The organism is Massilia brevitalea (assembly GCF_030711405.1).
GTDB lineage: Bacteria > Pseudomonadota > Gammaproteobacteria > Burkholderiales > Burkholderiaceae_D > Telluria > Telluria brevitalea.
In genome coordinates this window covers 1-57,428 of record NZ_JAULSI010000018.1, presented here as the reverse complement: position 1 = coordinate 57,428, position 57,428 = coordinate 1, and the positions used below count along the sequence as shown (strand labels likewise).

At 67.5% G+C, this 57,428-nt stretch carries 46 protein-coding genes (1 of these 46 running past the window's edge); 14 read left to right on the top strand and 32 right to left on the bottom strand.

Translation table 11 applies throughout. From position 1 onward, the window contains the following. Window positions 1-323 carry the final stretch of a glutathione-independent formaldehyde dehydrogenase gene (locus QWL29_RS13185; protein ID WP_305823347.1) on the top strand. It extends 817 nt beyond the left edge of the window, so the window shows 323 of its 1,140 coding nt (coding positions 818-1,140); its start codon lies beyond the left edge, outside the window; it ends in the stop codon at window positions 321-323. 91 nt (window positions 324-414) lie between these two features. Then, window positions 415-1,335 carry a LysR family transcriptional regulator gene (locus QWL29_RS13180; RefSeq protein ID WP_305823346.1) on the top strand — a complete coding sequence of 307 codons (921 nt, stop codon included), beginning with the start codon at window positions 415-417 and terminating at the stop codon, window positions 1,333-1,335. Window positions 1,336-1,588: 253 nt separating this feature from the next. Here the strand turns inward: QWL29_RS13180 and QWL29_RS13175 are convergent, their stop codons facing one another. The 12 genes from QWL29_RS13175 to QWL29_RS13120 all read right to left on the bottom strand — a co-directional run bounded on the left by QWL29_RS13175 (window position 1,589) and on the right by QWL29_RS13120 (window position 17,117). Beyond that, window positions 1,589-3,040, bottom strand: a complete 1,452-nt coding sequence (locus tag QWL29_RS13175) for an aldehyde dehydrogenase family protein (protein ID WP_305823345.1) — start codon at window positions 3,038-3,040, stop codon at window positions 1,589-1,591. A 19-nt stretch (window positions 3,041-3,059) separates the two neighbouring features. Further along, window positions 3,060-3,866: an enoyl-CoA hydratase/isomerase family protein gene (locus QWL29_RS13170; RefSeq protein WP_305823344.1), complete on the bottom strand. Its 807-nt coding sequence runs from the start codon at window positions 3,864-3,866 to the stop codon at window positions 3,060-3,062. Between the two features lie 15 nt (window positions 3,867-3,881). Continuing rightward, window positions 3,882-4,484 carry a UbiX family flavin prenyltransferase gene (locus QWL29_RS13165; RefSeq protein ID WP_305823343.1) on the bottom strand — a complete coding sequence of 201 codons (603 nt, stop codon included), beginning with the start codon at window positions 4,482-4,484 and terminating at the stop codon, window positions 3,882-3,884. After that, window positions 4,481-5,935, bottom strand: a complete 1,455-nt coding sequence (locus QWL29_RS13160; RefSeq protein WP_305823342.1) for a UbiD family decarboxylase — start codon at window positions 5,933-5,935, stop codon at window positions 4,481-4,483. The genes QWL29_RS13165 and QWL29_RS13160 overlap by 4 nt, the downstream gene beginning before the upstream one ends. Further along, a complete protein-coding gene (locus tag QWL29_RS13155; protein ID WP_305823341.1) occupies window positions 5,932-7,485 on the bottom strand; it encodes an AMP-binding protein in 1,554 nt (517 codons plus the stop codon). Before QWL29_RS13155 ends, QWL29_RS13160 begins: the two co-directional genes overlap by 4 nt. A 36-nt stretch (window positions 7,486-7,521) precedes the next feature. Further along, a complete protein-coding gene (locus tag QWL29_RS13150; protein WP_305823394.1) occupies window positions 7,522-8,100 on the bottom strand; it encodes a (2Fe-2S)-binding protein in 579 nt (192 codons plus the stop codon). Next, window positions 8,100-8,915, bottom strand: coding sequence for an FAD binding domain-containing protein (locus tag QWL29_RS13145; protein ID WP_305823340.1), 816 nt, complete (start codon window positions 8,913-8,915; stop codon window positions 8,100-8,102). The genes QWL29_RS13150 and QWL29_RS13145 overlap by 1 nt, the downstream gene beginning before the upstream one ends. Beyond that, entirely contained in the window at window positions 8,912-11,998 is a 3,087-nt protein-coding gene (locus QWL29_RS13140; protein ID WP_305823339.1) for a xanthine dehydrogenase family protein molybdopterin-binding subunit, read from the bottom strand. The genes QWL29_RS13145 and QWL29_RS13140 overlap by 4 nt, the downstream gene beginning before the upstream one ends. 141 nt (window positions 11,999-12,139) lie before the next feature. Next, complete coding sequence (locus QWL29_RS13135) at window positions 12,140-12,910, bottom strand: sterol desaturase family protein (RefSeq protein WP_305823338.1); 771 nt, start codon at window positions 12,908-12,910, stop codon at window positions 12,140-12,142. A 34-nt stretch (window positions 12,911-12,944) separates the two neighbouring features. Beyond that, entirely contained in the window at window positions 12,945-14,297 is a 1,353-nt protein-coding gene (locus QWL29_RS13130) for an MFS transporter (protein ID WP_305823337.1), read from the bottom strand. Between the two features lie 97 nt (window positions 14,298-14,394). Next, window positions 14,395-16,143, bottom strand: coding sequence for a GMC family oxidoreductase (locus QWL29_RS13125; RefSeq protein WP_305823336.1), 1,749 nt, complete (start codon window positions 16,141-16,143; stop codon window positions 14,395-14,397). Window positions 16,144-16,316: 173 nt separating this feature from the next. Then, window positions 16,317-17,117 carry an alpha/beta fold hydrolase gene (locus tag QWL29_RS13120; protein ID WP_305823335.1) on the bottom strand — a complete coding sequence of 267 codons (801 nt, stop codon included), beginning with the start codon at window positions 17,115-17,117 and terminating at the stop codon, window positions 16,317-16,319. 184 nt (window positions 17,118-17,301) lie between these two features. Here QWL29_RS13120 and QWL29_RS13115 point away from each other — a divergent pair, with 184 nt between their 5' ends. The 9 genes from QWL29_RS13115 (at window position 17,302) to QWL29_RS13075 (ending at window position 26,153) form a co-directional block, all read left to right on the top strand. Further along, window positions 17,302-18,753, top strand: coding sequence for an efflux transporter outer membrane subunit (locus QWL29_RS13115; protein ID WP_305823334.1), 1,452 nt, complete (start codon window positions 17,302-17,304; stop codon window positions 18,751-18,753). Then, window positions 18,750-18,995, top strand: a complete 246-nt coding sequence (locus QWL29_RS13110) for a hypothetical protein (protein ID WP_305823333.1) — start codon at window positions 18,750-18,752, stop codon at window positions 18,993-18,995. The genes QWL29_RS13115 and QWL29_RS13110 overlap by 4 nt, the downstream gene beginning before the upstream one ends. Further along, window positions 18,992-20,551, top strand: coding sequence for an MFS transporter (locus QWL29_RS13105; RefSeq protein ID WP_305823332.1), 1,560 nt, complete (start codon window positions 18,992-18,994; stop codon window positions 20,549-20,551). The genes QWL29_RS13110 and QWL29_RS13105 overlap by 4 nt, the downstream gene beginning before the upstream one ends. A gap of 32 nt (window positions 20,552-20,583) precedes the next feature. Beyond that, the gene (locus tag QWL29_RS13100; RefSeq protein ID WP_305823331.1) at window positions 20,584-21,618 is read left to right on the top strand and encodes an HlyD family secretion protein; all 1,035 of its coding nucleotides are present in this window, start codon (window positions 20,584-20,586) and stop codon (window positions 21,616-21,618) included. A gap of 31 nt (window positions 21,619-21,649) precedes the next feature. Beyond that, window positions 21,650-22,288: a TetR/AcrR family transcriptional regulator gene (locus QWL29_RS13095; protein WP_305823330.1), complete on the top strand. Its 639-nt coding sequence runs from the start codon at window positions 21,650-21,652 to the stop codon at window positions 22,286-22,288. 17 nt (window positions 22,289-22,305) lie between these two features. Then, window positions 22,306-22,635, top strand: a complete 330-nt coding sequence (locus tag QWL29_RS13090) for a YnfA family protein (protein WP_305823329.1) — start codon at window positions 22,306-22,308, stop codon at window positions 22,633-22,635. A gap of 114 nt (window positions 22,636-22,749) precedes the next feature. Further along, window positions 22,750-23,367 (top strand): PEP-CTERM sorting domain-containing protein, encoded by a 618-nt coding sequence (locus QWL29_RS13085; protein WP_305823328.1) that lies wholly within the window; start codon window positions 22,750-22,752, stop codon window positions 23,365-23,367. A 187-nt stretch (window positions 23,368-23,554) separates the two neighbouring features. After that, window positions 23,555-25,663, top strand: a complete 2,109-nt coding sequence (locus tag QWL29_RS13080) for a TonB-dependent receptor domain-containing protein (protein ID WP_305823327.1) — start codon at window positions 23,555-23,557, stop codon at window positions 25,661-25,663. 79 nt (window positions 25,664-25,742) lie between these two features. Continuing rightward, window positions 25,743-26,153, top strand: a complete 411-nt coding sequence (locus QWL29_RS13075) for a MerC domain-containing protein (protein ID WP_305823326.1) — start codon at window positions 25,743-25,745, stop codon at window positions 26,151-26,153. 48 nt (window positions 26,154-26,201) lie between these two features. On the opposite strand, the gene QWL29_RS13070 is transcribed toward QWL29_RS13075, so the two are convergent. The 9 genes from QWL29_RS13070 to QWL29_RS13030 form a co-directional block, all read right to left on the bottom strand. Further along, the gene (locus QWL29_RS13070; RefSeq protein WP_305823325.1) at window positions 26,202-26,570 is read right to left on the bottom strand and encodes a Fur family transcriptional regulator; all 369 of its coding nucleotides are present in this window, start codon (window positions 26,568-26,570) and stop codon (window positions 26,202-26,204) included. Between the two features lie 84 nt (window positions 26,571-26,654). After that, a complete protein-coding gene (locus tag QWL29_RS13065; RefSeq protein WP_305823324.1) occupies window positions 26,655-28,085 on the bottom strand; it encodes an SGNH/GDSL hydrolase family protein in 1,431 nt (476 codons plus the stop codon). 47 nt (window positions 28,086-28,132) lie between these two features. Then, window positions 28,133-28,930 carry a transglycosylase SLT domain-containing protein gene (locus tag QWL29_RS13060; RefSeq protein ID WP_305823323.1) on the bottom strand — a complete coding sequence of 266 codons (798 nt, stop codon included), beginning with the start codon at window positions 28,928-28,930 and terminating at the stop codon, window positions 28,133-28,135. A gap of 57 nt (window positions 28,931-28,987) precedes the next feature. After that, window positions 28,988-31,102: an acyltransferase family protein gene (locus tag QWL29_RS13055; RefSeq protein ID WP_305823322.1), complete on the bottom strand. Its 2,115-nt coding sequence runs from the start codon at window positions 31,100-31,102 to the stop codon at window positions 28,988-28,990. 27 nt (window positions 31,103-31,129) lie between these two features. After that, on the bottom strand, window positions 31,130-32,365 hold the full coding sequence (locus QWL29_RS13050; RefSeq protein ID WP_305823321.1) for a GDSL-type esterase/lipase family protein: 1,236 nt from the start codon (window positions 32,363-32,365) through the stop codon (window positions 31,130-31,132). A 167-nt stretch (window positions 32,366-32,532) separates the two neighbouring features. Then, window positions 32,533-33,198 carry a hypothetical protein gene (locus QWL29_RS13045; protein WP_305823320.1) on the bottom strand — a complete coding sequence of 222 codons (666 nt, stop codon included), beginning with the start codon at window positions 33,196-33,198 and terminating at the stop codon, window positions 32,533-32,535. Between the two features lie 16 nt (window positions 33,199-33,214). Continuing rightward, window positions 33,215-35,218, bottom strand: a complete 2,004-nt coding sequence (locus tag QWL29_RS13040; protein WP_305823319.1) for a hypothetical protein — start codon at window positions 35,216-35,218, stop codon at window positions 33,215-33,217. Then, entirely contained in the window at window positions 35,215-36,879 is a 1,665-nt protein-coding gene (locus QWL29_RS13035) for a hypothetical protein (RefSeq protein ID WP_305823318.1), read from the bottom strand. The genes QWL29_RS13040 and QWL29_RS13035 overlap by 4 nt, the downstream gene beginning before the upstream one ends. 201 nt (window positions 36,880-37,080) lie before the next feature. After that, entirely contained in the window at window positions 37,081-37,632 is a 552-nt protein-coding gene (locus tag QWL29_RS13030) for a hypothetical protein (protein WP_305823317.1), read from the bottom strand. A 95-nt stretch (window positions 37,633-37,727) separates the two neighbouring features. Here QWL29_RS13030 and QWL29_RS13025 point away from each other — a divergent pair, with 95 nt between their 5' ends. The 3 genes from QWL29_RS13025 to QWL29_RS13015 all read left to right on the top strand — a co-directional run bounded on the left by QWL29_RS13025 (window position 37,728) and on the right by QWL29_RS13015 (window position 41,079). After that, window positions 37,728-38,078: a winged helix-turn-helix domain-containing protein gene (locus tag QWL29_RS13025; protein ID WP_305823316.1), complete on the top strand. Its 351-nt coding sequence runs from the start codon at window positions 37,728-37,730 to the stop codon at window positions 38,076-38,078. 515 nt (window positions 38,079-38,593) lie between these two features. Next, window positions 38,594-39,331, top strand: a complete 738-nt coding sequence (locus QWL29_RS13020; RefSeq protein WP_305823315.1) for a LemA family protein — start codon at window positions 38,594-38,596, stop codon at window positions 39,329-39,331. Then, window positions 39,328-41,079, top strand: a complete 1,752-nt coding sequence (locus QWL29_RS13015; protein WP_305823314.1) for an MAG1210 family protein — start codon at window positions 39,328-39,330, stop codon at window positions 41,077-41,079. Before QWL29_RS13020 ends, QWL29_RS13015 begins: the two co-directional genes overlap by 4 nt. 15 nt (window positions 41,080-41,094) lie before the next feature. Here the strand turns inward: QWL29_RS13015 and QWL29_RS13010 are convergent, their stop codons facing one another. The 11 genes from QWL29_RS13010 to QWL29_RS12960 all read right to left on the bottom strand — a co-directional run bounded on the left by QWL29_RS13010 (window position 41,095) and on the right by QWL29_RS12960 (window position 56,831). After that, on the bottom strand, window positions 41,095-42,000 hold the full coding sequence (locus QWL29_RS13010) for a diguanylate cyclase (protein WP_305823313.1): 906 nt from the start codon (window positions 41,998-42,000) through the stop codon (window positions 41,095-41,097). Next, window positions 41,997-45,500, bottom strand: coding sequence for a hybrid sensor histidine kinase/response regulator (locus QWL29_RS13005; RefSeq protein ID WP_305823312.1), 3,504 nt, complete (start codon window positions 45,498-45,500; stop codon window positions 41,997-41,999). Before QWL29_RS13005 ends, QWL29_RS13010 begins: the two co-directional genes overlap by 4 nt. Continuing rightward, complete coding sequence (locus QWL29_RS13000) at window positions 45,497-46,903, bottom strand: oxygenase MpaB family protein (RefSeq protein WP_305823311.1); 1,407 nt, start codon at window positions 46,901-46,903, stop codon at window positions 45,497-45,499. Before QWL29_RS13000 ends, QWL29_RS13005 begins: the two co-directional genes overlap by 4 nt. Beyond that, window positions 46,900-47,766 carry a carotenoid biosynthesis protein gene (locus tag QWL29_RS12995; RefSeq protein ID WP_305823310.1) on the bottom strand — a complete coding sequence of 289 codons (867 nt, stop codon included), beginning with the start codon at window positions 47,764-47,766 and terminating at the stop codon, window positions 46,900-46,902. Before QWL29_RS12995 ends, QWL29_RS13000 begins: the two co-directional genes overlap by 4 nt. Window positions 47,767-47,802: 36 nt before the next feature. Then, complete coding sequence (locus QWL29_RS12990) at window positions 47,803-50,043, bottom strand: TonB-dependent receptor (RefSeq protein ID WP_305823309.1); 2,241 nt, start codon at window positions 50,041-50,043, stop codon at window positions 47,803-47,805. Between the two features lie 229 nt (window positions 50,044-50,272). After that, window positions 50,273-50,980, bottom strand: coding sequence for a hypothetical protein (locus tag QWL29_RS12985; protein ID WP_305823308.1), 708 nt, complete (start codon window positions 50,978-50,980; stop codon window positions 50,273-50,275). Window positions 50,981-51,271: 291 nt separating this feature from the next. Next, window positions 51,272-52,885: an acetate kinase gene (locus tag QWL29_RS12980; protein WP_305823307.1), complete on the bottom strand. Its 1,614-nt coding sequence runs from the start codon at window positions 52,883-52,885 to the stop codon at window positions 51,272-51,274. A 25-nt stretch (window positions 52,886-52,910) separates the two neighbouring features. Next, entirely contained in the window at window positions 52,911-53,408 is a 498-nt protein-coding gene (locus QWL29_RS12975) for a hypothetical protein (RefSeq protein ID WP_229436815.1), read from the bottom strand. 11 nt (window positions 53,409-53,419) lie between these two features. Continuing rightward, window positions 53,420-54,106 carry a C39 family peptidase gene (locus QWL29_RS12970; protein ID WP_305823306.1) on the bottom strand — a complete coding sequence of 229 codons (687 nt, stop codon included), beginning with the start codon at window positions 54,104-54,106 and terminating at the stop codon, window positions 53,420-53,422. Beyond that, a complete protein-coding gene (locus QWL29_RS12965) occupies window positions 54,103-54,549 on the bottom strand; it encodes a hypothetical protein (protein WP_305823305.1) in 447 nt (148 codons plus the stop codon). The genes QWL29_RS12970 and QWL29_RS12965 overlap by 4 nt, the downstream gene beginning before the upstream one ends. A 98-nt stretch (window positions 54,550-54,647) precedes the next feature. Beyond that, window positions 54,648-56,831 (bottom strand): hypothetical protein, encoded by a 2,184-nt coding sequence (locus QWL29_RS12960; protein WP_305823304.1) that lies wholly within the window; start codon window positions 56,829-56,831, stop codon window positions 54,648-54,650. Window positions 56,832-57,428 lie beyond the last annotated feature (597 nt).

The window sequence follows — 57,428 nt, the reverse complement described above, 5'->3', positions numbered from 1 at the left end:
AGACCGTCAAGGCCACCGGCGGAATCGGCGTGGTGGGCGTGTTCCTGCCGCAAGACCCGGGCGCGCACGACGAGCTGGCGAAAGAGGGCAAGCTCGCTTTCGACTTCGGCAATTTCTGGTTCAAGGGCCAGCGCATCGGCACCGGCCAGGCCAACGTCAAGCACTACAACCGCCATCTGGCCAAGCTGATCCATGCGGGCAAGGCGAAACCGTCGACCATCATTTCGCATGAACTGGCGCTGGCCGAAGCGCCGAAAGCCTACGAACAGTTCGACAAGCGCGCCGACGGCTGGACCAAGGTCGTGCTGAAGCCGGGTAAATAAGCCAGGCAAATCAGTACGGGACGGGCCGGACGGTCGCTGCCGGCCTCTCCATGGGGTAAGATGAAGCGTTGCTCATCTTGCCCGTCCCTGCATGGAATTCCGCCAGATCCACTACTTTATCTCCCTGTACGAAGAGGGCACCGTCACGCGCGCCGCGCACCGGCTGAACATCGTGCAGCCGGCCCTGAGCATGCAGATCAGTAAGCTCGAAGACCACTTCGGCCAGAAGCTGTTCGAGCGTACCAAGCAGGGCATGGTGCCGACCGCCGCCGCGCGCCAGATGTACCGCCTGTTCCTGCCCATCATGCGCGACTTTTCCAACGCCCAGGCGCAGATGCTGAGCAGCGAGGGCGAGATCCGCGGCCACGTGAACATCGGCATGATCGCCTCGATCACCGAGGGCGTGCTGGTCGATACCCTGAGCGACTTTTCCAATAAATACCCGGAAGTAGGCGTGACGGTCAGCGACGGCTACACCAGCACCCTGACCGACTGGGTGGCCGGCGGGCGCCTGGACGCGGCCATCGTCAACAAACCGCGCCGCCCGCTGGCGCTGGATGTCGAGCACATCATCGACGAAGAGATGGTGTTGATTACCGGGCCGGGGTTCGCGGCCAGCCTGCCGGCGAATTTAACCTTGCGCCAGCTGCCGTCGCTGGGGCTGGATTTGGTGCTGCCCAGCCGCGGGCATGGCCTGCGCAGCAATATCGACAGCTTTGCCGAAGCCGAGAACATCGAGCTGACGCCGAAGTTCGAGATCGATTCGCTGGTGGCCACGGTCAACCTGGTCGAGCGCAACCAGGTGGCGACCATCGTGCCGCGCGTGGCGGTGCACCGGCAGCTGGTCAGCGGGGCGCTGCGGGCGTATTCGATCGTCTCGCCACGGCTGGTGCGGCGGGTGGTGAGCGTGTCTCATCCACGCCGGCCATTGAATCCGGCGACCAAGCTGTTTATCTCGATGCTGGCGGCGAACATGCGATTGCGGGCGCCGGAGGCGCGGCCACCGGAATGATTCCGTACGGTGGGCACCCCGTGCCCACGCGGTACGCACGTTACCTTGCACTACGTGCGGTAAGGTGTCGCTCGCCAGCGTCGAGCGAAGCCAAGAACTTATCAGGATCGTGGCCGATGGATGTTTCGCGAGCGATGCCTCGCTGCCGCGACCAAACGGAGATGCACGTAACCGCGTGGGCACGGAGTGCCCACCGTACGGTCGACGCTAACGAAGGAGAATGCGCTGTTGTGAATCGGCTTTCCTCGCTACTTCACACCAACCCGGCATTCCGGAAGATATGTTTGGTTTCAAGGAAGTCCGCCAGGCCTTCGTAGCCATGCAAGCGCCCAATACCGCTGCGCCGGTAGCCGCCCGTCTCCGCCTCCGCAAACAAGCGGTTATGGTCGTTGATCCACACCGTCCCGTTGCGCAGCGCCCGTGCCAGGCGCATGCCGCGGTCGCCGTCCGCCGTCCACACGCTGGCCGACAGGCCAAACACGGTATTGTTGGCCCGCGCTACCGCTTCCTTCTCATCCTCGAAGCGCTCCAGCACCACGAACGGCCCGAAGATTTCGTCCTGGGCAAAGAAGGCATTCGCATCGCCATGCGCCACCAGGGTCGGGGTCAGGAAGTGGCCTTGCGCCAGCTTGCCTTCGCCGCGCCCACCGCGCAGCACAACTTCGTCGCAGGTGTCGAGCGCACGTTCGACGTCGCGCGATACCCGCTCCAGCGATTCGCCGTCGATCAGCGGCCCCATGCCCGCACCCGGCGTGTCCCCGGGCGCCACCACGATGGCCGCCAGTGCCGCCTTCAGCGCGCGCTTCATCTCCTCATAGCGCGAGGCATGTACCAGCACCCGGCGCGCCGCCGTGCACTGCTGGCCCGAGATGATGGTGGCGGCAGTGGCCAGCCGCTGCGCCACCTTGCCAATATCCGCATCCGGAAACACCAGGCAGCTCGACTTGCCGCCCAGTTCCAGCGACAGCTTCTTCATGGTCGGCGCGGCGGCCGCCATGATGCGCTGGCCGGTCAGGTTCGAGCCGGTAAAACTGAGCACGTCGACCTCGCCGGACGCCACCAGTTCCTGTGCTACCGCGCTGCCGTTTTCCAGCACCAGGTTCAGCACCCCGCGCGGCAGGGATTCCACCGCCGCCAGTTCGCGCAGTACCTGGGTCGTGATCTGCGCCGTCTGGTGCGCCGGTTTCACGACCACCGTGCAGCCGGCGGCCAGGGCCGGCGCGAGCGAGCGGATCAACAGGACGACCGGCGCATTCCACGGAATGATCAGGCCCGCCACGCCGGCCGCCTCGCGCAGGGTAGCGGAATACGCCCCCGGCTCGACTTCCATGAAGTGGCCCGGCATGTGGCGCGTCAGGCCCGCGTAATAGCGGATCTCCGAAATCGCGCCCGCCATCTCGCCGCGCGACTGCGCCAGCACCTTGCCGTTTTCCTGGGTCAGCAGGGCGGCCAGTTCGGCGCGCCGCTCCAGGCGGTCGGCCCAGGCCAGCAGCACCATCTGGCGCAGGCGCGCATCGTGCGCCCACAGCGAATGCTCGAAGGCCTGGCGCGCGGCGGCAATCGCCGCCTTGGCCTCGGCCACGCCGCTGGCGGCATAGGTGCCGATGACGCTGGCGTCGGCGGGATTGCGGCTGTCGCCGGTGGCCCCGCCGGCGGCGCCCTGCCACTGGCCGTCGATGTAGTTGAGAGCGTTCAGGATGCCCATGGTCGACCGGCTCCTCGGATCAGCTGCCGTTGAAGACTGGCGGACGCTTGGCGTGGAAAGCCTCGACGCCTTCGCGGAAGTCGTTCGACGAACGCAGGCGGCTGTAGCAGTGGCCTTCCAGCTCGATGGCCACCGACAGCGGCGAATCCTCGGTGTCGTTCAGCAGCTTTTTTGCTGTCCGCTGGGCCAGCGGCGAGAAGAAGCGCAGCTCGTCGACCAGGCGGTCGGTGGCCGCTTCCAGTTCGGCGTCGGGCACGATCTCGGTGGCCACGCCCCAGTCATAGGCCTGCTGGCCGGGGATGCGGCGCGAGCGCATCACGATGTCCTTGGTGCGGGTGATGCCGACCATCTTTTGCAGGCGCGCCGAGCCACCCGAACCCGGGATCTGGCCGAGCTTCTGTTCCGGCAGCGCGTAGAAGGTAGTGTCGGTGACGATGCGGAAGTCGCAGGCCAGCGAAATCTCGAAGCCGACGCCGAAGCAGAAACCGCGGTTCGCCGCGATCACCGGCTTGCTGCAGCGGGTCGGGGCGGCGATGTTCCAGGCCAGCTTCGACACGTGTTCCGGGCTCGCCTCCAGGAAGCCGCGGATGTCGCCGCCGCTGGAGAAGTGCTGGCCCTCGGCGCGCAGCACGATCACGCGCACGCGCTCGTCGGCGTCGAGCGCCTCGAACACCAGGCGCAGCTGCTCGCGCTGGGGCATGGTGATGATGTTGAACTGGCCGTTCGCGAGCACGATGTCGGCGCGCTGGCGTTCGGCGTCGATCTCGACGCGGAAGTTGACGAGGTCGGCGAGCAGGGTCTGGGCCGGGTGGTTCAGTTGGGTCATGCTGTTCTCCTGATGTTATTGGTGGTGTTCGGTATGGTGTGTCTTGTGCATGCCTTCCCAGCGCCGCACCAGGCCCGCATGGGGAAGATCGAAAAGGTCGAGCAGGCGGCCGACGGTATGGTCGACCATGTCGTCGAGCGAATCGGGCCGCGTGTAAAAGGCCGGCACCGGCGGGAAGACGATGCCGCCCATCTCGGTCACGCTCGTCATGTTGCGCAGGTGCGCGAGGTTCAAGGGCGTTTCGCGCGCCACCAGCACCAGGCGGCGGCGTTCCTTGAGCATGACGTCGGCGGCGCGCGCCACCAGGTTGTCGGCCAGGCCATGGGCGATGCTGGCCAGGGTCTTCATCGAGCAGGGCGCCACCACCATGCCGGCGCTGCGGAACGAACCGCTGGCAATCGTGGCGCCGATGTCCTTCACGTTGTGCACGACGTCGGCCAGGGCCTCGATGTCGCTCTTGCGCAGGTCGAGTTCCTGCTGGGCCGTCATCACGCCGGACGACGACATCACCAGGTGCGACTCGCAGGCGCCGCTCTCGCGCAGGGCCTGCAGCAGGCGCACGCCGTAGATGGCGCCGCTGGCGCCGGTGATGGCGACGACCAGGCGCGGCTTGCTCATGGGCGCACCGTCCCTTGCTGCCAGTCGACTGTGGCGCCGCGCACGATTTCCTGGTCGAGGTCGATCTCCAGCTCGCCCGGAATGCGCACCTTGGTGAACACGTGGCCGCGGTAGGCCACCGGCTTGGTGGCGTCCAGGCCCATCTTGGCGCTGATACCCTGCAGGTGCGGCGGCGCTACTTCGTCCTCGCCGTAGTCGTGGCCGACGGTGGTCGAGGGGTCGAGCGCCGAGCCCTGGGCGCCGGCGATCACGATCAAATCGCGGTCGGCCTGGAAACGCGTGGCCACGGCCCATTCGACCTGCTGCGGGTCGTGCACGTCGACGTCGTCGTCGACGATGGTCACCTGCTTGATGTCGTAGTGCGCACCGAAGGCGCCGAGGATCACGTTGCGCGGCTCGCCTTCGCGCAGCTTGCGGAACTTCACGAACAGGTGGTAGCGGCCGACGCCGCCCACCGACAGGTGCACGTCGAGCACGCCGGGGAAGCTGCGCTGCAAATGGGCCAGCATGGTCGCTTCGCGCGGGATCGAGCCGAGCAGCAGGTGCTCCATCTCGGCCGGCACGATGGTGTGGAAGATCGGATTCGTGCGATGGGTCACGGCCGTGACCTGGATGACCTCGCGGTTCTCTTTCGCGCTGTAATACTTCGGGAATTCGCCGAACGGGCCTTCGGGTTCGCGCACCTGCGGCAGCAGCTTGCCCTCGATGACGATTTCGGCGTTGGCCGGTACGCGCACCTCGCTATGCAGGCACTTGACCACCGCCAGCGGCGCGCCGTGCAGGGCGCCGGCGATTTCCAGCTCGTCGTGGTCGATCGGGGTGATCGCCTGCGACGCCAGCAGGGTCAAGGGATCGGCGCCGATCACCACCGCCACGTCGAGCGCCTGGTTCTCGGCTTCCGCCGCTTTATAGAATGCCAGCAGGTGGCGCGGCAGCATCAGGATCGCCATGCGGTCCTTGCCGTGCACCTGGATGCGGTTGATCGACACGTTCTGGATGCCGGTCACCGGATTGCGCGCGATGACCAGGCCGGCCGTGATGTAGGGGCCGTTATCGTGTTCGCTGTGGGTCGGGATCGGCAGCAGGGCGTGCAGGTCGACGTCGGTGTGCACCACCTGCTGGCAGGGCGCCGAACCCGGTTCGACTTTGCGCCAGGGCAGGGGGTTGTCGGCCGCATGGCGGAAGGCGGCCAGCAGGCCGGCCTGCTCGACACCCATCGCCTCGGCGATCCAGGAACGGCGCGAGATGAAGCCGGAGACCACGGGAATCGCGTGGCCGTCGGGCTTGGGGAAGTAGGCCGCCTGGCTGCCGTCGAGGCGCTTGGCGATCGCCGCCAGGGTATGCTTCAACGGCACGCCTTCGCGCAGCACGGCCAGGCGCTTCGTTGCTTCCAGGTGCGCCAGCCATTCGCGCAGGTCGCGTGCCTTGGCCGGAGTATCGAGCTTCTTCATTGTGCGTTTCCTTTCCCGGAGCCTGGCAGGCTCTCGTATTCGCCGGCCACCAGCTTGCGGCGCAGGATCTTCCCGACCGGGGACTTCGGGATCTCGCGCACGAACACGTATTCGCGCGGGCGCTTGAAGTTCAGCAGGTCGGAGGTGCGGCAGTGTTCGTTCAGCGCCTCGGGCGTGGTTTCGCCGCGCGTCTTCACGAAGGCGACCACCTTCTGGCCCCAGCGCTCGTCCTGCAGGCCGGCCACCGCCACTTCGTCCACGGCAGGGTGCAGGGAGAGCACCGATTCGATGTCGACCGGCGAGATGTTCTCGCCGCCGCTGATGATCATGTCGTCCATGCGGCCGGTGACGAACAAATCGCCGTCGGCGTCGATGTAGCCGGTGTCGCCGGTGAAGTACCAGCCATTCCTGATCGACTTCGCATTCGCGTCGTCGCGGTTCCAGTAGGCCTCGAAGGATTCGTCGCCTTCCAGGTCGCAGATGATCTGGCCTTCCTCGCCCACGGCCACCGTTCCTTCAGGCGAGCTGGCGGTCAGCGGCACCACGCGGATGCGGGTATTGATGCCCGCGCGTCCGGCGCTGCCGGCCTTGCGCGTGGCGTCCTGGTCGATGGTGAAGGTGTAGACCTCGGACGAGCCGTAGTGGTTCACGAACAGTTCGGGCTGGAAGGTGTCGGTCAGGCGCTTGAGCAGGCCGTCCTGCATCGGTGCGCCGGCGAAGCCGAGCTTGGTGACAGACGAGATGTCGGCCCCGTTCTTTTCGCGCCAGGCCAGCATGTCGTGGTACAGCGTCGGCACCAGGTACAGGCAGGTGATGCGGTCTTGCGCGATCGAGTGGAAAGCGGCGGCGCAGTCGAACTTCGGCACGCAGACGAACAGGCCGTCGACCAGGGCCATCGCGAGCAGCGAGCGCACGCCCATGGTGTGGTACAGCGGCATCACGCCCAGGGTACGTTCGCCGCGCTTGTACAAATTCTGGGCCACGTGGCCGAGGGCGGCGGCGCGCTCGGCGCGGTGGCGGCGCGGTACGCCCTTTGGCTTGCCGGTGGTGCCCGAGGTGTAGAGCATCAGCGACACGTCGTCGGCGCTCGCCTGCAGGATGGGCGACGCCGGCGCCTGCGCCAGCAGGTCGGCGAACGCCGTGGTGCCGGCGCTGTCGAGCACGGCGCCAATGGTGATGCGCGGCAGGGCCATGGCGGCCGGGCTGCCCTTCACGGCGTCTTCGCTGATTGGTTCATAGGCGACGGCGCGCGCATTCGCGTCGAGCGCGCAGTACTCGACTTCCTCGGGTTTTGCGCGCCAGTTGAGCGGCGTCGCGATCACGCCCAGGAATTGGCAGGCCCAGTGCAGGGTCGCCATCTCGAAGCGGTTTTGCAACACGACGAGCAGATGGTCGCCGCGTTGCAGGCCGAGGTTGGCCAGGCCGGCGGCGGCGCACTGGATGCGCTCGTACCACTGGGAATACGTCAGGCGCTGCTCGCCGTCGACCACGGCCAGCGCATGCGGGCTGCGTTCCACGCTTTGCAGGAATGTGCGTCCAAGATCCAGCACGATGTTCTCCTCTATTGTTGTCGTCTTGTCGTCGGGTCAGGCGCTCACGAGACGCGCCTGGTCCGCAGGGCCGGCAGCGGCGTGGCCGGCGGTATCGGGTGCGAGGGCGGCGCCATGCGGCCGGCCGAGCCGTTCGGCGGCGGTCTCCAGCACCGCCTTCACGATGTTGGTGTAGCCGGTGCAGCGGCACAGGTGGCCCGACAGCATCTCGCGTACTTCGAGCTCGCTCGGGTCCGGATTGCGTTGCAGGTAATCGGTGCAGGACATCAGGATGCCTGCGGTGCAGAAGCCGCATTGCAGCGCGTGGTTGCGGCGGAAGGCTTGCTGCAAATCGGACAGGCCCTCGACGTCCTTGTTCAGGCCTTCCACGGTATCGACCTTGCAGCCTTCGGCCTGCACGGCCAGGGTCATGCAGGAGCGACCCGCCACGCCGTCGATGTTCACGGTGCAGGCGCCGCAGACGCCGTGCTCGCAGCCGACGTGGGTGCCGGTCGCGCCCAGTTCGTGCCTCAGGAAGTCCGACAGCAGGGTGCGCGGTTCGCAGGTGCCGCTGCGCTGCTGGCCATTGAGTACCAGGTGGATGCGTACGACATCGTCTTTACGGTAAGTCTTCATCATTGAGCCTTGTCGATTGCGGCGCGGCCCAGGTGGCGCACCAGTTGACGCCGGAATTTGGCCGAGGCGTGGTGATCGTCCTTCGCCCCGAGTTCCCAGGCGAAGTCGTTGATGGCGGCATCCAGGTCGGCGCCTTCCAGGCGCGGCCAGGTGCGCACGATCGGGCGGTCCGAGACGCCGCCGACGGCCAGGCGGATGCCGTCCGGCTTCACCACGGCGGCCACCGCGCACACGGCGAAGTCGCCATGGCGGCCCGAGAACTCATCGAAGGCGTAGCGTACGCCGGCTTGCGCCAGCGGATAGCGCACTTCTTCCACCAGTTCGTCCTGGGCGCGCGCCGTCATCAGCATGCCCTGGAAGAAGTCGGCGGCCGCGACCACGCGCCGTCCGCGCCCGCTGCGCAGCACGACTTCGCCTTCCAGCGCCAGCAGGGCCAGCGGCAGTTCGGCGCTCGGGTCGGCATGGGCCACCGAGCCGCAGACCGTGCCGCGGTTGCGGATCTGGAAGTGCGAAATATGCGGGAAGGCCTGGGCCAGCAGCGGCACTTCGTTCTTCAAGCCAGGGCGCCACTCGACGCTGCCCTGGGTCGCGGCGGCGCCAATCGCCAGGTGCTTGCCATCGACACGCACGTAGTTCAGGTCCGGCACGCGCGAGATGTCGATCAGGACGCTGGGCTGGGCCAGGCGCAGGTTCAGCACCGCCATCAGCGACTGGCCGCCGGCCAGGATGCGCGCGTCGTCGCCGGCCTGGGCCAGCATGGACACCGCTTCCTCGGCGCTGTCGGGACGGGCGTAATCGAAAGCTTGCGGTTTCATCGTTGACCTCCAAACAGGGCCAGCAGGCGTTGCCAGAGGCTGCGTTTCTTGACTGGTGCAGGGGCGGCGCCGTCCGCCGTGGCGGGTCCGCCGGCTTCGCGTCCGAGTTGTTCGAACAGCTGGTTCAGCACGATCTTGGCCGCGCCCTCCAGCATGCGGCTGCCCACAGCGGCCACCTTGCCCGAGACTTGCGCCGCGTAGTCGTAGCGCAGCAGGGTGCCGCCACCCGCCGGCTCCAGCGTCACCAGGCCGCTGCCGCTGGCGCTGCCCACCGAGGACAGGCCGCTGCCGGCCAGGCGCAGGCTGCGCGGCGGGTCGAGTTCGGACAGGGCCACTTCGGCGGCATAGCGCGCCTTGATCATGCCTACGCCCACGGTGACGTCGGCGCGGTAGCGGTGTTCGCCGACCGGTTCCAGGGCATTGCAGCCGGGGATGACCTTGGCCAGTGCTTGCGGGTCGAGCAGCACGCGGAACACGGCGTCGGGCGAGGCTTCCAAACGCACTTCGCCGCGCGCGGCCAGCGACTTGCCGCCCTTGGCCGGCCTGGCGGCCGCGCTGTCGGCAGCGGCGCCGTCAGCCGGCGCATCGGCCGTCAGGGGCGAATACGCGGGCGCGGCGGGCGCCACCTTGGCCGATGGCGAGGGTGGCGGTTCGTCGCCGCCGATCAGGTCCATCACCTTCGACGGCGTCAGCGGCAACACGATTTCCTTGACGCCCAGCGCGTCGGCCACGGCATTGCCGATGCAGGCCGGCGTGCTCATGTTGTTGCCCTCGCCGAGGCCCTTGGCGCCCAGCGGCGTGAAGGGCGAGGGCGTTTCCATGTGCAGGATGCGCGGCTCGGGCACTTCGCAGGTGGTCGGCACAAGGTAGTCGGCAAAGGTGCCGGACTGGAAGCTGCCGTCTTCGCCGTAGCGGAATTCCTCCATCAGCGCCGCGCCCAGGCCCTGGGCGAAAGCGCCGCGGATCTGGCCGTCGGCCAGGGCCGGATTCAGGATCTTGCCGGCGTCGTGGGTGGTCACGTAGTCGTCGATGCGCACGCGGCCGGTGTGGCGGTCGATCTCGACTGCGCAGACATCGAAGGCGAAGCCGTAGGCAGCCGAGGTATTCACGCGGTCCTGCTCGTCCGGCGCGCCCAGCTGCGGCGCGGTCCAGAAGGCGGTCTCGCGCAGGCCCGGTTCCACGCCGGCCGGCAGCAAGGCCGGCGCCCAGTGCGGGCTGGCGGCCATGCGCAGGAAGGGCAGCGACTTGGCCGGGTCGGCCTTCGCGTACACCTTGCCGCCTTCAAAGACAATGTCGGCTGCATCCACGCCCAGCTGGGGCGCGGCGATCGCGGCCAGCTTGTCGCGCAGCTTCACCGCCGCCAGGTGCACGGTGCCGGCCACGGCGCCGGCGAAGCGGCTCGAGTAGTTACCGGCGGCGACCGACCAGGCATCCTTCTGGGTATCGAATTCCACGTTCACGGCCACGCCGTCAGGCACGATGCCGAACACGTCGGCCACCACCTGGGCGCAGACGGTGCGGTGGCCCTGGCCGGCCGGGGCCGAGGCGATGGTCACGTTGACGCCGCCGAGCGGGTCGATGGCGACGCTGGCCGAAGCGATGGCGCCGTTCTTCGGCCCGGCCTTGGCGCGCGCTTCCTTCGGCAGCACGGTGGTGATGTAGCCCATGTTCGAGATCGAAGGCTCGACGATGGCGGCGAAGCCGATGCCGTACAGGCGGCCTTCGGCACGCGCTTGATCCCGCCGCGCATACAGCTCGGCCAGGCGGCCTTCGCCCTGCACCAGTTCCAGCGCGCCCTGGTAATTGCCCGAGTCGATCAGGGCGCCGGCCGCGGCCTGGTAGGGGAAGGCATCGGCCGGGATGAAGTTGCGGCGATACAGCTCGACCGGGTCGATCCGCAGTTCGACCGCGATGCGCTGCATCAGACGTTCCAATGCAAAGTAGACCTGCGGGCCGCCGAAGCCGCGCACCAGGCCGGCCGGGGTCTTGTTCGTCAGCACCACGCGATTGCGCACCAGCAGGTTCGGGATCGCGTAGGCGCCGGTCAGGCAGCCGTGCATGCGGTAGAAGGTGGCCGGTTCCGGTGCGCGCAGGTAGCCGCCGCAATCGTCGAACTGGTCGTAGTCCAGGGCGGTGATGCGGCCGTCGGCGTCCACAGCGGCTCGGATGGTCGACAGGCGGTTGGTGGCCGAGGTCAGGCCGGCCAGGTGTTCGAGGCGGTCCTCGACCCATTTGACGGGCGCGCCGGCCTTGCGCGAGGCCAGGCACATCAGCACCGCGTACTGGAACACGGCGTGCTTGACGCCGAAGCTGCCGCCGGAATCGCGGAAGGTGCGGTGGCGCAGCTTGTGGCCCGGTACGCGCAGGGCCAGGGCCATCACGGTGTGCAGCGAGAACGGGCCCATGAAGTTGGAGGCGACGTCGTAGCCCTCTTCCTCGGACTGCCATTCGGCCACCACCACCGCGCCTTCGATCGGGGTGCAGGAATTGCGCGGGTAGCGCACCGTGAGTTCGACCGTGTGCGGGGCGTTGGCAAAGGCCGTCTCGGGTTCGCCGTAGCGGAAGGAGCGGTCGCTGACCACGTTGCTGCCCACGCCTTCGTGCAGGATGGCGGCGTCGGGCAGGATGGCCTCGTCGATCGAGGTGACGGGTTCGAGTTCGGTATAGCTGGCGACGACCAGGTCGGCCGCGTCTTCGGCCAGGTAGCGGGTGTCGGCCACCACCACGGCCACCGGCTCGCCGACGTAGCGCACGCGGTCCACGGCCAGCGCCCACATTTCCATCGGCGCCTTGACGCCGACGACAAAGGGCTTGGACCAGTCGCGGATATCAAGCCCCGTGAGGACAGCGCGCACGCCCGGCGCGGCGGCGGCGCGGCTGGTATCGATGCCGTTCAGGACAGCGTGCGCATGCGGGGAACGCACCACCACGGCCTGCAGGGTGCCGGGCTTGACGCCGACGTCGTCGCCGTACTGGCCGCGGCCGACCAGCAGCGAGGCGTCTTCGATGCGTTGCATCGGGCGGCCGGTATAGGGCTTGTCGCCGGCATCCTGCCCGGGCGCGTAATGGAGCTTCATTTCCATGCGTTCGTGTCTCCTGCTGATTTTTTGTTTAAAACGAGTATAAGGAGCACATCGCATCACGACAAATAATGAATAATGAAGTTATCCATCAAAAATCGTGATGCATTGGGCGTGGTGCGGCCGAACGCGGCCGCACCGCCTTTACTGCCTTGCCTCGTCGCGCGCCTCGACGCCGAGCGTGCGCTTTTCTTCCTCGCCCATGCCCACATGACCGCTGCCATGGAACAGCGTGCGCCACACGCCTTTCTTCAAGTCGCTGGTGCCGAACAGCGCATCGCAGATCGGGAAGGTGAGGTTGAAGTTACGGGTCGCCATCAGCTCCGGATGGTGGTGGATGACGTGCATGCGGCGTACCGTGTTCACCAGCGGCAGGCGGTCGAGGAAAGGACTGTCGACCACGTGCGATGCCGTGTGCAGGGCCTCGTACATCAGGAAGTAGGCGGCCATGGTCGTCATCGCGATATAGCCCGCGTTGGCCGACCACAGCCAGCCCACCAGCAGCGCCGGCGGCAGCGCGGCCAGCACGAACATCACCGGCGCGAAGGGCGGGAACAGCAGGGCGCGCCATTCGCGCTGGCCGTCGTACTCCAGCGTTACGTGGGTGAAGAACTGGTGGTGCACCGCGCAGTGCCGCTTGTAGACGGCATTGAAGTACTTGCTCGGGCGGTGCAGCAGGTAGCGGTGCGCCGCCCATTCGGCCCAGTTCCCGAACAGGAAGATGGGCAGCGCGATCAGCCACTCCTGCCAGCGCACCTGCTCGAGCTGGAACAGGCACCAGGCGATCACCCCGCCCGTGAACAGCAGGGTGAAGCCGAGGTGCATCTCGCCCCGGTACCAGCTCGGGGTGGATGCCACGTAGTCGTTGCGGAAGCGGTAGGAACGTTCATGGATCTTCTGGTCTTTCGCATGCATGGCAGGGTCTCCTTTCTGCTATCCAGGCCGGCGTTCAGGCCTGCGCCGCCGGTTCGTCGAGCTTGCCGATGGTCTCGGGCACGATGAACGCGCCGATCAGGAAGATCACGCTGATCGCGCCCAGGAACAGGGCCAGCGACATCGGCACGTCGGTCGGCATCGGCGAGGCCAGCGACACGAAGGTCGGCAGCACGCCGCCAATGGCGAAGCCGATGTTCCACGAGAGGCCGGTGCCGGTGGCGCGGATCGTGGTCGGGAAGCGCTCGTTCAGGAAGATCAGGATCGGCGCGTAGCCCATGCTGCCCAGCATGCTGAAGACGATCACCAGGAAGCCCAGGGTCACGGCGTCGCTCACGCCCGACATCATGAGGGCGATCGCCGGCAGCAGGATCAGGCGCAGGATGCCGACCCAGATGAAGGTCTTCTTGCGGCCGATGAAGGTGCTCAGGTGGCCGGTGGCGATCGAGGCGACGATCACGCCGATACTGGCCAGCATCAGGATGAAGCCCGCGGTTTCGGCCGGGGTGCCGTTCACGACTTTCAGGTAGGTCGGCAGGAAGCCCGAGGTCAGGTAGTAGCCGGCGCCGCCGCCAATGGTCAGCAGCAGGTTCACCAGCAGGATGTTGCGGTACTGGCCGGTGAACAGGGTGCGCACCGGGTTCGCCATCGGCGCCGCGGCTGCCTTGCTGCGCGCCTTGGCTTCCTGCAGCTTCTTGAACATCGGCGATTCTTCGAGTTTGCCGAAGATGGTGATGCCCAGCACCGCGCTGATGATCCCGGTGAAGAACATGCAGCGCCAGCCCCATTCCTCGAACTGCTCGCCGGGGAAGGCGGCCGACAGCGCGTAGTAGGCGATCGACGCGAACAGCGCGCCCAGGCCGGCGCCGCCGCCGCCGATCAGGCCCGACACGGCTCCGCGCCAGCGCGGCGCCACCGATTCGGTGCCGATGGTGTGGGTCGCCGCGACCACGCCGCCGACGAACACGCCCTGGATCAGGCGCAGGACGATGAACAGGATCGGCGCCGCCACGCCGATGGTGGCCACCGTCGGCAGCAGGCCGAAGGCGGCGGTCGAGACGCCGACGCCGATCATCGAGGCGATCATGGCCGCCTTGCGGCCCTTGCGGTCGGCATACGACCCGAACAGGGCCGAGCCCAGTGGGCGCATCAGGAGCGTGACGCCGAACGAGGCATACACCGCCGCCAGCGACAGCATCGCATGCTCGGACGGGAAGAACAGCTTGCCGATGATCGGCGCCACGAACAGCAGGATGAAGAGGTCGTAGAGGTCGAGCGACCAGCCGACGCACGAGGCAACCACCGCCCTGAGCGTGTGGCGGTTGTTCTCCCGTTCGGACACCACGGTTTGATTGGTGAGCACAGCCATGTTTTGTCTCCTAGGTATGTGTGGCCGCGGCGCCAGCGGCGTCGCGGATACTGCGGTTACTTCCGTCCGGTGCTGCTCGCAACTTGTATTCAGCCGCTTATCGAGCCAGTGCCGGTTGCGCTTCCCGGCGCTGCGTGCGCCGTCCTGCGAGAATGGCGTCGGCGATCTTCTCGGCCATCATGATCGTGGGGATGTTGGTGTTGGCCGACGGCAGGCGCGGCATCAGCGAGGCGTCGACCACGCGCAAGCCATGTACGCCATGCACGCGGCCCTGGCTGTCGGTGACCGCAGCGCGCTCGCTCGACGGCCCCATGCGGCAGGTGCCGCTGGCATGCCAGACGCCGAACACGCTCTTGCGGATAAAGGCGTGCAGCGCGGCCTCGTCGGCCAGCAGGGCGTGCATGCGCTGGCCGCCGGTGACGAAGCGCTCGACCAGCCACTGGCGCAGCGGCGCCGGTACATCCAGTGCCGCGCCCAGCACCCGCGTCAGCAAGGCATTCCCCGGGCCGTGGCGGCTCAGGGCTTTGACGCGCGCGCTGAAGGCGGCGGGGAAGAAGTCGCCGGCGTGCCGGTGCAGTTCGCTGCCCTGGACCACGGCCGCCAGGCGGCGCACGCCGATGGCCATGCGCTGCAGGTCGCGCTCGTCGGACAGGAGATTGAGTTCGACCTCCGGCGCCGCCAGCGGATCGCGCGAGGCCAGGCGCACCTGGCCGCGCGAATACGGGCGGTTACACCACAGGAAGAACAGGCCGAGGCGGTTGCCGAGCGCATGCCAGGCGGCGCGTGTGGCGCTCGACAAATACATGTCCGAGCTGTCGCAATCGGCCAGCTCGGAGGAGAAGCGCGCCGCCGTCATGCTGGCGCGGCGGCGGCTCAGGGGCATGCGGAATTCGGGCGCCAGGAAGTGGCAGAAGGTGAGCGCAGGGTGGTCCTGCAAATTGCGGCCCACGCCGGGCAGATCGGCCACCACGCGGATGCCCAGGTTGCCGAGGGCGGCGGCGTCGCCGATGCCGGCCTGCAGCAGCAGGGCCGGCGATTGCAGGGCGCCGGCCGAGAGGATGACTTCGTTGGCGGCATAGCGCACGCGGGTGCCGGCGCCGTCGATCACGCTCACGCCGCACGCGGCGCCATTTTCGGTCAGCACGCGCTCGACGCGCATGCCGGCCAGGATCGTCAGGTTGGGACGGGCGCGGGTGATGGCGTCGAGGTAGCCGACGGCGGTGGACACGCGCTGGTCGTCGATGTTCGAGAACGCGGCCGGGAACAGGCCGTCGCCGAATTCGCCGTTCTGGTCTTCCAGGTAAGGCAGGCCGGTGCGTTTCAGGCCGTCGGCAAAGGCGTGGCAGAAGCGCGGCCAGTTGTCGGGGCCGATGCGGCGGATCGGCACCGGCCCGCTATTGCCGTGCAAGGCGCTGTGCGTCGATCCTGCGCCGAAATCGAGGTCGCGTTCGAGCTTGCGGAACCAGGGCAGCACCTCGTCCCAGCTCCAGCCGGCGGCGCCACCGGCGGCCCAGTCGTCGTAGTCGCGCGGCAGGCCGCGGTTCGCCGCCTGCACGTTGATGCTGGAGCCGCCGCCCATCACGCGGCCCTGTTCATACACCTTGAGCGGCGAGGCGGCGGTGGCTTTCGCCTTCAGTTCGGGCCAGATGAAGCGCTCGCCGCAGAACAGCGGCATCGGGTAGCTGTCGAGGATTTCGGGCGGGACCTGGCCGGGCGGGGTATCCAGCCCGGCTTCGATCAGCGCCACGCGCACGCCCGGGTCGGCCGACAAGCGGTTGGCCAGCACGCAGCCGGCCGAGCCTCCGCCCACGATGAGGTAATCGTATCGTTCCTGCGTCGTCTCCACGTGCGTCTCCTTATGTCTGTTGCAGGGTTCGTATGGCCAGATTCACCATCGCACTGCTTTTATGATTGAAGGGTAACGCAGGACGGTCATCTATTCTAATAATGTTTGCTTATGCGTAATATCAGAAAAACTGATGGTTGTTCCGCTGGCGCTACCGTCAGTTTTTTGCCGAGTCAGGCGTGGGCGAGGATGAAGCGGCCGGCCGCGTCGATGACTTGCCTGGTCTGGTCGCGGTGCGGGGAGTGGCCGCATTCGGGCAGCACCAGCAGCTCGGCCGCAGGGAGCAGGCGCGCGATGCCTTCGACCTGTTCCAGGGTGCCGTATTCGTCGCCTTCGCCCTGGATCGCCAGCAGCGGTGCGGCGATGCGCGCCACTTCACCGCGGATGTCCCAGCTGCGGAAGGCCGGGTCCAGCCAGACATCGTTCCAGCCCCAGAAGGCCGAGTCGACGTCGAGATGGTGGCGCGCCAGCCGCGCGCGCAAGGGCCCATGGACATACGCCTCGCGTGCCTGGCGGATGGCGGCGACGCCGATGTCCTCGACCAGGATGTGCGGCGCCATCACGACCACGCCGCTGACCGGTTCACGGGCCGCGTGCAGCAGGGCGATCGAGGCGCCGTCGCTGTGGCCGAACAGCCAGGGGCGCTCGACACCCAACTGCGCCAGCAAGGCCGGCAACACTTCCCAGGCTTGCTGGTGCATGAAGTCGTGCGGCAGCGGCTCGCTCAGGGGGCGCGCCGTCGAGCGGCCGTAGCCATGGCGCGAAAACACCAGGCCGCGCAAGCCGTGGGCCTGGCAGAACTGCTGCGGAAAGTCGCGCCACAGCGAGACCGAACCCAGGCCCTCGTGCAGGAAGACCACGGTCGGGTGGGCCGAGGTGGCGGCGCCGACCCAGCTGTATTCGTGGCGCACGGTGCGGCCGCGCCAGGCGATATCGGCAAAGTGGAAAGCTGGAGCAGGCGGGGTAGGCGGCATCGGGATGTGCTCAATACGAAGACGGCGCCGGCCGCGCATTGTGCGGCGGGCCGGAAAATTCTAGCACGGCAATAATTTTCCCGAATTCCATGCGGTGCGCATCACGAGACGCGAAAATCGGATACCTTGCGTAATTCGGATACCGTTCGGTATAATTCCGGCTCTTTTCAAGATTGCGCCTCCCATGTCTGCTTCATTCTCCCTGCGCGTCGGCGTCTCGGCTTGCCTGCTTGTCTTGAGCGCCTGCACGCTCGGCCCGGATTTCCAGCGCCCGGCATCCGCGCCGGCCATCGCCTCGTTCGCCGCCGCCGCGGCCCAGCCGGGCGCCGCCGTGCCCAGCCAGCCTGTCGAGCAGGCGATCGATCCATCCTGGTGGACGCTGTTCCAGGATCCGGCCCTGGTCGAACTCGAACGCGACGCCATCGCCGCCAACCTCGACCTGCAGGCCGCCGCCGTGCGCGTGGCGCAAAGCCGCGCTGCGCTGCAGGTGAGCGGCGCCGCGCTGCTGCCGCGCGTGGACGCGGGCGCTTCCTACGCCCGCCAGCGCGCCAGCAGCAAGGGCACGAATGCCCTCAGCGGCGCTACCGACCAGCATGCCTTCAGCCTGTCCCAGGCCGGCTTCGACGCCAGCTGGGAGCTCGATCTGTGGGGCCGCGCACGGCGCCTGCAGGAGGCCAGCGCGGCCCAGGTCGACGCGGCCGGCTACGATGCGGCTGCGATGCGCGTCTCGCTGACGGCCGAAGTCGCGCGCGTCTACCTGGAGCTGCGCGGTGTGCAGAACGATGTACGCGTGGCGCGCTCGAACAGCGAACTCGCAGCCAAGAGCCTGCACGTGGCTGAGCGCCGCCGCGCCCAGGGCGTGGCCACCGAGTTCGACACCTCGGTCGCGCGCGCCCAGCTGGCCAGCTTCGAAGCAGCGATCCCCGAACTTGAACAGCGCGGCGCCGCCCTCGGCAATGCGCTGGCCCTGCTGCTGGCGAAGCCGCCGCGCGCCCTCGACGCCCAGCTGGCAAGCGCCGCCGAACTGCCCGGCCTGCCGGCCCGGGTGCCGGTCGGCCTGCCGTCCGAGCTGGCGCGCCGCCGCCCCGACATCCTGCGCGCCGAAGCCCAGCTGCATGCGGCCACGGCGCAGATCGGCGCGGCCCAGGCCGACTTTTACCCGAGCATCAGCTTGAGCGGCAGCGTCGGCGCCCAGGCGCTGGCCTTCTCGCAGCTGGGCGACTGGGGCGCGCGCCAGTTCGCCATCGGTCCGGCCCTGCACCTCCCGATTTTCGAAGGCGGACGCCTGAAGGGCAACCTGGCACTGACGGAAGCACGCCAGCAGGAAGCGGCGATCAGTTACCAGAAGACCGTGCTCGGCGCCTGGCACGAAGTCGACAACGCCTTGTCCGCCTACCGCCGGGTACAGGGGCGCGCCGCGCAACTCGACGTGGCCGTGCTGGAAAACCGGCGCGCCTTGACCCACGCCGAACGCCGCTACGCGCAGGGCGCGGCCGACTATCTCACCGTGCTGGTCACACAGCAGCGCCTGCTCGACAGCGAGAACGCCGCCTCGCGCGGCCGCACCGACACGGCCCTGGCCATGGTGGCGCTGTACAAGGCGCTCGGCGGCGGCTGGGAAAGCGACGCGCCATGACGCACGACTGGACGCCTTCCGCCGAATCGGACCTGCCGCTCTGGGTGCGCGATCTCGACGACGATACCTACGGGGTACACCACCGCCGCCTGTGCGTGTGGGCCGACGAATTCGACGGCAGCTGGCACTGGGAAATCCAGACCTGGGACGCCGATGGCGTGGCCGGGCAGGGCGTCGCCGCCAGCCGCGACGCGGCCATGACGCAGGCCGATGCCGCCGCCAAGGGCGGGGATAAGCCATGACGACGCACGCGCTCCCCCTGCCTGGCGCGCCGGCCGCCTCGGCGCCGCCGGCACCCGCGATTCACCCGTTCGGCCTGCGCCTGCTCACCGGCGTGCTCGGCGTCTTCGTCGCCGCCATGATGTCCGGCCTGAACAGCCGCATCGGCGGCCTGGCGCTGGCCGACATCCGCACCGCCTTCGGCATGGGCGTCGACGACGGCAGCTGGATCAACAGCCTGTACGCCGCCTTCGAACTCGCGGCGATGCCGTTCTCGGCCTGGTTCGCCGTCACGTTCTCCTTCCGCCGCTATCACCTGGCGGTGGTGGCGGTCTTTGCGCTACTCGGTATCCTGACGCCGCTGGCGCCGAACGTCACAAGCCTGCTGGTGCTGCGCTGCCTGCAAGGCCTGTTCGGCGGCCTCTTGATTCCGGTGCTGATGGCCGCGGCGCTGCGCTTCTTCCCGCTGCCGCTGCGCCTCTACGGCCTGGCGCTGTATGCGATGACCGCCACCTTTGCGCCGAACGTGGCCACCTGGCTGTCCGGCGCCTGGACCGACGGCCTGCACATCTGGCAGCTGCTGTTCTGGCAGACCATTCCGCTGGCGCTGTTTGCGCTGGGCGCGGTGGCCTGGGGCATTCCGCAAGACCCGGTGCGCCTGGAGCGCTTCAGGCAGATCGACTGGATGGGCTTGGTCACCGGCTTCATCGGCCTGGTCATGCTCGGCATCGGCCTGACCCAGGGCGAGCGCCTGGACTGGTTCAACAATCCGCTGGTGTGCTGGCTGTTCGGCGCCGGCGGCGGCTTGTTCGCCATCTTCCTGCTGTGCGAGTGGTTCCACCCCATGCCCTTCATTAAGCTGCAGCTGCTGCACCGCCGTAACCTGGGCCTGGGCTTCGCCATCTTCGTCGGCCTGCTGGTGGTGCTGCTCTCAGGCTCGCTGCTGCCGGCGAACTACCTCGGCCACGCCTGGCATTTCCGCACGCCGCAGCTGGCCGTGATCGGCCTCGAAGTCGGACTGCCGCAGTTCGTGCTGGGGCCCGCCGTGTCCTGGCTGCTGTACAAGAAGTGGATCGATGCGCGCCATGTGTTTGCCGCCGGCCTGGTGCTGATCGCGCTGTCCTGCCTGGCCGGTTCGCGCGTCACCCCCAACTGGATGGCCGACCAGTTCGTGCTGGCCCAGGCGCTGCAAGCCTTCGGCCAGCCGATGGCGGTGATCGCGCTGCTGTTCCTGGCCACCAGCTTGGTGCAGCCGATGGAAGGGCCGCAGGTCTCGGGCATCGTGAACGCCCTGCGCGTGCTGGGCACCCTGATCGGCAGTGCGCTGGTTGGCCGCCTGCTGGCCGTGCGCGAAGCGATGCACGCCAACGTGCTGCTGGATACCGCCGCGAATGCGCGCCGCCTGGCCGGCGCGCTGGACCCCGCGCAGCTGGGCGAAGTGGCGCAGCGTGTCTCGCACCAGGCCTTCGTGCTGGCGATCGGCGACAGCTACCTCGTGCTCGGGGTGCTGGCGCTGGCGCTGGTGCCCTTCGTGCTCATGCTCCAGTACATCCCAGCGCCGCAACTGCCGGCCAAATAACATTCAATAACACCGCATCATCAAGGATCAGCATGTCGCTTCCCACCCCCGCAAAAATCACCGTCGCCGTGCTGCTCGCCGCAGTCCTCGCCGGCAGCGCCTACTCATACAGCCATGGCGAAGGCCACGGCGCGCGCCAGAGCACCGACGACGCCTACGTCACCGCCGACTTCACCCTGGTCGCACCGAAAGTCGCCGGCAACGTGCTCGAGGTCCTGGTCGAAGACCACCAGGCCGTCAAGAAGGGCCAGCTGCTGGCCCGGATCGACGACCGCGACTACGCCGTCGCCATCGACATGGCAAAGGCCGACCTGGCCCAGGCCGAAGCCGACCTGTCGCGCCTGCGCGCCACCGTTGCCCAGCAGGGCAGCGCCATCGAGCGTGCCGGCGCCGCCGTCTCGGCCGACGAGGCCACGTTGAAATTCGCGCGCGCCAACGAAGCGCGCTACCGCGACTTGTCCTCGGACGGTTCGGCCACGCTGCAGGACCGCCAGCAGGCCGAGTCCCAGGCCCAGGCCGCGGCGGCCCAGCACAAGGCCGACAGCGCCGCACTGATGGGAGCGCGCCAGCAGACCGCCATCCTGCGCGCCCAGGTCGAGCAGGGCGAGGCGCAGGTGGCGCGCAGCAAGGCGGCACTCGAAGCGGCCGAACTGCACCTGTCGTACACGAAGATCGTCGCTCCGATCGACGGCGTGGTCGGCCAGCGCAGCGTGCGCGTAGGCGCCTATGCCCAGGTAGGTGCGGCCATGCTGGCCATCGTGCCGTTGCAGTCGGCCTATGTGGAAGCGAACTTCCGCGAGACCCAGCTGGCGCGCATGCGCGTCGGCCAGCGCGTCGACATCGCGGTCGACATGCTGCCCGGGACCACGCTGCATGGCCACGTGGCCAGCCTGGCGCCGGCCAGCAGTGTTTCCTTTTCTCCGATTGCACCGGATAATGCGACCGGCAATTTCACGAAAGTGGTGCAGCGCCTGCCGGTGAAGATCGTCATCGATCCGGGCCAGGACGCCGCGCGCCTGCTGAAGGTCGGCATGTCGGTGACCCCGACCGTGGCGCTGGAAGGCTGACCCGCACCCCCACTCAACCAACCCGAGAACGATGAACCAACGCGACGCCACGAAGGACATCACAGCGCCCAGCCGGCCAACGCGCCTGACGCGCGAGCAGAGCCGCGCCCAGACCCGCGAACGCCTGCTGGCCTCGGCCGCCGTCGTGTTCGCGCGCGAAGGCTACGCCGGCGCCTCGGTCGACCGCATCGCCGAGGAAGCCGGTTATTCGAAGGGCGCGCTGTACTCCAACTTCGCCTCCAAGGACGAACTCTTCTTCGAGCTGTTCGACTACTACGCCGGCGGCCAGGCCGATGAACTGTGCCGGCGCCTGGATGCGGTCGCGGATGCCGAGGAAGCGATCGCCACCGTCTGCACCTGGGCGAATGGCCTGCAGCACGAGCCCGACCTGCGCCTGCTGGTGCTGGACCTGACGCGCCTGGTACGCAACCACACGGTCCTGTTCGAGCGCCATACGCGCCTGTTCGACGAGCAGTGGAAGGCAGTCGGTTCGCGCCTGGCGAAGATCTTCCCGGACGGCCGCTCGCCGGTGGCGCCGCTGGTGCTGGGCGCGCTGGTGATGGAGCTCACCTATGGGAATGCGATGCAGCTGCATGCCGAACTGCGCGCCGGCGACTTGATCGGCCTGGCCCTGCGCGCACTGCACGACGCCCACCGCGCCTCTACCTGACTTCGTTGGAACCCCGCATGCTCCTGAAAACCGCCTTGCTGTTCGTCGCCACCGCGCTCGCCGAAATCGTCGGCTGCTTCTTGCCCTACCTGTGGCTGCGCAAGGGTGGGTCGATCTGGCTGCTGCTGCCGGCTGCGGCCAGCCTGGTGCTGTTCGTCTGGCTGCTGACCCTGCATCCGGCGGCGAGCGGACGCGTGTATGCGGCCTATGGCGGCGTGTACGTGGCCACGGCGCTGGTGTGGCTGCGCTTCGTCGACGGCGTCCGGCTGTCGACGCTGGACTGGGCCGGCGCGGCGATCGCCTTGTGCGGCATGGCGATCATCGTATCCGGTTGGTCCCAGGAGTAATCACTGCGTAGTGATTTAAAGCAACGTATCTTTCTGTACACACATAGGTTGTACCCGGGATTCGGAATTGTTAAGGTCGTGCCTCACCATCTTTTTAGCTTCCTGCACAGTCCTATGCGTACGAAAATTGCCCTCGCTGCCGCCTCCCTCATCCTGGCTGGCACTGCCCACGCCAGCCTGCTGACCAACGGCGGCGCCGAAACCGGCACCCTCGAAGGCTGGACCGTCGGCGGCGACTCCGAACCGCGTGTCGACGACGGCAGCTTCGACAAAGGCATCGATCCGCTCAGCGGCAACTACATGTTCCTGGGCGGGCGCGGCGAATTCGGCTCGCTGACCCAGAATGTGCTGCTGGGCGGGGCCGCGGCCAACCGCCGCGCGCAGGTGTCGTTCTGGCAGCAGGGCCTGGAGCAGGGCACCCCGAGCGACAACGGCTACGTGTCGCTGACCTGGCGCGACCTGAACGGCAGCATCGTCGGTACCGCGGCCACCAGCACGCTCGACTCGCACTACGGCGCCTGGCAGCAGTACCAGGGCTGGTTCGATGTGCCGGCCTCGGCCTTCTCGGTCGACTACACGATGCATTTCGTGCGCAACTTCGGCTTGGACCTCGACAACTTCTTCGACGACAACGCGCTGGACATCTTCAAGGTGCCGGAACCGGGCACCCTGGCACTTAGCCTGCTCGGCGTGGCCGCCATCGCCTCGGCGCGCCGCCGCCGCCGGGCCTGATCGGCAAGACCCGGCAGTTTGCCGGGATATGATGTTGAACGGCGGCCCGGTGCCGCCGTTTTCGCATCTGGAGACAGGAAAGCCATAAAAATGCATGTGCTCTCTTTTATTGATAGTGAGTTCTCATTATAATTAGTGCCAAGCCGCTCCCGGCATCATAAGAACTCACCGGATAAGGAACCGCACCATGCACGTCCTCGCCTGCCAACACACGCCGCTCACGCTCGCCATCCTGCTCGCCTTCAGCGCCTCCGCCGCGCATGCCCAAACCGCGCCTGCCACGGAATCCTCGCGCCTGGCGGGCGATCCGGACAGCATTCCGACCGTCGTGATCTCGGCCAGCGCCCTGGGCCTGCTGAGCGACGACATGGTCACCCCGGTGACCTCGCTCGGCGGCAGCGAACTGGTGCGCGCCCGCGAATCGACGCTGGGCGAAACCCTGGCCGGCCAGCCGGGCATTACCTCCAGCCATTTCGGCGCCGGCGCCAGCCGTCCGATCATCCGCGGCATGGACGGCCCGCGCGTGAAGATCCTGTCCGACGGCGCCGAAATCCAGGACGCCTCGACCATCAGCCCCGACCACGCGGTCGGCTTCGAGCCGGTGCTGGCCGAGCGCATCGAAGTGCTGCGCGGCCCGTCGGCGCTGGCCTATGGCGGCGGGGCGGTGGGCGGCGTGGTGAATATCCTCGACCGCAAGATCCCGACCGCGATGCCGGAAAAACCGCTCGAGGGCAGCGTCGAACTGCGCGCCAATTCGGTGGCGCGCGAAAAGACCAGCGCCTTCGAGTTCACCGGCGGCTCGGGCAACCTGGCCGTCCACGCCGAGGGCGTGCTGCGCGACGCCGATGCCTACAAGGTCGGCAGCGGCTGGGAAGGCGGCGGCCGCGTGGCCGGCAGCTACAAGGAAACCGAGACGGGCAGTGTCGGTTTGTCCTGGATCGGCGAACGCGGCTTCATCGGCGCGGCCTACACCAAGGAGCGCAACGAATACGGCATCCCGGGCCACAACCACGCCTCCGAGTCCTGCCACCCGCACGGCGACCACCTGCACTGCGGCGGCCACGACGAGCACGAGCACGAGGGCGAGGAAGGCCACGACGACCACGACCATGAGCACGAGCATGGCACGGAGGACGTCCCGGTCGTGAAGCTCGACAGCGAGCGCTGGGACATCCGCGGCGAGTACCGCGAACCGCTGGCCGGCTTCAGCAAGCTGCGCCTGCGCGCCTCGATCACCGACTACCGGCACGACGAGCTGGAAGACGGCATCGTGGCCACCAGCTTCAAGAACAAGGCGCACGACGGCCGCCTCGAACTCGAACACAAGCCAGTGAAAGGCTGGCGCGGCGTGCTCGGCCTGCAGACCGGCAAGCGCGATTTCGCCGCGTCGGGCGAGGAAGCCTATGTGCCATCCACCGTCACCAAGAAGCACGCGGTGTTCCTGACCGAGGAATACAAGCTGGGCGACTGGCGTTTCGAAGCGGCGGCGCGCCACGAGTGGCAAGACATTGAGGTGGATTCGGCTACCCAACGCGACACCAGCGCCCGCGGCACCTCGGTAGCGGCGGGTGCGGTCTGGAAGTTCAGTCCGGAGTACTCGCTGCGCGCCTCGGTCTCGCGCAGCCACCGCCTGCCGACCGCCGAGGAGCTGTACGCCGACGGCGCCCACCTGGCCACCAGCACCTGGGAGCTCGGCAACGAGAACCTGACCAAGGAGACCTCGAACAACGTCGACCTCACGCTGCGCAAGTACGCCGGTGCGACCACTTTCTCGCTGAGCGCCTTCCACAACCGCGTGAACAACTATATCTACGCGAATACGCTCGACAACATTGATGGCTTCCAGCTGATCGAGTACGCCCAGCGCGACGCCACCTTCACCGGCCTGGAAGGCGAGGTGCGGCGCAAGCTCGGCGCCAACCTCGACGCCACCCTGTTCGGCGACATGGTGCGCGCCCGCTTCGAGGACGGCGCCAACCGCAACCTGCCGCGCATCGCGCCCTACCGCGTCGGCGCCAGGCTCGACGCCAGCTGGCAGCGCTGGCACGGCCTGGTCGAACTGGTGCACGTCGGCAGCCAGGACAACGTGGCGCAGTTCGAAAGCGCGACGAGCGGCTACAACATGCTGAACCTGGGGACGCACTACAGTACCCGCATCGGCGGCGTGCCGGCCCAGCTCTACGCCCGCATCAACAACGCGACGAACGAGCTGGACTTCAGCCACACCTCGTTCATCAAGAACGCGGCGCCGCTGGCCGGCCGCAACCTGACGGCGGGGCTGCGCCTGGTCTTTTAAGCCCTGGAGCAGGCGCATGCCTGCCTGCCGGCCCGGCGCATCCGTGTGGGTGCGCCGGGCATGTTTTCTGGAATAGCGAATGAAGAAACTGATCAAACTGGGCGACTACGCCGGCATCGCCGCCTCGGCCCTGTGCCTGGTCCATTGCGTGGCCGGGCCGCTGCTGGTGCTGGCCTTTCCGGTGCTGGGGCTGGGCGGCCAGCACCATGCCTTCCACGACCTGCTGCTGGCGGCGGTGACGGTGCCGGTGCTGCTGGCCTTATTGCCGGGCTACCTCGCGCACCGGGATCCCTTCGTGCTGCCGGTGGGGCTGCTGGGACTGGCGTGCTTCCTGGCGGCGGTGTTCTTTGCCGGGCCGCGCTACGGGCAGGGCGCGGAGACTGCGCTGGCGATCGTCAGCAGCGTGCTGCTGGTGTCGGCGCATTTGCGCAATCATCGCGGGTGCAAGCGCTGTGTTGCGGCTGGGGGAGATGGGAAGGCTGCGCACTGATCGTTGAACGCGTGGGCACAGGGCACCCACGCGTTCCAACATTGAGACTCAACGGCAAGTGCTGCACAAGCCATACAAGGTCAACTCGTGCGACTCCAGCACGAACCCCTGTGGCGTAAGCTTCTTCATGTCGCCCGGACAGGCATGCACCTCGTACACCTTGTCGCAGGCGCGGCAGTGGAAGTGGTGGTGGTGTTCGTGTCCCGCGATCTCGTAGCGGTCACCGCCGCCGGGCAGCGACACGGCCGCGATGTCGCCCGCTTCCAGCATCGCCTTGATGTTGCGGTAGATGGTGGCCATGCCGATGCCCGGCACGGCGCCTTGCGCGTGCTCCAGGAGTTCCTGCGGTGACAGCGGACGGCCGGCGGCGGCCATCACTTCCTGGATGGCCTTGCGCTGACGCGTATTTCTTTCCATGTAATCGATCCTTCAACGGCCGGGGCGGCACGGGCAATCCGCTATTATCGCGCGATTCCAGCGGCAATGCTGCTGCCCACGGCTTTATTCCGTCGACGCCGCCGGCAGCGGCGCCCAGCCCATGTCCTTGAAGAACTCCTGCGCCAGGCGCTGGTAACCGGGCACCGTGAAGTGGATCAGGTCCTTGGCCATCAGCGCCGGCGACTGGCGTGCCCACTCGTAGGCCTTGCCCTGGCCGCCCATCGCGTCCTGCATGCTCCAGGCGCTGCAGCCGGCGGCCTGGGCCACCTCGGCCTGCACGCGGTTGATGTCGGCATGGATGCGCGAGTACTGCAGCAGGTCGATCTGCGCCGCGCGCTTTTTGCTCGCCTTGGCCTGCGCTGCGCGCTCCTTGCGCGTCTTCGCCTTGCGGATGTTCGCCGAGTGCGGCACCAGCACGCCGCGGTCGCCCGGGCCCACCAGCACGCAGGCGGCCGACGGGAACACGGCCTTCATGTTGGCCACCGAGTCGGCCAGGGTCTTGCGGTAGGCCGCCAGGTCGAAGGGTTTGACGTTGCCTTCGTTGGTGCCGAATTCGAGGATCACCAGCTGGTACTGGTCTCGCGTGAACCAGCTGGCCAGGTAGTCCTGGTCCGTCGCCTTCCAGCCGGCCACGGTGGCGCCGGGGTAGCCGAAGACGTCCATGCCGAAGGGCGCCGGCCCTTGCGGCAGCAGTTCCAGGCCATGGAAACGCAGGCGCCCGTCGAGCAGGCGCAGCCTGACCTGGGAGATCGGCAGGTCCGCCATCAGCTCCAGCGCTGCCGGGCCGGCGGCGCCGGACAGCGTGATTTCCTGCTCGGCGCCGCCGTCGACGCTGATGCCGACCACCAGCGGCGCATCGAGCTGCTGGTAGAGGATGCGCACGCGCTCGTAGCCGGGCGACTGCGCCGTCTTGCGCAGGTCCCAGGCCAGGCTGGCGCCGGGCTGCTCGGCCAACATGTTGGCCAGGCCGGGGCCAGGCGCGGCCGCGCTGTCGCCGCCCACGTAGTTCGGTTCGTATTTCCACTGCGCGCTCACGCAGGAGCGCAGCAGCGGCAGGCGTACGCCGGGGCGGTTCATGGTGGCGGGGATCAGGGTGTTGGTCACGCCGGCGGGCGCCTTCAGCTGGCGCAGCAGCTCTTCGGTGAAGAAGTTCGCGGCCAGGTGGCTGTCGCCCCAGATGCCGATGCGGTAGGGGCCCGGCCCCGGTTTCGTCGACGGCGCCGGAGGCCGGGGCACGGCCGGACCCGAGGCCATGGTCACGTCGGCGTTCGGCGACATGCTCAGCACCGTCTCAAGAGTCGGCACTTCCAGCGGATCGGGGTTCGGCGCCGCCGGCCGGCGCGTTACCGGCGCCGCCTTTTCGCATTCGAGCGGGGCGGGGTCGGGCCGGGCCTGGACCAGCAGCTGGCGGATGGCCGGGGAGGCCGGCTGGGCGGCGCTCAGGGACGGCAGCGCGGCGGCCGCGAACAACATCAGGAACAAGGGTCTGCGCATGCGCTCTCCGTAGCGCCGCCGCGGCGGCAAAATCACATCAATCAAACTCAGTCGGCCGGCACCCGGCGCCCGGCGGCCACCCCGTTCAGGCGGCGCTGCTCGGCGCGCACCTTGTCGATGTAGGCGCCGCTCGAGGCGCCGCCGCCGAAGTAGAAGCGCAAGGCCTCGTCTTCCGACCCGCCCTTCAGCTTCACGCAGTCGCGCAGGATTTCGGCGCCGACCTTCAGGCTGACGATGGGATCGATGAAGCTCGACTTGCCGCCGAATTTCTCGTAGCGCTTGGCGTGGATCACCGGCATCACCTGCATCAGCCCCTGGGCCCCGGCTTCGCTCTGGATATAGGGGTGGAAGTTCGATTCGATCGCCATCACCGCGATGAGCAGGTTGGGCGACAGTTTATACGTCTTCGACAGCTTGTCGGCCTCGACGATCAGGATCTCGAGCATGGCCGGCGACACCCGGTACTTGGCGCCCAGCCACTGGGCCATCGCGGCCTGGGACTTGCTGACCTTGACCGGTTTCGGTGCGGCCGGCGCGGCAGGAGCGACAGCGGCGACGGGCGCCTGCGCGCTTGCGGCCGAGGCGGGCGCCGTTGCGGCGGAGGCCGGCACAGGCGCCGGCGCCATGGCCGCCGTGGTAGCCGAGGGTGACGATGCAACCGGCGCGGCCGGCTGCGCCGCGGCGGTTTCCTGCGCCGGAACCTGGGCGGCCGGCTGCGTCACTGCCTGCCCGCGTCCCAGCCATTGGCCGAGGCGCTCCGGATAGACAAACGCATACACGACGATCGCCACGGCGAGGATGCCGAGCACCCGCACCAGCGTTAATACACTACGTAAAGCCCTCATGGGTCTCCTTTTCCGGGCTGTCGACCGGCCTGCCGCAAGGGGCAGGGCGGACGGCCCTCAATCGGTTGGCTGTGCCTCGCTCGGGGTGGGCGAGGGATGGGCCAGGTGGTTTGCCGCCGCTTCCTCCGCTTTCGGGTGGCTTGCCGCATGCTCGGGCGGCTGCCGGCTTGCGTTCTCGCCGGCTTCGTGGGCGGCGGACGGCTCGGCGGCAGGGGGCGCGGACATCGCTGCCGCCTCCTGTGGGGTTTCTTTCGGCGCCTCCTTCGGCGCCTCCTTGTGCAAGGCCGCCGCCGCTTTGCCGGCGGCCGGCGCCGGGACCGGTTCCTTGCTTTTAGCCAACATTGTATCCTGTTCGCTCGCCGGCATGATAACCGTTCCGCCGGTCGCGTCCTTGATTTGGGCAGTCAAGGCCCGGACGCCCTTCATCGTCAGGTGGGTATTGTCCTTGCCGAAGAAGGCCGGCCGCGCCGCGGACAAGGCGTCCCAGTCGATCACGCGTACGTTCGGAAAATCCGCCGGCATGCGCGCGATGATCTCGTTGTTCGGCTTCATCCAGGGCTTCGGCACGTGCACGTTCACCAGCAGCACGTGCTCGCGGTCGGCCAGTTCGGCCAGCAGGGCGCGGTACTGGCTTTCGGTAATGTAGCCGTTGGTCCCGAGATGCACCAGCACCGTCTGCGCCTTGCCGCCGGCCGCGCGCCAGGCCTGGATCACCTTCAGGCCCTGGCTGGCCTGGCGTCCGACGGCGGCGTCGATGCGGATGCCGGGAATGACCTTCTCCAGGTGGGCCTGGGCGCCTTTCAGCACCGAGTCGCCGATCGCGAACAGGTCGTCGCCACCCGAGATGCGCTCGTTCGAGGCGAATTCCTCGTCGCCGATCGCGGGCGCGGCAGCGGTGGTGCCTGGAGCGACGGGCGCGACCGGCGCCTGGGCCGGGCTTTCCTGGGCCGCGGGCGTGGCGGCCACCAGCGGCGCCGGGCGGATGCCGTACAGCGCGGTGCCGGCGAACAGCGCCAGCACGGCGCCGCTGTAGCTGACCACCAGGGTTTTCATCTGGCGCGCATCCAGGCCGCGGGTGTCGAACTTCTTCATTGGCGCTTCGGTGCAGCGGTACAGCAGTTCGGCCAGCACGCCCACGGCCAGCAGCCCGCCCGCCAGCACCGCCGGCTCCGCAAAATCGGTCCAGCCGTGCAGGCGCATCCAGGTAAACACCAGCCAGTGCACCAGGTAGAGCGAATACGAGCGGCCTCCAAGCCACTGCATGACAGCGGTGCGCAGCAGCCGCGACAGCAGGAAGCCGCGGTCGCCCATCGCCGTGTAGGCCACCACGCAGGTCAGCAGCGGCACCAGCAGGAAGGCGCCCTCGTAGGTCCAGGGGTGGTCGTTGTTCATGGCCTGCATCATCCAGCCCAGGATGGCCAGCGCGGCCAGGGCGGCGATGCGCCAGCACCAGCGTGCCAGGGCCTCGCGTGCGGCCGCGCGCCACGGATTCCAGAAGCCGGCCAGGGCGGCGCCGGCGAACAGGCCCATGGCGTGGGTGTCGGAACCGAGGTAGAGCCGGTTGCGCAAGGCGCTGTCGATATCGGGCTGGAACAGCCAGGCCATCCAGGCGGTGCTGGCCAGCGCCAGCAGCAGGGCCAGCGCGCCGGTCGCCTTTTCGCCATAGCGCTTCAGGGCCAGCCAGGCCAGCGCCGGCCACAGGAAGTAGAACTGCTCTTCCACCGCCAGCGACCACAGGTGCTTGAGCACGAGCGGCGTGGTGTCGAAATAACCCTGCGCATGAAAGATCTGCCACCAGTTCGACACATAGGCCAGGGCTGCCGGCACGTCCGAGCGGAAGTGGTCGAAGGCGTCGTCGGCGCTGGGTACCGTGACCGCGGCCAGCACGATCAGGCCCAGCACCGGCGGCATCAGGCGCTTCAGCCTGCGGAAGTAGAAGGTCGGGAAGCGGAAGTCGCCCTTGCGGCGGACCTCGTCCATCAGCTTCGCCGTGATGATGAAGCCGGAAATCATGAAGAAGATGTCGACCCCGAAGAAGCCGGCGCTGAGCAGGCCGGAGACTTCGCAGTGGAACAGGATCACGGACACGACGGCCAGCGCGCGCAGGCCATCGAGTTCGGCAAAACGGTGTTCTTCTTGTAATGCGCCAGGTTGTGTCTTGGAGTGAGACATGGAAGCGTTCGGTTGTCGGTTCGTTTGTCAGTGTTTGTCGGTCAGCATCGCTTCGCCGAACAGGCGGCCGCTCAGCCCATAGCCTTTGGCCGTCAGGTGGGTCTGGTCTTTCTGCATCTGCGGCGGCTGCATGCCGGCCCAGCGCGCGGCGGCGCCCGGCCCGCCCATGGCCGCCTGCCAGTCCCAGAAGCTGCAGCCCAGCTCCGCGCCGGCCTGCTTCTGGGCCGCGGCGATCTGGCGGTGCACGCTCGCGTAGCGCAGCGCGGCGGCTCCAGCGGCGCCGGGCACGCCGCGGTCCGGCGGGCCGACCAGCATGCAGCGCGCATGCGGATACAGCTTGCGCATGCGACCCAGGTTGCTGCGCAGGTAGGCCAGGTAGTCGCCCCGCGAAAAGCGCGGGGCGGCGCCTTCGTTGGTGCCGTACTGGACCAGCACCAGCCCGTAGTCGTCCGGCGTGCCGAACAGGTTCTCGTCGGCATACGCCCAGCTGCGCAGCATGCCGCCCGGGACGCTGAAGCTGTCGAGCACCACGCGCGGCGCCTGCGCATACTCGGGCGCGAAGCCGTGCAAGGTCACCTGGCCCGACACCAGGCGGATGCGGATTGCCGCCATTGGCGCGTCGGGCACGATCTGCAGGCGGGTGGCGCTGCTGCGGCTGAGCGGCACCAGCTGTTCGGCGCCGCCATCGACCGCCACGCCCAGCAGCAGCGAGCCGTCGGGCCGCGCCTTTTCGAACACGATCGCCAGGCTCTTCGCGCGCGCGGCGGTCGAGGGCGAGCGGAAGTCGAGCAGGATGCTGTCGCCCGGGGTGTTCGAACGCATGCTCACGAAGCTCTTGCCGTACCAGCTCGGCTGCCTGCCCTTGCCCGGGTTTTCCTTGTGCGCGTAGCCGGTCTGCCAGCCGCCGCTGGCGCAGGCCGATTTCAGCGGCAGGCGCAGCCCCGGCACCAGGACCCCGGCCCCGATGAAGGAAGGCTGGACGGCGGCGCCGGGAATGCCGGCCGCGTCCAGGGCGGCGTCCATGAAGTCGGGCGCCGACGTGAGGCTGTCGCCCCAGAGCGCGATGCGCAGCGGGGCAGGCTGCGGCGCAGAAGGCGGCGGGAGTGCAGGCGAGGGCGCCAGCCCGGCGCCGGTGTGCCACGTGAAGCCCGCGTCGGCGCGCAGCACCGGACGCAGGGCGGCGCCATGCCAGCCGCAGTCCGGCGCCGCCAGCGCAGCCTGGCTGGCCAGCAAACCCAGGCCCAGGGCCGCGCAGCGGAGCATATGTATCGGGAATGACTGCATGTGATGTCGGTAAGGCGAAAACCTGTCTCTTGTTACGCCAACAGGCCACGCACCCGGGATGGGCGGCGTGGCCTGTTTGGAACCGCTAGTTTAATGACTCAGGGAATCATTTAACGCAGTATTTTCACGATTTGCTGCAAATATTTTCAGTCTGCGATCGCCACCGGCGCCGCGGCGGCGCTGGTCGGCAGCGGCACCGACTTGATGGTGGTGGCCATCTTCTGCAGGCCGGTCGCGATCTGGGTCATGTCGCCCATCTGGCTGGACAGCGAACCGAGTACGTCCTTGACTTCGCCGGCCTTGGCCAGCAGCATCGGGTTGCTGGCGGCCGAGGAAGCCAGTGCCGAACCGCGGTTCGCCAGTTCCTTGTCCTTCAGCAGGCCGAGCGCGAAGTTGAACATCGCGTTGCCGACCAGGGCGTTCTTCTTCCTGTCGTTGGCCTTGGCCAGTTCCTTGGCCGCGGCTTCATAGTTCACCTTGGCCAGCTTGGCATTCAGGTCCTGCTCCACCTTCGCTTTCGCCGCTTCCTTTTCCTTGGCGTCGGCGATGGCGTTGGCGGCGGCCAGCGCGGCTGCGGCGGCTTCCATGTCTTCCTTGGTCAGCAGGGCCTGGCCCAGCGCGAATGCCGACTGGCTGGTCAGCTGGCGCGCTTCGCCGGCGGTGGCCAGGAAGGTCTTGATGTCGGCTTCGACGTTGCCGCTGCCGGCATTGCTGCTCTTGCCGATCTTCGGCAGGCCGAAGTCGACCGCGTAGGCCTGCGGGACGATGGCGGCGGCCAGTGCGGCGGCCAGGACGATGTTCTGGAATTTCATTGTGGTCTTGCCTTTTTTATGGTGAGTTGAACTTCTGGTTGTTGAGACCTGCTGCGATGTCCCCGGCCAGCTTGCCCGCTGCGTCGAGCAGGTCGCTGTCGAAGGCATTCTTGCGGGCGGCGGCCGGCGTGCCGTCCAGGTAGCCGGCGCCGGCCACCGTGGTTTCCAGGCCGCTGCGCGCGACGACCTGCTCGCCCTGGCGGATGCGCCAGGTGATGCGCACCGTGGCGCTGTCCTGGCAGACGCGCGGTTCGCCGCTGCACTTGGCCGGGGCCGGATCGATGCGGTAGACAGCCTGCGCGCAGTAGTCGGCGGCTGCCGGGGCGGCCGCGAGGCGCGACTTGAAGCGCGTCTCCGGCCCCACCAGTTCCTGCACGCGGGCGAACACCGCCGGCGAGTAGTAGGGCGCGCGCCAGGTGCTGGCGAAGCGGTTGAAGGCAAGTTCGCCAAAGGCCGGCAGGGCCAGCGCGCCGAGCTGCTCGGCCGGCCCGCAGGCGGCGAAGCGGCGCCGCGTGGCGGCCGGGATGCCGCCGACGCTGTCGACCAGCGCCAGGTCGCCGGCCGCCGCGGCCACCGGAGTGGCGCCGAGGGGCAGGCCGGCGCCCAGCGCGGCGCCGCCGGCGTCCACGCTCTCCACCGCCGCATCGAAGAAGGGCATGCGCACCTCGCCGGCGATGCCGTCGACACGGCCGATATTCCGGAACAGGGTCAGCTGGGCGCCCGGCGCCAGCATGCCGTCGCGGTCCTGCAGGCGCAGCGGCGCGTGCGACTCCAGCGCCAGCGCGGCCTGCTCGAACTTGAGCTCCTTGCCGATGCGCGCCGCCAGGTCGAGCAGGGCGTTCTTCAGCGACACATCGCGGCGGCTGGCTTCGTCGACCGCCATGCCGGCCACCACCTGGTCGTCGCTGCGGTCGGCGCCGCGGGTGGCGAAGATCACGCGGCCGCTGCGGTCGACCAGTTCGGCCGTGACCAGGGTGCGGTAGCTGCGCACGCTGCGGTTCTTCAGCGACGACGGCAGCTCGAAGCTGCGCGACTCGGGCACGCCCAGGCGCAGGAAGTAGTCGGGCAGCTCGCGCTTGCCGCGGTGCTCGTTCGACAGCGCGGTGCTGGAAAAGGCCGTTGCCAGCACCTGGGAAAACAGCGGATTGACCTGCACCACGCTCAGCGGCGCCTTGGCGCCCAGCTGGTCGGTAAACAGCTGGGCGACGATCTCTGCCGGCATGCCCTCCGGCACGGCGTCGACCAGCACCATCACGCGCGGGCGTTTCAGCTCGTTCAGGTCGGCATTCGTTTCCTTGGCAAAGGCGGCGCCCGGGGCGATCTTGCCGAGGCTGGGCGCGCCCACCGCATACGCCGGCGCGGCGTGCACCACCTCGAGGGTATTGCCGTCGGCGTCAGACAGCAGGTCGCCTTTCGCCACGCCGCCGTCCTGGCCGCGGTCGAGCAGGTACAGGCCGTTCCACTCGCGCTTGACGGTGGCTGCCACCGTGTGCGGCTTGAACTGGCTGCGCGCACGCGCCAGCAGTTCGGCCACCAGGCCCTGCCAGGCTTCGCGGAACATGGCCTGGCGGCGCGCCGCGTCGAGACTGCCCTGGGCGACGCTGGCGCGCGCGTAATAGGTGGCCGCTACGGTGTACAGCACTTCGCCGCTCACCGCGTTGGTGAAATACAGGCTGCCCGAGACTGGCGCCAGCACGTCGGTCGTGCCGTCGACCTTGTCCACGGTATAGCTGGAGGCGCGCGCGATCTGGATCGAGCCGACCAGGGTGAAGCGGCGGTCCTTGTCGGCGACGTTCGCCACCGCATCCGGAAAGGCCTTGCGGAACTCGGCCTGGAAGTAGTCGCCGCCGCCGGCCGCCGGCACCGCCTCGCGGAAGGCGGCGTGGATCAGGCCGCCGTCGTTCGACGGCTGGAACAGGCCGCGCACCGGATACAGCTTCAGGGCGGGAGCAGCCGGGGCCGGGGCCGCGGCCAGCATGCCACCCAGGCCGAGGACGCAGGCGATCAGGCTGCGCTTCATTTCTTCTTGCCCTTGGCGGCTGGCGCAGCAGCCGAAGCCGGCGCGGCGCAGGTGCTCATGCAGATCGTGATCTGGTCGCTCTCCACGCGCGAGCGGCGCGCGGCAAAGGCGGGCAGCGCGTCCAGGCGGTCGTCGATCTCGTCCTTCAGCGACTCGCCCTTGTAGACCACCACCAGCTGGTACTCGTTGTCGGTCTGGCTGCGCAGGGTCGACTTTTCCACGCCTTCGATGGCCTTGATGGCTTTCGCCAGGCCGCGCGTGGCGGCGTCGCCCAGGTCCTTGCCCTGCAGGGTCACCACGAATTCGCGGCCATAGGTATTCCGGCGCTTCCAGTAGTCGGCGATGCGCGCGCCGATAGCCGGGCCGCCGCCGGCCGCCAGCTTCTTCGACACGTTGGCGGCGCAGTCGTTCGGGTTCTGGCCCGATGCCGATTCGGACGTGGTCTCGGACGCGATGTCCTCGCCGCTGGCGGTCGAGAAGGTCTTTACCGTCATCACGCCGGTGCAGATGAATTCGCCGCTGGCGGCGTTCCGGCCGGAGTCGATGATCACGGACGTGCCGAGCATGAAGAAGTCGGCCTTGGCGTCGGTGCGCGCGAAACCCACGTATTTCGCCAGGTCGGCGCTTTGCTGCATCTGCTCGATGGTGACCGGCTTGTTCTGGAAGTACTTGCTCTTGAAGATGTCGTTGTCCAGCACCTTCAGGTCGTAGTCCTGCATCTGCCCCTTCAGGGCGTTGTAGGTCAGGCTGGTCTTTTCCGGGCCGCGGTTCTGCGGCTGGTAGCGGATCAGTTTTTTATAGTGGACGTTGTCGTGCTCCTCGGCGGCGACGTTCTTGGCCGACAGCGAGGCGCTGCTGCTGGCGCTGGCCGAGGCGCTGCTGCTCGCGCTGGATGCCTTCAGCGAGCCGGATGCGGCGTACTGCGCGCTTGACGCCCCCTTGTCGCGCGCCGAGATGCTGTTCGAGGCGGCGCCGGCCACGGCCACCGAGCCGGACGAATCGCGCGCGGCGCCCGACATCGCGGCCGAGCCGGCGGCGTCCAGGCGGCTGTCGTGCGAGCTGCTTTGCTTGCCCGAGGCGGCCATTTTTGCGTCGATGCTGGCGCTGGAGCTGGCGGCGCTGCTTGCCGCGCGCTTGTTCGAACTGGTCGCAATCGACTTGTCCTTGAACGAGCTGCCCTTTTCGTGGCTGAACTCCTCGAGTTCCTCGAGCGGCGCCTTCAGATCGGTCGGGGTGGTGAAGAATTCATCCATTACCGCCAGCACCGAGAAGCTGCGCGCAGTGCTGGTGTTCGCGGCGATGCCGGCGTCGCTCAGCAGGGTGCGGAACTCCTTGTCGTCCATCAGCAGGGTGACGCTGGTCTCGAAGGCGTCACCGACGGCCTGGCTGCGGCGATTCACGAAGCGCTCGTCGCCGATCTGGTCGAGGATGCCGGGCAGCTTGGCCGCGACCTTCGGGTCGGCGGCCGAATCCGGGCCATTCACCTTGTTGATGCCGGCGACCAGGGCCTGCTGCTTGGCCGCAGCCAGCGACAGCGCCCTGACCGTTTGCGGGTTGCCGGCGGCAATCGCAGCACTACCGCGGCCGCTCACTTCGAAGTCCCTGGCCAGCGCCGGCGCCATGGCCAGCGCGAGCGCCATCGTCAAGAGTCGTTTCTTCATGGTGTTCCCTGTCATGGTGCCGGCCAGGCAGGCCATCGGCCTTGCACTGGCGCCAGCATTTTTATTTTTTAGAAATGTTTCAAAAGGGAATTATAAGAGAACTCGTTACAAAATATAGATCAAAGAAAAAATAATTTTTCCCATGAAGAAACTCTTTGGATGATTGGTATGGTTTTTGGTACGATCAGTGAAGAGGCGGCTTCATCGCGCCTTGTTGCGTGGCGCCAGCAGCTGCAAAGCCAGCTTCGCGCCGTAGAGCACGACAATGGTGCCGAAGAAGTCGCCGGTGGCCATCGCCACGAAGCTGCCAAGCAGGCCGCTCTTGTGTTCGGCCAGGCCGAACCAGAGGTGGTGCAGCAGCGGGCTGGCGATCGAATACACCAGGGCGCAATACAGCAGCCGCGCCGGCGTCAGGTTGGCCAGCGAGGCCTGCAGGCCGAAGCGGTGGCGCATCATCAGGTAGACCAGGTAGGGCGCCACGGCGCCGAGGAAGCCGCCGGCCACCGAACGCAGCGGATCGTCGGGAAAGAAGATGAAGGCGCAGGCGGCCCAGCCGACCAGGAACAGGCCGACGGCCCCAGCTTCGGCGAACAGCAGGGTGGCAAGCAGGCGCACGCCGGCCGGCAGGTAGATCCAGTTGATGCCCGGTGCGAATTCGAGGGAAAGAAAGAAGAGTTCGTTCACGGCCAGGGCCGCGGAGAACATCGCGATGGTGGCGCCCACCATGAGCGCATGCAGTTGAAGCTGTTTCATACCCTGGTGCAGTAAAATAGTCCGGACTGCCCGGACCAGGCCGCCATACTTTCATGCGCTGGCGTAGCGCCGGCAGCATCCGCCACCACCAACCGATGAAGAAAACCCGCCCCGCCGACATCTATGTGCGTTTCCTCCAGCTGACCGAAGCCCTGCGCGGCCTGCCTTCGCTGCCCGAGCTCGATCCGCTCGAAGAACGCATCCTGGCGCTCGTCGCCCGCGCCGGCCAGACCGAGCAGCGCCTGAGCGTGCGCGACGTCATGGGCACCACCGAACTCGGCGCCCCGGCCACCGTGCACAACCGGCTCAAGTCGATGCGGGAAAAGGGCTGGATCATGCTGGCCGATACCGAGGACACGCGCCGCAAGCGCATCGAACTGACCCAGGCCGCACTGCTGCACTTCGACCGCCTGTCCCAATGCATGGTGCGCGCCACCGAAGGCTAGGCGGACGGCATATTACCAGCTAGAAATAGCTTAAAACTATCCAATAGTCACAAGCCGGGGTCAAGTCTGACATCCGGACACGGGCTCGGCTGTAAGTCATCGAAAACCATCCAGAATTTCCGATAACGAGTCAAGGCGCGATAAACCGCTCCGCTCGATCAGTCGACATTCTCGCGCTCAGCTTGAAGCCAGACGCTTGGCTTGGCCTTCAACTCGCGGCGGTAATTACAAAGCGCACGTAATACAACGCTCCTGTGCGTTTAATGCTGCATACCTCGAAGAAATACCATCAAACCGCTCTCATTATTTCAACGCTTGATTGAGAGCCAATTCAACACAACCAACATGGCATATCGTCTTCATCGCCCTTGATTGCTTTGTGTTTAGCAAGATATCATGACAACAAAAAGTGACTATAAGCAATCTAACCGGATTGCATATCGCTCAAGCGTGCAAGGCGTGGCGGCGAAACAAGTCGCAACTATTCAAAAAACCAAAACAAGGGATTTTCAAGCATGGCAAACGAGTTGGACGAAGTAACTGGCCCGATCGACGAAAACGGCCGCGATATCAATGTCATCAGCAGGCAGATTCCGGTCAAGATCGGCACCGGCTCGCTGATCTTCGAAATCGCCTTGTGGACGGTCATTCCGATCATCGGCGCCCTGGCGCTGCTGACCGATGCACTGCCGCGCACGTATAGCCTGGCCCTGCTGGTATTGGGCGCCTTGCCGGGACTGATCTTCCAGTTCATGAAAATCTTTGCCCTGGCAAACCTGCGCAAGCTGCAGCAGAAAATCCAGGCCGACGCCTCGCAGATCGACAACTACCTGGAGCAGCGTGTTGTCGTCCTGAACAACGTGGTGGGCCTGGTGGCGAAAGCGATCGATCTCGACAAGGATGTCATGAAATCGGTCGCCGCTTACCGCAGCGGACACAACGCCGATGCCGAACGCAACCAGGCATCCCAGAAAATCGACGGTATCTTTTCGCGCATTAACCTGGCCGTCGAGGCGTATCCGGACCTGAAAGCGCAAGCGGTGATTGCCGATGCCATGCGCCAGAACAGTTACCTGCAAAAAGAAGTCACCGCGGCGCGCACGCTGTATAACGATACCGTCGGCATGTGGAACCAGGATGTCTTTGCCTGGCCAACCAAACAGATCGTTGCGGCGCGGGCGGGTTATACGACCCGCATTCCATTCACGGCCTCCGCCGAAACCAAGGCCGCCGCCCGGAGCACCTTCTTTTGATCGACGACGTCCATGAGCCGCTGGAGCAGTATGCGTCGCATTTCAAGACTGCTCATGTCACCCATACCGCGGACTTTTTCGAGGACCTCGTGCGCCGCTCCGGCGTGGACGAGAATGCCAACGCCAGCACCGTGCAGGAACTGCGCGAACTCGAGAAGCAGGCTGCGGGCGTCGGGTCGTCCAACAAATGGTGGCGCATCCTGCGCGGCCTTACCATCGCGGCTGCGGTGCTGGCGGCGCTGTACATCCTGGCGCAATACACGTGGCCGTGGCTGGTGCTTCCCGCGCTCGTGCTGGCCCCTGCAATCCATGTGCTGAACCGCGTCATCAACGACTCCGATGCGCGGTTAAAGGCCCTGCGCACGGTCTGCGACGAAAAGCGCGCCGTGGCCTGGAGCCAGATGGCGCCGCTGAACCGCCTGTTTGACTGGGATATCGTGGCGAAGCTGATGCAGAAAACGGTGCCGCGCATCGCCTTCGACGCCTATTTCAGCAACGGCCGCATGAACGAGCTGCGCAACAGCTTCGGCTGGTCCGGCAATCTCGGCGACGACCATTCCATCGTGTTTTCGCACAGCGGCGTCCTGAACGGCAACCCGTTCATCCTGGCGCGCACCCTGTCGCACTGGATGGGCAGCAAAACCTACCATGGCTCGCTCTCGATCAGCTGGACGGAGCAATACCGCGATTCGCAAGGTAAATGGCAAACCCGCACCCGCCACGAAACCCTGCGCGCATCGGTCGAGCGTCCATTCCCGGAATACGAAAACCGCACCTTCATCGTCTACGGCAACGAAGCGGCGCCGGACCTTGTGTTCACCCGCAACCCTTCGAAACTTTCGAAGCTGGAAGACGGCATGTTCGACAAATGGCGCAAGAACCGCGCCATCAAGAAGCTGGAAGCGAAATCGCGCGATGTCGGCGAGGGCAAGACATTCACGGTGATGGCCAACCGCGAATTCGACGCCTTGTTCGATGCCACCGACCGCAACCACGAAGTACAGTTCCGGCTCTTGTTCACGCCCCTGGCGCAGCAGGAAATGCTCAAGCTGCTCAAGGACAGCGAAACGGGTTTCGGCGACACCTTCGTGTTCGAGAAAACGCACATGATCAACGTTGTCGAAGCGGGGCACATGCGCCGTACCGATATCAGCGCCGATCCTGCAAGTTTCCATGCCTATGAACTGGCCCATGCGCGCAGCTTCTTCAACAGCTACCACAACGATTTCTTCAAGTCGTTCTACTTCGGGATGGCGCCCTTGCTCGCCATTCCGCTGTACCAGCAGCATCGGCCGCATGCGGACATTTACAAGGACACGTATTCGCACAAGCCCTGCTTCTGGGAGCACGAGGCGATCGCCAATTACCATGGCGAGGCGGCGTTCAATCATCCCGAATGCGTGACGCGCAGTATCCTGAAGACGGCCATGGAAAGCGAAGCCGACGGTTCGCAGGAAGTGCGCGTGACCGCCAGCGGCTTCAAGAGCGTCGCGCGGACCGCCTATATCTCGGTCTGGGGCGGCGATGGCCGTACCCACCAGGTGCCCGTGCATTGGGACGAGTATTTCGAGGTCAGCAACAGCGCCAGGGTGCTGGTCAAGGAAACGGCGGCGCCGGGCGAGGCGGCGAGCGACGTCGCCACGGACAGCTACCGCAGCGCGATGCCGGCGGCGTTTGCCCATCACGGCATCGATGCCGGAAGGGCCGTCCTGCGCCGCTCGATCCTGTCGGCGGTCGTGCCGGGCTGATGTGACCCCGGCTGTTCAGCCGCGCCACACCACCCGGTTGCGGCCCGCCTGCTTGGCCTTGTACAGGTGGGCGTCGGCCGCTTCGAACAGGGCCGCCGCCGGTTCGCCGCTGTCGGGCAGGAAGGTGGCGCCGCCGATGCTGACCGTCAGCCAGGCGGCGGCGCTGGAGCCGGCGTGGGCGATGCCGGCCAGCGCGACTGCCTCGCGGATCGCGTTCGCCACGTAGCCGGCCTGGCTGGCGTCGGTGTCGGGCATCACCAGCACCAGTTCCTCGCCGCCGTAGCGCGCGGCCAGGTCGGCCGGACGCCGCATCTGGGCGGCGGCGGCGCGCGCCACGGCGCGCAGGGCGCGGTCGCCGGCCGGGTGCCCGTACATATCGTTGAACTGCTTGAAGCAGTCGATGTCGAGCACGGCCAGCGACAGCTGCTCGCCGGTGCGCCGCGCGCGCTGCCATTCCATCGCATACACTTCGTCGAAGCGGCGCCGGTTGGCCAGCTCGGTCAGGCCGTCGACGTTCGCCAGGTGTTCCAGCATGCGGCGCTGGCGCACCAGCTGCAGGTGCAGGGCCACGCGCGCCAGCACCACGGTGGCGTTGAAGGGCTTGGTGATGTAGTCCGATGCGCCCATCTTGAGGCCGGCGGCTTCGTCTTCGGGCCGGTCCAGGCCCGAGATGAAGATCACCGACACGTGCGCCGTGGCCGGCGTGGCGCGCAGGCGGCGCAGCACGTCGTATCCGCTCATGTCGGGCATCATCACGTCGAGCAGCACCAGGTCGGGCACGTGGCGCGTGGCGCGTTCCAGCGCCTGGGCGCCGTTCTTCGCCAGCAGCACCGTGTATTCCGGCTGCAGCAGTTCGCACAGGACGTCGCGGTTGATGGCGTCGTCGTCGGCGATCAGGACCTTTTGCGGCACCGCGTTCATGCCGCCTCCCCGAGGTCGACCCCGAGCTGCTGCGCCACCCGGGCCAGCGGGTCGAGCGCGGCCGCGTATTCGAGGTCGTCGACCGCCGCGGCCAGGGCCGCCAGCGCGGCGCCCAGCTCGGCCGCCTGGGCCGCGCCCGGCAGCAGGGCCTGGAGTTCGGCCGCGGCGCCCTGGGCGCGGGCATCGTCTTCGCGCAGGTAGCCGCCGAGGCGCCGCACCAGGCCCGGCAGGGTGGAGGCCACGCCCGCACCCGCACCTGCACCGTCCTGGGCTGCGCCGTGCGGGCTGAGCAGGCCTTCAAAGCCTGCCAGCACCGCTTCCAGGGCCGCAGCCAGGCCAGGCACCAGCGCCGCCGGCGCCGCCGTATCGCCGGCGCGCAGGCCGGTTTCCAGCTGGCCGGCGCCGTGCGCCACCGCGTACGCGCCGACATACGACGCGCTCGATTTCAAATTGTGCGACAGCTGCTGCAGCACGCCCAGGTCGCCGCCGGCCAGGGCCTCGAGCATCTGGCGCGGAGCGCCGCGGTATTCCTGGACAAAGCTGCGCACCCGTTTCAGCAGGCGCGCCTGCTGGCCGTTCACGCCGGCCAGGGCCGCGTCCCAGTCGACGCCGGCCAGCGCCTGCAGGCGCAGCGGCGCGCTGGGGGGCGCGGCATCGGCCGCCGCCAGCGGCGTCGTACGCCCGGCCAGGCGCGAGCCGTCGATCCAGGTGAGCAAGGCGCGCAGCAGCTGCTCGGGGTCGATCGGCTTGGTGATGTGGTCGTTCATGCCGGCCGCCAGGCTCTTCTCGCGGTCGCCGGCCATGGCATGCGCGGTCATGGCCACGATCGGCAGCGCGCGCAGGTCCTCGATGGCGCGGATGCGGCGCGTCGCCGTCAAGCCGTCCATCTCGCGCATCTGGATATCCATCAGCACCAGGTCGTAGTCCTGGCGCTGCACCATCTCCAGCGCCTGCGCGCCATGCACGGCGACGTCTACCTGCACCGGTGCCGCGGCCAGGAAGTCGAGCGCCACTTCGCGGTTGTTGGTGTTGTCTTCGACCAGCAGGATGCGCGCGCCGCGCAGGCGCGCCAGTTCGCGCGTGCCGGTGTCCAGGCGCGCCGGGACCTGGGGCGCCGTTTCCGGGCTCAGCGCCTGCAGCAGGCTGTGGTACAGCAGGGCCGGGCCGATCGGCTTGGTCAGGAAGCCATGCAGCGGCAGCGCGCCTTCCTGCTGCAGCACCGTCTCGCGCGTGCAGACGCTGACCATCAGGATCGCCGGCGGCGCCGCCAGGTCGGCCTGGGCGTGGATGCGGCGGATGGTCTCGACGCCATCCCAGCCCGGCATCAGGTAATCCATCAGCACGATCTGGTAGGGTGCGCCGCGTTCGCTCGCATCGCGCAGCAATGCCAGCGAGCGTTCGCCGGAATCGACCGCATGCGCCGCCACGCCGAGCGAGTCGAGCATCTCGACCAGGGCTTCGCGCGCGGTCTCGCAGTCGTCCACCACCAGCACGCGCACGTCGTGCAGCGGGGCGGCCGGTGCAGCCAGGGAAACCGCATCGGCGTCGATGCCGGCACCCAGTTTTACCGTGAAGCGGAAGCAGCTGCCCACGCCCGGGGTGCTGGTGACCCCGATGGCGCCGCCCATCAGCTCGACCAGCTGCTTCGAGATGGTGAGACCGAGGCCGGTGCCGCCGTACTTGCGGGTAATCGAGCCGTCGGCCTGGCTGAAGGACTGGAACAGGTGCGCCAGCTGGCCTTCGTTCATGCCGATGCCGGTGTCGCTGACGGTAAACGCCAGCGTCACGCCGTCCGCGCCGCGCGCTTCCAGCTCCACCGCCACCACGATTTCGCCGCGCTCGGTGAATTTCACCGCATTGTTGGTGAGGTTGATCAGGATCTGGCCCAGGCGCAGCGGGTCGCCCACCAGGCGCGCCGGCACCCCGCGCCCGACCCGGAACACGAGTTCCACGCGGCGCGCATCGGTCTTCACCGCGGTCAGGCTGGACAGGTGTTCCAGCAGTTCGTTGAGGTCGAAGGGCACGCGTTCGAGCGTCATCTTGCCGGCTTCGATCTTGGAAAAGTCGAGGATGTCGTTGACGATGCCGAGCAGGTGCTCGCCGGCGCCCAGTATCTTGCCGAGATAGTTGCGCAGCTTCGGGTCCGGGTCGCTTTTCAGGGCCAGGCGGCTCATGCCGATGATGGCGTTCATCGGGGTGCGGATCTCGTGGCTCATGTTGGCCAGGAAGTCCGACTTCATGCGCGTGGCCGCTTCGGCGCGCAGCATGGCGTTCTGGATCGCCTTGGTGCGCAGGCCGAGGATGCGCATGAACACCAGCATGTCGATCGCGTTCCCGAACTGCAGCGCGTGCATGGTCCAGAAGGTGGCGGGCAGGGCGCCGTTGATCACCAGGCTCAGTACCACCGAACTGGTGAAGCTGATCGACCAGCCGACCAGGAAATACACGCCGACCAGATCGCCGCGGCGCGCGCGCATGAAGGCGCCCGGCATCCCGAGCAGCATCGGCATGAGGCCGAGGGTGCTGACGATGGCCACCAGGCCGTCGACGCTGATCACGCCCGCGGCATACGCCAGGGCCGCGACCACGCACAGGGCGGCGCCGGTCTTCATCAGGCGGCTGAAGGTGCGGTCCATGCCGGGCCGCGCCAGGGCCTGTTCGACGAACAGGTAGGCGCCGCAGGACGACATCAGCGCGAACAGCCCGCCGGCGTGGATGTTGGTCCAGGCATTGCTGCCCCAGACGTACTGGCTGCCCAGGCCCGCGAATTCGGCCGAGAACAGCGCGGTCCCGGTGATCATCAGCGCGAACTTGGCGAACAGCGGCTCGCGCAGGTTGACCCACTGCGCCAGGCCGTACAGCACCAGGCACAGGGCCAGGCCGGCCAGCAGGCCTTGCAGCATCTGCTCGCCGAGGGCGTTGTGGTGGTAGACCGAGGCCTGCGACAGGCGGATCGGCAGGATCTTGGGACCGGCGTTCTCGATCCGCATATAGATGTCGTGTTGCTTGCCGGGCGCCAGGTCGAGGATCAGCGCCGGCGTGCGCGGGCTGCGCGCGGGGCCGTTTGCGGGCTGCAGGTTGCCGGCCAGGCCATGCTGGTGCACGCGGCCGTCGACGACCACGAACATCTCCACGCGGTTCAGCACCGCGTAGTCGATGTCGAGGATCCAGCGCGCGGTGCTGTGCGCCGGCACCGACACGGGAATGCGCAGCCACAGTACGCCGCGGTGCATGCCCATGGTGGCGTAGGCCGTCTGCGGTAGCGCGAAGCGCGCGCCGGCCGCCAGCACCGCGTCGATGTCGAGCGTGCCGTTCGGGTCGTCCAGGGTGGTGACGGCGGGCCAGGCTTCCACCGCGCCGGTCCGGTCGTCGAGCAGCAGCGGCGCTGACGCCTGGGCCGCCGCCTGTGCTGCCTGTACTGCCAGCGCCAGCGCGGCCAGCAGCAGGACGGCGCATGCCGCGCGCAGGAAAGACCAGCCGGGCAGTGGGCGCGGGATCATGGCTGTTTGCGGGAAGCGATCGAGGTGTCCGGGCGCAGGCGCAGCTCGATCCGGTTCATCCAGGCCGGCGCCTTCGGATCGTGGTGCCAGGCCTGGACCGTCTCGGCGATGCCGTTCAGCAGGGCCTCGGGCAGCTTCAGGGGCCGGGTCTGGTCCATCAGCAGCTTCACCGTCAGGCGGTAGCCGAGCACGCGCGACACCAGGCGCGAGATCGAGAAGCCGGGCACGACGCGGCGCACCAGCCAGTCGATGCCGCGCACCGCGCCCATGCACAGCACAAACAGCGTGCGCGAGAAGAGCGACACCTGGCCGTCGAGGCCGAGCTCGCGCGCATTCGTGCGGCCGCACAGGTAGCGCGTGAGCAGGGTCGGGAAGGGCTTCAGGGGGCGCAGCGGAATCTCGTCCTGCATCGCTCCCATGAGCGCCGCGGCCAGCGCCGGGCGCGGGTCCGCTGCACCGTAGGGCAGGGCGCCGGCGTTCGCCGCCTGGCGTCCGCGTGCCTGCAGGCGCGCGAACAGCTGTTCAGCCGCGGCCATGTCGTCGACCAGCAGCGCCGGTTCGATGCCGAGCAGGTGCCCGACCACGTTCCAGCCGTGCAGGTAGGCACCTTCCTCGGCCGGCGTCAAACCCAGGCCGAGGCGGCGCAGGCTGCGCAGGAAAACGTAGTGGAAGGTCAGCAGGGTATATGCCAGTTCTTCCTGGTTGATCGGCAGGCCGTGCTGCGCCACGTCCCAGCCGCGCGCATACAGGGCGCGGTGCAGTCCCGGGCCCTCCGGCGCCCGTTCGGCCAGGGTGGCGCCAGGCTCGCCGCCGGCCATCACCGTTGCCGGATTCCCGCGCAGGATCAGGTGGCGGATGGTGGCGTGGATCAGGCGCACCTTCAGTACCTGGGCGACGCCGCCGCCGCTAGGCGCAGTCAGGCCGCCGCGCAGCATCACCGGGAAGATCATGGCGGCGGTCGAGCGTACGCGGTAGTCGGTGTGCTGCTCCAGCTGGCCCGCCGTGTGCAGCACGCTGGCCAGGTCGACCGGCACGTAGCACTCGGGCAGGCTGGCGCAGAACAGCAGGGTGCAGGACAGCATGCTCATCTCGACGAACACCGCTTCGGCGGCGCCGATGCGCGCCGGGTCGGCCCAGGCCGGCAGCGCGCTGGCGGCGCGCAGGTAGTCTTCCAGCGCCGCGGCAATGCGCAGCGGCGTGGCCGGGCTGGCGCGCCAGCCGTCCAATACGCCGTTGCCCGTCCAGGCGGCGAGCTCGCGGTTGACGATGGCGATCGCGTCGTAGCGTTCCTCGCCGTCGCAATCGGCGAGGATGCGGTTGACGACGTCGTCGGCCAGCGGATCGGCGCGGTAGCGCGGGTCGGCCGCCGGCGCCAGGGCCGGATCGAGGAGGACGCCCATCATGCCTCCCGTGCGACGGCGGCCATGCGGGCAGCTGCCACCACCGGGCTGGCCGGCAGCTCGGTGACAGTGGCGGAGACAGGCGCCTGCCAGCGGCTCCAGCCGCACAGGGCGGCCAGCAGCGGAATGCCCATCGCGAACACGGCGATGGTGCGGGTTTCGACCGGGGTGCCGAGGCAGGCCTGGAACAGCATGTTGCCGCCATAGATGGCGAGCGGCACCACGGTATGCACGCGCGACACGCCCGCCGCGGCCACCGGCGGACGCCGGCGCAGCATGAGGCGGAACAGGAAGATGATGACGAAGGAAACGGCCATCCAGCCGACGAAGCCCTGCAGGGTCTCGCCGAACCACCAGCCGTCGGTCTTGTGCATGATCCAGGCCTTCAGCGTGAAGACCATGTACGGATCGGCGCCGAGGTCGTAGGCGGTGACGATCATCGCGGCCAGGAAGGACTGGACGATGCTCTGACCGATCGGCGCGGCGCCATCGGTCGGGGTCTGCCAGACCATCAGGTTGGCGATCACGTAGGCGATGTAGGTCAGGGCGAACCACATCAGCGGGATCACCATCGGCACGTCGCCGATGCGCCAGCCCAGCACCTCGGTATAGGTGTAGTGGCCGAAGAACCAGCCGTAGGTGGAGCCCATCTGCTCGGCGAACCAGCCGAGGCTGACCGAGATGAGCACGAAATGCAGCGCCGCGCGCGCACCCAGCAGGTGGATTGCGCTGGCCCAGCAGCAGGCGAACATCGCCAGCGAGCCGACGATCAGCATGCGCGTGGTCTCGTTCAGGCCGCGCGTGAGCAGCACGACGAGGAACAGGGCTAGCAGGATGAAGGTGATGCGGGGGAGATGGCGCTGCATGGTCGTTCCTCGTCTTGGCTGGTCAGGTTATTGTTGTCAGAAGCGGTAATCCATGCGCAGCGACACGGTGCGCGGCTCGCTCGGTACGGTCATGCCGAAGCTGTCGATGTTCACCGGCTCGACCTTGTCTTGCAGGTTGCGCACCCGCAGCAGCAGGCTCCAGGGGGCGCCGTGTTGCTGGTAACCGAGGCTCAGGTCGGTCTCGGTGCGGCCCGGGATGCGGTAGCGCAGCAGCTGGCTCGGCACGCCGATGGTGTACGCGCGCGCCGTGCGCGAGAACACGCCGGCCGTCAGCGTGCCGCCGCCCACGGCGAAGCCCTGCTCGTAGCCCAGGGTCAGGGTCGCGCTCGGGGCGCGGTCGAGCTTGTAGCCGGCCCAGGAGTGCAGGCCGTCCGGCGTGTAGTCGACGTAGTGGGCATCGGTGAAGGCCAGGGTGGAGCTCAGGCGGGCGCTGGCGATTGGCTTGACCGCCGCCTCGATTTCCAGGCCATTGACGCTGGCCACGCCGGCATTCCGGGTCACGTAGCGCGGCACGCCATTTTCCATCTCCACGCCCGACAGCTGCAGGTTGGTGTAGTCGTACTGGTAGGCGGCCAGGTTCAGGCTGGCGCGGTTGGCCCAGAAGCGGGTCTTCAGGCCCAGCTCGACCGACTTCAGGGTTTCCGGGCGATACACCAGCGCCGATTCCGCCACCGGCGCCGGGCAGGCGACGCCGAGCGCGCTTGAATCGGCCAGGCAGCCGTCGTTGAAGCCGCCGGATTTGTAGCCGGTGGCCAGCACGCCGTACACCAGGGTGGTCGGGTTCAGGTCGGCGTCGATGCCCAGGCGCCAGGTGGTCTTGCTCGTTTCCAGGCGGGCCGCGTTCGGCAGCGCCAGGTCGGTGGCGGGGTTGAAGACCGGGCCGAACTGCAGGTTGGTGGCGCCGACGCGCGACTTGTCGTCGCGCGTGGTGCGGGCGCCGGCCGTCAGGCGCAGCGTATCGAGCACGCGCCAGGTGGCTTGCCCGAACACGGCGCGGCTCTTCGAGACCACCGGGCCGGTCGGGAACACGTAATAGGGCGGCAGGCCGATCGGCTCCAGGTCGCGGAAGGTGGCGAGCTGGGTCATGTCTTCGCGGAACCAATACACGCCGGCCTGGGCCGACACGCTGCCGGTGTCTTTGGTGGCGATGCGCAGTTCGTGCGAATCCTGGTCGTAGGCGCCCTCGAAGTATTGACGCACGCCGAGCGCGAAGCCGGGCACGATGCGGTAGTAATAGTTGACCAGGAAATCGTGGTCGAACTGGCGCCGCGAACCCAGGTAGTGCAGGGTGGCCGGGCCCAGGTTCCAGGACAGCTGCGCCGACAGGCCCTGTGCATCGCGCCGGCTGTGGCCCTGCTCGGGCACCGCATTCGGCGGCACAAAGGCATTCGTCAGGCTTTCCTTCGTCGACGTGCCGCGCCAGACCGGGTTGCCGGTCTCGATGCCCGTATAAAAATTCGTGTCGGGGACGATGACGTCGTTGTTGTCATGCTGGACCGTGCGGTCGTAGCGCAGCAGCAGCGAGGCGTCGGCGTTGAAGTCGAGCTTTGCCGACAGGCGCGCCGAGCGGTCGTCGCGGTCCAGGCCGAGTTCGTGCGGGGTGCCCTGGGCATTGCGCAGCAGGCTGTCGCGGCGCTTCACGGACACCGCCGCGCGCAGCGCCAGCGCATCGTTCACCGGCACGTTGAGCATGCCGTCGGCCTTGCGCGCGCCAAAGGTGCCGAGCTCCGCACCGACTGCGCCTTCGAGCGTCTTGCCCGGCGCGTTCGAGATCACGTTGACCACGCCGGCGGTGGTGTTGCGGCCATACAGGGTGCCCTGCGGGCCGCGCAGGACTTCGACGCGGTCGACGTCGAGGAAGTCGCCGTTCTGGCTGTGCGGACGGGCGATATACACGCCGTCGAGCATGAAGGCGGCCGAGGGCTCGCCCTTGTCGGTGGCGTCGGCATTGCTGACGCCGCGGATGGTGATGCGCAGGCCGTCGGCCGCGCCGTTCAGGTACACGCCAGGCAGGCGCGCGGCGAGGTCGGACGGGCGGTCGAGGCCGGCTCTAGCCAGCTGGGCGCCGCTGATGACGGACATGGCGACCGGTGTCTTCGATTCCGGCGCGACACGGCGCTGCGCGGTAACGAGGACTTCCTGGATCTGGCCATCGGCGCTGGCAGCGGTTTCCTGCGCAGCCGCGCCGAACGGGAGCAAACCCGAGATGGCGGCAGCCAGCAGCGTAAGGTTCGAACGAACCTGACGGTTGGACATGCATTCCCCTAATGTTTGGACCTGGTGTTATTCCGCGCAGTGCAGGGCACCGGCGTCAGCGGCCTGTGTTTTATGCAACACTTTTTACGGCGACGCTAAAGTCTTGCAGTCTAGCAGTACATGCAACAGGGAAACAGCCCCTCGGCTCTTAATTGTTCGGAAACGAGGATGGAGCGCGACACTCGATGTCTGGCTGCTAATGAATGATGCTGTAAAGACAGGTGGCTGTCTAGACAAGCGAATAGCGCGCGCGGTAGGGGCGAAAGCCCAGCCGGCGCTTGAAGTCGCGCAGGCCGGGACGGGCGCCGAGGTAGCTGTCGTACATGAACCAGGCTACTTGCCGCTCCTCGATCAGTTCGCAGATGATGTGCGCCAGCAGCAGGTACATGGCGCCGTCGCCATTCTTGTAACCCATCAATTGGTCGGTGGCGACGAAGTTGCCGAAGCGCGCCACGTTGCAATACGCCGCCAGCCGGCCGCCGGCATCGAATGCGCCATGGCAGGCGCAGTGCGGCTGCTCGGGATACGGGCGCATGCGCAGGTAGGCGCCGTCGATCGGACGGCCCTGGCGCTCGGCGCAGGACGTGTGGATGGCATGGAGCTCGTCGAGGTGGGCATTGCGGTCGATGCGGCGCAGTTGATAGCCGCGCGCCAGCGCCTTGCGGCTTTGCGGGCCGGCGTGGCCGTGCTTGCGCACGGTATCGAGGTAGGAAGCGGCATTCCCGAAGCCGGCGATGTCAACCAGTGCAATCCCCATCGCCTTGTTGCGGAACACTTTATAGCGCGGGTGGGGACGGGTGAAGTTGGCGTAGGCCGCCAGGATCGCGGGCGGGTTCAGATGGCGCTCGAAACACAGCTGCGCCAGCGGCAGGCCGGCCAGCTCGACGGCCAGGCTCGCGTGTTCGATCAGCTTGACGACTGTTGCGGGCGTTTGCATGGGCGGCTCTCGACCATCGATGCAGGAAAGATGCTGTCGAGTCTAGCGCCGCCGGAGGCGCCCTGGATGGGCAAGCTCGGGTGCGCCATGTAAAACCGTGTAAATACGTGGCGTCTGCGTCATTTAAGAGACAGAGGTAAGGACGAGCTCGCCAAGCGGCGATGTCAAGGAGGTGGCCGCCGGCAGGCGGCCAGCTTGGCTTCGGCGCCAAAAAAAACGGCGCAAGCGTTGCCACCCGCGCCGTTCGCCGACACCCGTACCGCCACACACGGCCGGGTCAGAACGCGTTGATCAGAACGACATCGGCACGCGCACCATCAGGGTCACGTCCGGCGTATCGCGCGTCACGCCCGCGCCGACCGCCACGCTCAGGGTTTTCTTGTCGGTCAGGCGGTAGGAGTAGCCGACCAGCAGGGTGCCCAGCTGCATGCGCACCGAACCCGGCACGGCGCGCCCGTTCTGCTTGGTGCGGCCGACGGAGTTGTGGTCGTAGCCGAGGCTGAACGAGGCCTTGTCGTTCAGCGCCAGGCCCATGCCGAAGTTGAAGCCGAACACGCCGCCCGGGGCCACTTCGCCCAGCGGTTCCTTGACGCCGTTCAGCACGGTGCGCTCGATGTTGTCGCGCTTGAAGTTGTGCAGGTAGCTGAAGCTGCCGAAGAACACCGCCGGGTCCGACGGGAACAGCCAGGTCAGGCTCGGCTGCAGCGAATAGAAGCCGGAGCCGGTCGGCAGTTCCAGCGGCAGGCCGCTGCCGGTGACGTTTTCGCCGATGCAGCGCGTGGCGCAGTCGGTGATGACTTCGAACGGGTCCTTGCCGGTGCGCGACTTGAAGCGCAGGCCGCCGATGAAGAAGGGCTTGTCGACGCCGCCATCGTTGAGCTGGTAGCGCGCCGCCAGTTCGATGTCGCCCAGGTCCTTGCCGCTGGTCTGGAAGGCGCGCTCGACCGAGGTGCCAGTGAACACTTCGCGGCTGACGGTGGCGTCCGAGCGGTAGACATAGGGCAGCTTGGCCTCGACCTCGAAGCGGTTGGTGATGCCGCGGCGCAGGGTGACGCTGGCGGTGGTGGTATTGCGTTTCACTTCGCGCACGTCGATCAGGCCGATCAGCAGGGCCGGGATCACGGTGTAGCCGACCAGGGCCACGCGGCTGCTCGACGAGTAGCCGTACTGGACGGCCGGCTCGAACACGTACTTGCCGCGCGGGGTCAACACGCCGGGCTGCTCGAAGATCGGCGCCACCTCGGCGGTGCGGGCCGGCGTCGATGGCGCGCGGCCGACGGCGGCGGTGTTGATGCCCGCCGCAGGGGCGCTGGCCGGGCCGCCTACCGGCGCTGCCGGGGCCGCCGGCTGCGGAGTGGTCGGCTGCTGGTTCGCGGGCACATTCTGCGGGTTCAGCGGCGCGTTCTGCTGGGCGGTGCGCTGTTGCTGCTGCTGTTGGCGCTGCTGTGCCTGTTGCGCCTGCTGCTGTTGCTGCTGTTGTTGCTGCTGCAGCCCTTGCTGTTGCTGGGGCTGCTGTTGCGGCGGCTGGGCCAGCTGCGCCTGGGCATTCTGCTGGGCGGCGGTCTGGTCGCCGCCGGTGCCGCGCAGCATGTCGAGTTCCGAGGCCGTGGCCGGCAGTCCGGCCGCCAGCGCACCCGGCGCCAGGTCGACAGGCGACTCGGCCTGGCGCGCAGTACGTGCGCCGCGTTCGAGTTCGTCGATGCGCGCACGCTGGGCGTCGAGTTGCTGGCGCATCGCCTTGAGTTGTTCGACCAGCAGATCGACCGACTGCGCGCCCGTCTGCGCACCGGATTGGGCGGCGGGCTGGACGGACGGCTGCAAGGTGGACTGCGCCAGTGCCGAAGAAGCACCGAAGGCTGCGCTCACGACGAGCGCGCCGACACAAAGTGCCGGGAATTTGTGCATTAATTGCTCCATGTTCGAAACACCATCAGCGGGGTGCGATGGCTGTTGACAAAGCATTATTCAATCCTTCGGCAAAATTGAGCGCACGTAACATTCCAGCGGTGTTCGCGGTCGCGTTCAGCGTGGTCTGGGCATTGATGGTCTGGTCGTTCAGCGAGTTCTGGATGATGGTTCCGCCCAGCAGCGAGGCATAGGCGTCGCCGCGCACGGCGCTGACCGCGCCGTTCTGGATCAGGCGCAATTGGCCGAGCGCTTCAGTCGACACCAGGCCATTCCCGCCGGCCAGTTTGCCGATGTCGCCCAGCTGGATTTCGCTGCGTTCGACCACATTGCCGTTGATGCTGACCATGCGCTCGATGCCGAGCGTGACCAGCAGGCCGTCGGCCACCAGGAAGCCGCCGCGCGCATCTTCCAGGCGGCTGCTGTCGACCGCGTTCTCGGCGGTGAACAGGTCCATCGGGTCGGCCAGCGCCGGCGCCGCCGCAGGCAGCAGCAGGAGAGACAGGACGAAGGGAAGCCGCATGGTGTTGATCCTCAAAAATCGCCGGGGCCGAATTTCGGCAGGCTGTAGGTGGTGTCGATGACCGGGGCGATGCCGTTGCCCAGCGGCGCGCGCGGCGCGACCCGCCAGTCGGCGGCCTGGTTGAACGATGGCTTGTTGGGGCCCTGGTGGATCACGAACAGGATGCGGTTCGCCCACATCTCCTCGAAGCGTTCGCGCGGGATCGTGCGCGTGCCGCGCGAGGGGTCGCCCAGCAGGATGCGGCCGTCTTCGGCGCCCTTGACGACGACGAAATGGTGGTAGCCCTTGTCGGAAATGAGCACGATGGCGGGCAGTTTTGCTTCGATGAGTTTATCGAGCGGCAGCTGGAAACCGTCGGCGGTGTAGCCGCGGCTTTTCAGGAAGCGCTGCATGTCGAGCAGCGAGAAGCCTTCGCGGCGGATCTTGTCCTGGTCGCCGCTCAGGAACATGAATTTGAAGGCGTCCTGCTCGGAGGTCGGGACGCCGTAATGGTGGGTCAGCAGCGTGGCCAGCGCGGCCGAGCCGCAGCTGAAGTCGTACTGCTGGCGCAGGGTGGCCTGGAAGCGCAGGTCCTTCATGCTTTTCACGGGCATGCCGACGCGCATGCCGCTCGGCAGGGACATCTCGGCCGCGCCGGCGGCCGTCGAAGCGAGCATCAGGCCCAGGGCCAGGCCGGAAAGGATGGTACGAGCATTCATTGGAACTGCAGGTTGATGACGGTGGCGTTCTGGATCAGGACGTTGGCGCCGCTGTTCTGGATCACGACGGGAATGCCCGACATGTTGGCAAAGGAGCCGGCATCGATGGTGTTCGATCCGGTATTCACGTTGACGGCGTTGTTGTTGGCGACGTCGCCGTTGAGTTTGGTGTCGTTCAAAACGAGATCGGCCTTGCCGCGCTCGTGGTCGAGGCGTTCGAGGTCGACGGTGGCCACGGTTTCGCCGCCGATGGTCGGCGTTTCGCGCAGGTCGGCCGGCACGCTGGCCAGGGACTGCGACAGCTGCTCCAGGGCTGGCAGGCTTCCCAGGTCCTGGGGCGCGAGCAGGGCCGGTTCGGCGGCCAGCGCTGGGGCGGCCAGCGAGCTTGCCAAGGCAAGGGCGCAGATGTGGCGCATGCCGCCAATTGCAAAAATCGTTTTCATCGTTTCTCCTGATCCTTGAAAACTGCCGCGCCGGGGTGGGGCGCGGCAGTCTGTCGCGAAGACACCGGGATGGTCTCCGGTGTCAGCCCGTTTTCAGCTTATGGGCCAACTGCCAGGTTCGACTGGACGTTGACGCTTTGCTGGATCAGCGAGGAGAAGCCGTTGTTCTGGCTGATCACCATCACGCCTGCAGCCGACTGGCCGACGCTCGACATGGCGTTCGACATGTCGAAGCTGCCTGCGTTGACGGCCACGGTGCCGCCGTTGCCGGCCGTTGCCGAGCCGCCTGCGCCGCCGGTAGCGGTGCCTGCGGTGTTGGCGCCGCTTGCGCCGCCCATGCCGCCGGTGCCTGCACCGCCGGTGCCGCCTGCGCCGCCGTTACCGGCAGTTGCCGAGCCCGAGGTCGAGGAGCCGCCGGTAGCCGAACCGGTGGTGGCCGAGCCGCCGGCTTCGCCGGAACCCGCGGTGTTCGAGGCCAGGCCGGTGCTGCCGCCCGAGCCGCCCGCGCCGCCTGCTGCGCCGCTGCCTGCGGTCGACGAGCCGCCCGAACCTGCACCGCCCGAACCGCCGGCGCCGCTGGTGCCGGTGCCTGCTGCGCCGCCGGTGCTCGACAGGGCTGCGCCCGCGCCGCCGGTGCCGCCGGTGGCTGCGCCGCCAGCTGCGCCCGAGCCGCTCGAGGTCGAAGCGGTAGCGCCCGAACCTGCGGTGCCGCCGTTGCCGCCGGCCGCGCCCGCGCCGCCTGCGCCGCCCGTGCCGGTGCCGGCCGATGCGGTGTTCGATGCGCCGGTGTTGGTGCCGCCGGTGCCGGTCGACGAGCCGCCGTCGGCCGCGCCGCTGGCGCCGCCGGTGCTGTCAGGGGTGCCCGAGCCCGAACCGCTCGAAGCCATGTTGCCGCCGTTCGAAGCGCCGGCGCCCGAGGTGTCGCCATTGGCCGATGCGTCGCCGATCATGACCGAGCCGCCGGCCGCGCCGCTGCCGCCCAGTGCGCCTTCGGCGCCGTTGCCGCCCGAGCCGCCTGTTGCCGCGCCGGCTTCGCCGCCTGCGCCGCCGGCGCCTGCCAGTGCGCTGCCCACGCCGCCGCCGTTGCCGCCGTTGCCGGTCGTGCCCGAGCCGCCTGCGCCGCCGGTGCCGGCGCCGCTGGCGCCAGCCGCGCCGCCGTTGCCGCCAGCGACGTTACCGTTGTTGCCGCCTGCGCCGCCGAAGCCGCCTGCGCCGCCGGCTGCACCCGAGCCGCTCGTTGCCGAGCCGGTGGTGCCGCCGTTGCCGCCGTTGCCGCCGGTGGCGCCGCCCGCCATCGCGTCGGCATTGCCGGCGCTACCGGTGACGGCGTTGCCGCCGGTCGAGCCCGAAGCAGCCTGGCCGCCCGAGCCGGTGGCGCCATTGCCGCCGTCGCCGCTGGCGTTGCCGCCCCATGCGCCTGCGCCTGCGCCGCCGCTGGCGTTGGCGCCGTTGGCGCTGCCTGCGTTGGTAGCGACGTTACCGATGTTCTGGATGTTGTTGCCCGAGACCGTGCCGCTCAGCGAGCTGGTGGCGGTAGCGCTCGAGGTGTTGAACGAGTTGTCGACGCTCGAGGTTGCCATGCCGCCGTTGTTGGCCGATGCAGCGCCCAGGCCGCTGGCGGTCGAGGAACCGCTGCTGCGGTTCTGGCCCGAGCTGTTGCGGGTCGAGGAATCGTTGTTCGAGCCCGAGCTGTCGGCCGTGTTGGTGTTGGTCGACGAGTTGTTGCCCTGGTTCGAATTGTCGCGCGACGAGTTGTCGTTGCCCTGGTTCGAGTTGTCGGCGCTGTTGTTCGTGGTCTGGGTGTTCGACGCGGTCGAGTTGTCGTTACCCTGGTTCGAACGGTCGGTCGTGGTCGAGGTGTTGGTGGTCTGGGTGTTCGACGCGGTCGAGTTGTCGTTGCCCTGGTTCGAGTTGTCGGCCGTGTTGGTGGTCGTGTTCGTCGCGGTGTTGGTCGACGAGTTGTTACCCTGGTTCGAGCTGTCCGAGGTGTTGGTCGACGTGTTGGTCGTGGTGTTCGTCGCGGTGTTGGTCGACGAATTGTTGCCCTGGTTCGAGCTGTCGGAAGTATTGGTCGACGTGTTGGTCGACGAGTTGTTGCCCTGGTTCGAGTTGTCGCGGCTCGAGCTATCGGTCCAGGTCGAGGTGCCGCCGTCGTTGGCGTTCAGTCCGCTACCGTCCTGCGAAACGTTGGTCGAGGAGTTGGTGGATGGGTCCGTCGTCTGGGCTTGAGCATTCAGGCCGAAAGCGAGCGACAGGGCGGTAACGAGCAAGGTCTTGTTCATGCTTAAATTCCCCTAGGGTGTGTGGTTGAGTTCCGACTGGCAGTCGTACCAGTACCCTCGCTTATGCAAGACCAATGCCAGCTCGGTTAAAACGTGCTCAAGTTATTGAAATTGCAGCATAAGTCCACTAGGAAATGCGAAAATTGCGTATAAGCATTGTTGTTAGGAATTTAATGCAGCATGGGTGTATCGGAAATGGCACAGTTGTGTGTCTTTTTGTCGAGTTAGCAGTGGACACTCCTGAGACAGAGTGTTCACCCATGCTGCATAGAAACTGTGACAGTTCAGGCTGACTTCGAGCTTGGGTCTCGTCCTACATCAAGGGTGGGAACTGGCCGGCAAGCGCGAAAGATACGGCTGGGCATGCACCGAAGGGGTGCCGAGGGGAGAAACTGCTCTTGGCAGGTAGGATGGAAAAAACAATGGCGCTGTCACCGTTAGCTATGGATGAGAATTGAACTGCTGAGCTCTTTCGCGGTCCAAGCCGTATCGCCTTCGATATGGGTCAACCATGAAAGCACCTTGCTTCAGTGAGTGGTTTGCAGCCTTGCCTGTGTAGTGGTCTAATGTCCCCGGACACATCGATAGGTGGATAAT

What these genes read in the sequence shown, in the direction of transcription:
- QWL29_RS13030 (WP_305823317.1), bottom strand. Translation starts at nt 37,632, where the DNA reads ATGAAACAGCTTCAACTGCATGCGCTCATGGTGGGCGCCACCATCGCG.
- QWL29_RS13080 (WP_305823327.1), top strand. Translation starts at nt 23,555, where the DNA reads ATGCACGTCCTCGCCTGCCAACACACGCCGCTCACGCTCGCCATCCTG.
- QWL29_RS13145 (WP_305823340.1), bottom strand. Translation starts at nt 8,915, where the DNA reads ATGAAACCGCAAGCTTTCGATTACGCCCGTCCCGACAGCGCCGAGGAA.
- QWL29_RS12985 (WP_305823308.1), bottom strand. Translation starts at nt 50,980, where the DNA reads ATGCAAACGCCCGCAACAGTCGTCAAGCTGATCGAACACGCGAGCCTG.
- QWL29_RS13025 (WP_305823316.1), top strand. Translation starts at nt 37,728, where the DNA reads ATGAAGAAAACCCGCCCCGCCGACATCTATGTGCGTTTCCTCCAGCTG.
- QWL29_RS13050 (WP_305823321.1), bottom strand. Translation starts at nt 32,365, where the DNA reads ATGCTCCGCTGCGCGGCCCTGGGCCTGGGTTTGCTGGCCAGCCAGGCT.
- QWL29_RS12965 (WP_305823305.1), bottom strand. Translation starts at nt 54,549, where the DNA reads ATGAAAACGATTTTTGCAATTGGCGGCATGCGCCACATCTGCGCCCTT.
- QWL29_RS13000 (WP_305823311.1), bottom strand. Translation starts at nt 46,903, where the DNA reads ATGATGGGCGTCCTCCTCGATCCGGCCCTGGCGCCGGCGGCCGACCCG.
- QWL29_RS13105 (WP_305823332.1), top strand. Translation starts at nt 18,992, where the DNA reads ATGACGACGCACGCGCTCCCCCTGCCTGGCGCGCCGGCCGCCTCGGCG.
- QWL29_RS13150 (WP_305823394.1), bottom strand. Translation starts at nt 8,100, where the DNA reads ATGAAGACTTACCGTAAAGACGATGTCGTACGCATCCACCTGGTACTC.
- QWL29_RS13090 (WP_305823329.1), top strand. Translation starts at nt 22,306, where the DNA reads ATGCTCCTGAAAACCGCCTTGCTGTTCGTCGCCACCGCGCTCGCCGAA.
- QWL29_RS13070 (WP_305823325.1), bottom strand. Translation starts at nt 26,570, where the DNA reads ATGGAAAGAAATACGCGTCAGCGCAAGGCCATCCAGGAAGTGATGGCC.
- QWL29_RS13060 (WP_305823323.1), bottom strand. Translation starts at nt 28,930, where the DNA reads ATGAGGGCTTTACGTAGTGTATTAACGCTGGTGCGGGTGCTCGGCATC.
- QWL29_RS13180 (WP_305823346.1), top strand. Translation starts at nt 415, where the DNA reads ATGGAATTCCGCCAGATCCACTACTTTATCTCCCTGTACGAAGAGGGC.
- QWL29_RS13175 (WP_305823345.1), bottom strand. Translation starts at nt 3,040, where the DNA reads ATGGGCATCCTGAACGCTCTCAACTACATCGACGGCCAGTGGCAGGGC.
- QWL29_RS13020 (WP_305823315.1), top strand. Translation starts at nt 38,594, where the DNA reads ATGGCAAACGAGTTGGACGAAGTAACTGGCCCGATCGACGAAAACGGC.
- QWL29_RS13100 (WP_305823331.1), top strand. Translation starts at nt 20,584, where the DNA reads ATGTCGCTTCCCACCCCCGCAAAAATCACCGTCGCCGTGCTGCTCGCC.
- QWL29_RS13115 (WP_305823334.1), top strand. Translation starts at nt 17,302, where the DNA reads ATGTCTGCTTCATTCTCCCTGCGCGTCGGCGTCTCGGCTTGCCTGCTT.
- QWL29_RS13140 (WP_305823339.1), bottom strand. Translation starts at nt 11,998, where the DNA reads ATGGAAATGAAGCTCCATTACGCGCCCGGGCAGGATGCCGGCGACAAG.
- QWL29_RS12970 (WP_305823306.1), bottom strand. Translation starts at nt 54,106, where the DNA reads ATGAATGCTCGTACCATCCTTTCCGGCCTGGCCCTGGGCCTGATGCTC.
- QWL29_RS12960 (WP_305823304.1), bottom strand. Translation starts at nt 56,831, where the DNA reads ATGAACAAGACCTTGCTCGTTACCGCCCTGTCGCTCGCTTTCGGCCTG.
- QWL29_RS13170 (WP_305823344.1), bottom strand. Translation starts at nt 3,866, where the DNA reads ATGACCCAACTGAACCACCCGGCCCAGACCCTGCTCGCCGACCTCGTC.
- QWL29_RS13110 (WP_305823333.1), top strand. Translation starts at nt 18,750, where the DNA reads ATGACGCACGACTGGACGCCTTCCGCCGAATCGGACCTGCCGCTCTGG.
- QWL29_RS13075 (WP_305823326.1), top strand. Translation starts at nt 25,743, where the DNA reads ATGAAGAAACTGATCAAACTGGGCGACTACGCCGGCATCGCCGCCTCG.
- QWL29_RS12995 (WP_305823310.1), bottom strand. Translation starts at nt 47,766, where the DNA reads ATGCAGCGCCATCTCCCCCGCATCACCTTCATCCTGCTAGCCCTGTTC.
- QWL29_RS13055 (WP_305823322.1), bottom strand. Translation starts at nt 31,102, where the DNA reads ATGTCTCACTCCAAGACACAACCTGGCGCATTACAAGAAGAACACCGT.
- QWL29_RS13010 (WP_305823313.1), bottom strand. Translation starts at nt 42,000, where the DNA reads ATGAACGCGGTGCCGCAAAAGGTCCTGATCGCCGACGACGACGCCATC.
- QWL29_RS13160 (WP_305823342.1), bottom strand. Translation starts at nt 5,935, where the DNA reads ATGAAGAAGCTCGATACTCCGGCCAAGGCACGCGACCTGCGCGAATGG.
- QWL29_RS13040 (WP_305823319.1), bottom strand. Translation starts at nt 35,218, where the DNA reads ATGAAGCGCAGCCTGATCGCCTGCGTCCTCGGCCTGGGTGGCATGCTG.
- QWL29_RS12990 (WP_305823309.1), bottom strand. Translation starts at nt 50,043, where the DNA reads ATGTCCAACCGTCAGGTTCGTTCGAACCTTACGCTGCTGGCTGCCGCC.
- QWL29_RS12980 (WP_305823307.1), bottom strand. Translation starts at nt 52,885, where the DNA reads ATGCACAAATTCCCGGCACTTTGTGTCGGCGCGCTCGTCGTGAGCGCA.
- QWL29_RS13085 (WP_305823328.1), top strand. Translation starts at nt 22,750, where the DNA reads ATGCGTACGAAAATTGCCCTCGCTGCCGCCTCCCTCATCCTGGCTGGC.
- QWL29_RS13065 (WP_305823324.1), bottom strand. Translation starts at nt 28,085, where the DNA reads ATGCGCAGACCCTTGTTCCTGATGTTGTTCGCGGCCGCCGCGCTGCCG.
- QWL29_RS13135 (WP_305823338.1), bottom strand. Translation starts at nt 12,910, where the DNA reads ATGCATGCGAAAGACCAGAAGATCCATGAACGTTCCTACCGCTTCCGC.
- QWL29_RS12975 (WP_229436815.1), bottom strand. Translation starts at nt 53,408, where the DNA reads ATGCGGCTTCCCTTCGTCCTGTCTCTCCTGCTGCTGCCTGCGGCGGCG.
- QWL29_RS13035 (WP_305823318.1), bottom strand. Translation starts at nt 36,879, where the DNA reads ATGAAGAAACGACTCTTGACGATGGCGCTCGCGCTGGCCATGGCGCCG.
- QWL29_RS13130 (WP_305823337.1), bottom strand. Translation starts at nt 14,297, where the DNA reads ATGGCTGTGCTCACCAATCAAACCGTGGTGTCCGAACGGGAGAACAAC.
- QWL29_RS13095 (WP_305823330.1), top strand. Translation starts at nt 21,650, where the DNA reads ATGAACCAACGCGACGCCACGAAGGACATCACAGCGCCCAGCCGGCCA.
- QWL29_RS13005 (WP_305823312.1), bottom strand. Translation starts at nt 45,500, where the DNA reads ATGATCCCGCGCCCACTGCCCGGCTGGTCTTTCCTGCGCGCGGCATGC.
- QWL29_RS13045 (WP_305823320.1), bottom strand. Translation starts at nt 33,198, where the DNA reads ATGAAATTCCAGAACATCGTCCTGGCCGCCGCACTGGCCGCCGCCATC.
- QWL29_RS13165 (WP_305823343.1), bottom strand. Translation starts at nt 4,484, where the DNA reads ATGAGCAAGCCGCGCCTGGTCGTCGCCATCACCGGCGCCAGCGGCGCC.
- QWL29_RS13120 (WP_305823335.1), bottom strand. Translation starts at nt 17,117, where the DNA reads ATGCCGCCTACCCCGCCTGCTCCAGCTTTCCACTTTGCCGATATCGCC.